Annotated in this window: 60 protein-coding genes (2 of these 60 running past the window's edge); 28 read left to right on the top strand and 32 right to left on the bottom strand. The window is 47.5% G+C overall.

What is annotated here, in order from left to right:
- From frr to rpsB, 4 genes are all read right to left on the bottom strand, one after another.
- Positions 1 to 46: the start of a ribosome recycling factor gene (gene frr, locus BFR57_RS09200; protein WP_006955309.1), read on the bottom strand. Its footprint begins 512 nt before the window's first position; only the first 46 of its 558 coding nucleotides appear in the window; the start codon lies at positions 44 to 46; its stop codon lies off the left edge, out of view.
- 23 nt (positions 47 to 69) lie between these two features.
- Positions 70 to 804, bottom strand: a complete 735-nt coding sequence (gene pyrH, locus BFR57_RS09195; RefSeq protein ID WP_006955308.1) for a UMP kinase — start codon at positions 802 to 804, stop codon at positions 70 to 72.
- A gap of 103 nt (positions 805 to 907) precedes the next feature.
- Complete coding sequence (gene tsf, locus BFR57_RS09190) at positions 908 to 1,786, bottom strand: translation elongation factor Ts (protein WP_006955307.1); 879 nt, start codon at positions 1,784 to 1,786, stop codon at positions 908 to 910.
- Positions 1,787 to 1,800: 14 nt separating this feature from the next.
- The gene (rpsB, locus tag BFR57_RS09185; protein ID WP_071463663.1) at positions 1,801 to 2,529 is read right to left on the bottom strand and encodes a 30S ribosomal protein S2; all 729 of its coding nucleotides are present in this window, start codon (positions 2,527 to 2,529) and stop codon (positions 1,801 to 1,803) included.
- 277 nt (positions 2,530 to 2,806) lie between these two features.
- Here rpsB and map point away from each other — a divergent pair, with 277 nt between their 5' ends.
- Genes map through dapD form a run of 3 tightly spaced genes read left to right on the top strand, consistent with a single transcriptional unit; the run spans position 2,807 to position 7,065 of the window.
- Entirely contained in the window at positions 2,807 to 3,598 is a 792-nt protein-coding gene (gene map, locus BFR57_RS09180; protein WP_071463662.1) for a type I methionyl aminopeptidase, read from the top strand.
- A 4-nt stretch (positions 3,599 to 3,602) separates the two neighbouring features.
- Positions 3,603 to 6,224 carry a [protein-PII] uridylyltransferase gene (glnD, locus tag BFR57_RS09175; RefSeq protein WP_143441068.1) on the top strand — a complete coding sequence of 874 codons (2,622 nt, stop codon included), beginning with the start codon at positions 3,603 to 3,605 and terminating at the stop codon, positions 6,222 to 6,224.
- 10 nt (positions 6,225 to 6,234) lie between these two features.
- Entirely contained in the window at positions 6,235 to 7,065 is an 831-nt protein-coding gene (gene dapD / locus BFR57_RS09170; protein WP_071463898.1) for a 2,3,4,5-tetrahydropyridine-2,6-dicarboxylate N-succinyltransferase, read from the top strand.
- Between the two features lie 27 nt (positions 7,066 to 7,092).
- On the opposite strand, the gene truC is transcribed toward dapD, so the two are convergent.
- Positions 7,093 to 7,812, bottom strand: coding sequence for a tRNA pseudouridine(65) synthase TruC (gene truC / locus BFR57_RS09165; RefSeq protein ID WP_071463661.1), 720 nt, complete (start codon positions 7,810 to 7,812; stop codon positions 7,093 to 7,095).
- Positions 7,805 to 8,149, bottom strand: a complete 345-nt coding sequence (locus BFR57_RS09160) for a YqcC family protein (RefSeq protein ID WP_071463660.1) — start codon at positions 8,147 to 8,149, stop codon at positions 7,805 to 7,807. Before BFR57_RS09160 ends, truC begins: the two co-directional genes overlap by 8 nt.
- 93 nt (positions 8,150 to 8,242) lie before the next feature.
- Between BFR57_RS09160 and BFR57_RS09155 the strand changes: the two genes are divergently transcribed.
- On the top strand, positions 8,243 to 9,265 hold the full coding sequence (locus BFR57_RS09155) for a DUF3549 family protein (RefSeq protein ID WP_071463659.1): 1,023 nt from the start codon (positions 8,243 to 8,245) through the stop codon (positions 9,263 to 9,265).
- Positions 9,262 to 9,573 (top strand): DUF3301 domain-containing protein, encoded by a 312-nt coding sequence (locus BFR57_RS09150; RefSeq protein ID WP_171903956.1) that lies wholly within the window; start codon positions 9,262 to 9,264, stop codon positions 9,571 to 9,573. The genes BFR57_RS09155 and BFR57_RS09150 overlap by 4 nt, the downstream gene beginning before the upstream one ends.
- Here the strand turns inward: BFR57_RS09150 and BFR57_RS09145 are convergent.
- The 3 genes from BFR57_RS09145 to BFR57_RS09135 form a co-directional block, all read right to left on the bottom strand.
- Positions 9,570 to 10,205 carry a GNAT family N-acetyltransferase gene (locus tag BFR57_RS09145; RefSeq protein ID WP_071463658.1) on the bottom strand — a complete coding sequence of 212 codons (636 nt, stop codon included), beginning with the start codon at positions 10,203 to 10,205 and terminating at the stop codon, positions 9,570 to 9,572. The genes BFR57_RS09150 and BFR57_RS09145 overlap by 4 nt on opposite strands.
- 45 nt (positions 10,206 to 10,250) lie before the next feature.
- The gene (locus tag BFR57_RS09140; RefSeq protein WP_071463657.1) at positions 10,251 to 10,628 is read right to left on the bottom strand and encodes a DUF3192 domain-containing protein; all 378 of its coding nucleotides are present in this window, start codon (positions 10,626 to 10,628) and stop codon (positions 10,251 to 10,253) included.
- A gap of 142 nt (positions 10,629 to 10,770) precedes the next feature.
- Complete coding sequence (locus BFR57_RS09135; protein WP_071463656.1) at positions 10,771 to 11,340, bottom strand: SecY-interacting protein Syd; 570 nt, start codon at positions 11,338 to 11,340, stop codon at positions 10,771 to 10,773.
- Between the two features lie 65 nt (positions 11,341 to 11,405).
- Here BFR57_RS09135 and queF point away from each other — a divergent pair, with 65 nt between their 5' ends.
- Positions 11,406 to 12,236, top strand: coding sequence for an NADPH-dependent 7-cyano-7-deazaguanine reductase QueF (gene queF, locus BFR57_RS09130; protein ID WP_071463655.1), 831 nt, complete (start codon positions 11,406 to 11,408; stop codon positions 12,234 to 12,236).
- A 2-nt stretch (positions 12,237 to 12,238) separates the two neighbouring features.
- Here queF and BFR57_RS09125 read toward each other — a convergent pair whose 3' ends face one another.
- Complete coding sequence (locus tag BFR57_RS09125; RefSeq protein WP_071463654.1) at positions 12,239 to 14,032, bottom strand: M61 family metallopeptidase; 1,794 nt, start codon at positions 14,030 to 14,032, stop codon at positions 12,239 to 12,241.
- A gap of 228 nt (positions 14,033 to 14,260) precedes the next feature.
- On the opposite strand from BFR57_RS09125, the gene BFR57_RS09120 reads away from it, so the two are divergent.
- The 5 genes from BFR57_RS09120 to BFR57_RS09100 all read left to right on the top strand — a co-directional run bounded on the left by BFR57_RS09120 (position 14,261) and on the right by BFR57_RS09100 (position 20,064).
- A complete protein-coding gene (locus tag BFR57_RS09120; protein WP_071463653.1) occupies positions 14,261 to 15,817 on the top strand; it encodes a GGDEF domain-containing protein in 1,557 nt (518 codons plus the stop codon).
- A gap of 30 nt (positions 15,818 to 15,847) precedes the next feature.
- Positions 15,848 to 17,203, top strand: coding sequence for a nucleotide 5'-monophosphate nucleosidase PpnN (gene ppnN / locus BFR57_RS09115; RefSeq protein WP_071463652.1), 1,356 nt, complete (start codon positions 15,848 to 15,850; stop codon positions 17,201 to 17,203).
- A gap of 4 nt (positions 17,204 to 17,207) precedes the next feature.
- Positions 17,208 to 17,582 carry a DUF3192 domain-containing protein gene (locus BFR57_RS09110; protein WP_071463651.1) on the top strand — a complete coding sequence of 125 codons (375 nt, stop codon included), beginning with the start codon at positions 17,208 to 17,210 and terminating at the stop codon, positions 17,580 to 17,582.
- Positions 17,579 to 18,964, top strand: coding sequence for a hypothetical protein (locus tag BFR57_RS09105; RefSeq protein WP_071463650.1), 1,386 nt, complete (start codon positions 17,579 to 17,581; stop codon positions 18,962 to 18,964). The genes BFR57_RS09110 and BFR57_RS09105 overlap by 4 nt, the downstream gene beginning before the upstream one ends.
- A 95-nt stretch (positions 18,965 to 19,059) precedes the next feature.
- A complete protein-coding gene (locus BFR57_RS09100) occupies positions 19,060 to 20,064 on the top strand; it encodes an isocitrate dehydrogenase (RefSeq protein WP_071463649.1) in 1,005 nt (334 codons plus the stop codon).
- A 91-nt stretch (positions 20,065 to 20,155) separates the two neighbouring features.
- Here BFR57_RS09100 and rlmM read toward each other — a convergent pair whose 3' ends face one another.
- From rlmM to BFR57_RS09050, 10 genes are all read right to left on the bottom strand, one after another.
- Positions 20,156 to 21,232, bottom strand: coding sequence for a 23S rRNA (cytidine(2498)-2'-O)-methyltransferase RlmM (rlmM, locus tag BFR57_RS09095; RefSeq protein ID WP_006955281.1), 1,077 nt, complete (start codon positions 21,230 to 21,232; stop codon positions 20,156 to 20,158).
- Positions 21,229 to 21,600 carry a DUF423 domain-containing protein gene (locus BFR57_RS09090; protein WP_006955280.1) on the bottom strand — a complete coding sequence of 124 codons (372 nt, stop codon included), beginning with the start codon at positions 21,598 to 21,600 and terminating at the stop codon, positions 21,229 to 21,231. The genes rlmM and BFR57_RS09090 overlap by 4 nt, the downstream gene beginning before the upstream one ends.
- On the bottom strand, positions 21,597 to 22,223 hold the full coding sequence (locus tag BFR57_RS09085; protein ID WP_071463648.1) for an alpha/beta family hydrolase: 627 nt from the start codon (positions 22,221 to 22,223) through the stop codon (positions 21,597 to 21,599). Before BFR57_RS09085 ends, BFR57_RS09090 begins: the two co-directional genes overlap by 4 nt.
- Complete coding sequence (locus BFR57_RS09080) at positions 22,220 to 23,128, bottom strand: transcriptional regulator GcvA (RefSeq protein ID WP_071463647.1); 909 nt, start codon at positions 23,126 to 23,128, stop codon at positions 22,220 to 22,222. The genes BFR57_RS09085 and BFR57_RS09080 overlap by 4 nt, the downstream gene beginning before the upstream one ends.
- A 1-nt stretch (position 23,129) precedes the next feature.
- Positions 23,130 to 23,582: a hypothetical protein gene (locus BFR57_RS09075; RefSeq protein WP_071463646.1), complete on the bottom strand. Its 453-nt coding sequence runs from the start codon at positions 23,580 to 23,582 to the stop codon at positions 23,130 to 23,132.
- 89 nt (positions 23,583 to 23,671) lie between these two features.
- Positions 23,672 to 24,436, bottom strand: coding sequence for an SDR family oxidoreductase (locus BFR57_RS09070; protein ID WP_071463645.1), 765 nt, complete (start codon positions 24,434 to 24,436; stop codon positions 23,672 to 23,674).
- Between the two features lie 11 nt (positions 24,437 to 24,447).
- Complete coding sequence (gene mmsB, locus BFR57_RS09065) at positions 24,448 to 25,344, bottom strand: 3-hydroxyisobutyrate dehydrogenase (RefSeq protein ID WP_071463644.1); 897 nt, start codon at positions 25,342 to 25,344, stop codon at positions 24,448 to 24,450.
- Between the two features lie 29 nt (positions 25,345 to 25,373).
- Positions 25,374 to 26,510 (bottom strand): enoyl-CoA hydratase/isomerase family protein, encoded by a 1,137-nt coding sequence (locus BFR57_RS09060; protein ID WP_071463643.1) that lies wholly within the window; start codon positions 26,508 to 26,510, stop codon positions 25,374 to 25,376.
- A 9-nt stretch (positions 26,511 to 26,519) separates the two neighbouring features.
- A complete protein-coding gene (locus tag BFR57_RS09055) occupies positions 26,520 to 27,677 on the bottom strand; it encodes an acyl-CoA dehydrogenase family protein (protein ID WP_006955273.1) in 1,158 nt (385 codons plus the stop codon).
- Between the two features lie 23 nt (positions 27,678 to 27,700).
- The gene (locus tag BFR57_RS09050) at positions 27,701 to 29,197 is read right to left on the bottom strand and encodes a CoA-acylating methylmalonate-semialdehyde dehydrogenase (protein WP_071463642.1); all 1,497 of its coding nucleotides are present in this window, start codon (positions 29,195 to 29,197) and stop codon (positions 27,701 to 27,703) included.
- Between the two features lie 66 nt (positions 29,198 to 29,263).
- On the opposite strand from BFR57_RS09050, the gene BFR57_RS09045 reads away from it, so the two are divergent.
- Complete coding sequence (locus tag BFR57_RS09045; RefSeq protein WP_071463641.1) at positions 29,264 to 30,133, top strand: EamA family transporter; 870 nt, start codon at positions 29,264 to 29,266, stop codon at positions 30,131 to 30,133.
- Here the strand turns inward: BFR57_RS09045 and BFR57_RS09040 are convergent, their stop codons facing one another.
- Complete coding sequence (locus BFR57_RS09040; RefSeq protein ID WP_071463640.1) at positions 30,134 to 31,315, bottom strand: acetyl-CoA C-acyltransferase; 1,182 nt, start codon at positions 31,313 to 31,315, stop codon at positions 30,134 to 30,136.
- A 77-nt stretch (positions 31,316 to 31,392) separates the two neighbouring features.
- Here BFR57_RS09040 and BFR57_RS09035 point away from each other — a divergent pair, with 77 nt between their 5' ends.
- From BFR57_RS09035 to rcsF, 11 genes are all read left to right on the top strand, one after another.
- Positions 31,393 to 31,815 carry a MerR family DNA-binding transcriptional regulator gene (locus BFR57_RS09035; protein ID WP_006955269.1) on the top strand — a complete coding sequence of 141 codons (423 nt, stop codon included), beginning with the start codon at positions 31,393 to 31,395 and terminating at the stop codon, positions 31,813 to 31,815.
- Complete coding sequence (locus tag BFR57_RS09030; RefSeq protein ID WP_006955268.1) at positions 31,812 to 32,981, top strand: isovaleryl-CoA dehydrogenase; 1,170 nt, start codon at positions 31,812 to 31,814, stop codon at positions 32,979 to 32,981. Before BFR57_RS09035 ends, BFR57_RS09030 begins: the two co-directional genes overlap by 4 nt.
- A gap of 11 nt (positions 32,982 to 32,992) precedes the next feature.
- On the top strand, positions 32,993 to 34,600 hold the full coding sequence (locus BFR57_RS09025) for a carboxyl transferase domain-containing protein (RefSeq protein ID WP_071463639.1): 1,608 nt from the start codon (positions 32,993 to 32,995) through the stop codon (positions 34,598 to 34,600).
- Positions 34,601 to 34,611: 11 nt separating this feature from the next.
- Entirely contained in the window at positions 34,612 to 35,397 is a 786-nt protein-coding gene (locus BFR57_RS09020) for an enoyl-CoA hydratase/isomerase family protein (protein ID WP_006955266.1), read from the top strand.
- A gap of 11 nt (positions 35,398 to 35,408) precedes the next feature.
- A complete protein-coding gene (locus BFR57_RS09015; protein WP_071463896.1) occupies positions 35,409 to 37,382 on the top strand; it encodes an acetyl/propionyl/methylcrotonyl-CoA carboxylase subunit alpha in 1,974 nt (657 codons plus the stop codon).
- 2 nt (positions 37,383 to 37,384) lie between these two features.
- On the top strand, positions 37,385 to 38,299 hold the full coding sequence (locus BFR57_RS09010) for a hydroxymethylglutaryl-CoA lyase (RefSeq protein ID WP_071463638.1): 915 nt from the start codon (positions 37,385 to 37,387) through the stop codon (positions 38,297 to 38,299).
- A 5-nt stretch (positions 38,300 to 38,304) separates the two neighbouring features.
- Positions 38,305 to 40,251 carry an acetoacetate--CoA ligase gene (locus BFR57_RS09005; RefSeq protein ID WP_071463637.1) on the top strand — a complete coding sequence of 649 codons (1,947 nt, stop codon included), beginning with the start codon at positions 38,305 to 38,307 and terminating at the stop codon, positions 40,249 to 40,251.
- A 13-nt stretch (positions 40,252 to 40,264) separates the two neighbouring features.
- Positions 40,265 to 42,490, top strand: a complete 2,226-nt coding sequence (locus tag BFR57_RS09000) for an EAL domain-containing protein (protein ID WP_071463636.1) — start codon at positions 40,265 to 40,267, stop codon at positions 42,488 to 42,490.
- Between the two features lie 14 nt (positions 42,491 to 42,504).
- Positions 42,505 to 44,151, top strand: coding sequence for an electron transfer flavoprotein-ubiquinone oxidoreductase (locus BFR57_RS08995; protein ID WP_071463635.1), 1,647 nt, complete (start codon positions 42,505 to 42,507; stop codon positions 44,149 to 44,151).
- Positions 44,152 to 44,312: 161 nt separating this feature from the next.
- Positions 44,313 to 44,726: an H-NS family nucleoid-associated regulatory protein gene (locus tag BFR57_RS08990; protein ID WP_071463634.1), complete on the top strand. Its 414-nt coding sequence runs from the start codon at positions 44,313 to 44,315 to the stop codon at positions 44,724 to 44,726.
- A 114-nt stretch (positions 44,727 to 44,840) separates the two neighbouring features.
- Complete coding sequence (rcsF, locus tag BFR57_RS08985) at positions 44,841 to 45,137, top strand: Rcs stress response system protein RcsF (protein ID WP_071463633.1); 297 nt, start codon at positions 44,841 to 44,843, stop codon at positions 45,135 to 45,137.
- A gap of 19 nt (positions 45,138 to 45,156) precedes the next feature.
- Here rcsF and BFR57_RS08980 read toward each other — a convergent pair whose 3' ends face one another.
- Positions 45,157 to 45,816 carry a hypothetical protein gene (locus tag BFR57_RS08980; RefSeq protein ID WP_071463632.1) on the bottom strand — a complete coding sequence of 220 codons (660 nt, stop codon included), beginning with the start codon at positions 45,814 to 45,816 and terminating at the stop codon, positions 45,157 to 45,159.
- A gap of 219 nt (positions 45,817 to 46,035) precedes the next feature.
- Between BFR57_RS08980 and tsaA the strand changes: the two genes are divergently transcribed.
- Together tsaA and BFR57_RS08970 are read left to right on the top strand one after the other, a co-directional pair.
- Positions 46,036 to 46,749, top strand: coding sequence for a tRNA (N6-threonylcarbamoyladenosine(37)-N6)-methyltransferase TrmO (tsaA, locus tag BFR57_RS08975; RefSeq protein ID WP_071463631.1), 714 nt, complete (start codon positions 46,036 to 46,038; stop codon positions 46,747 to 46,749).
- Between the two features lie 75 nt (positions 46,750 to 46,824).
- A complete protein-coding gene (locus BFR57_RS08970) occupies positions 46,825 to 48,534 on the top strand; it encodes a proline--tRNA ligase (protein WP_071463630.1) in 1,710 nt (569 codons plus the stop codon).
- A 42-nt stretch (positions 48,535 to 48,576) separates the two neighbouring features.
- Here the strand turns inward: BFR57_RS08970 and gpt are convergent, their stop codons facing one another.
- A complete protein-coding gene (gene gpt / locus BFR57_RS08965; RefSeq protein WP_006955255.1) occupies positions 48,577 to 49,062 on the bottom strand; it encodes a xanthine phosphoribosyltransferase in 486 nt (161 codons plus the stop codon).
- 6 nt (positions 49,063 to 49,068) lie between these two features.
- Positions 49,069 to 50,379: an NCS2 family permease gene (locus BFR57_RS08960; protein ID WP_071463629.1), complete on the bottom strand. Its 1,311-nt coding sequence runs from the start codon at positions 50,377 to 50,379 to the stop codon at positions 49,069 to 49,071.
- 109 nt (positions 50,380 to 50,488) lie between these two features.
- Here BFR57_RS08960 and BFR57_RS08955 point away from each other — a divergent pair, with 109 nt between their 5' ends.
- A complete protein-coding gene (locus BFR57_RS08955) occupies positions 50,489 to 50,809 on the top strand; it encodes a 2Fe-2S iron-sulfur cluster-binding protein (RefSeq protein WP_071463628.1) in 321 nt (106 codons plus the stop codon).
- On the opposite strand, the gene BFR57_RS08950 is transcribed toward BFR57_RS08955, so the two are convergent.
- From BFR57_RS08950 to prmB, 5 genes are read right to left on the bottom strand one after another with little or no spacing between them, the layout of a single operon-like run.
- Positions 50,806 to 51,948: an ATP-NAD kinase family protein gene (locus BFR57_RS08950; protein WP_071463627.1), complete on the bottom strand. Its 1,143-nt coding sequence runs from the start codon at positions 51,946 to 51,948 to the stop codon at positions 50,806 to 50,808. The two genes, BFR57_RS08955 and BFR57_RS08950, sit on opposite strands and share 4 nt — an antisense overlap.
- Before the next feature lie 7 nt (positions 51,949 to 51,955).
- Positions 51,956 to 52,087, bottom strand: coding sequence for an entericidin A/B family lipoprotein (locus tag BFR57_RS12745; RefSeq protein WP_083405101.1), 132 nt, complete (start codon positions 52,085 to 52,087; stop codon positions 51,956 to 51,958).
- A gap of 15 nt (positions 52,088 to 52,102) precedes the next feature.
- Complete coding sequence (locus BFR57_RS08945; protein WP_071463626.1) at positions 52,103 to 52,660, bottom strand: elongation factor P hydroxylase; 558 nt, start codon at positions 52,658 to 52,660, stop codon at positions 52,103 to 52,105.
- On the bottom strand, positions 52,632 to 53,708 hold the full coding sequence (gene aroC / locus BFR57_RS08940; RefSeq protein ID WP_071463625.1) for a chorismate synthase: 1,077 nt from the start codon (positions 53,706 to 53,708) through the stop codon (positions 52,632 to 52,634). The genes BFR57_RS08945 and aroC overlap by 29 nt, the downstream gene beginning before the upstream one ends.
- Positions 53,709 to 53,717: 9 nt before the next feature.
- On the bottom strand, positions 53,718 to 54,644 hold the full coding sequence (gene prmB / locus BFR57_RS08935) for a 50S ribosomal protein L3 N(5)-glutamine methyltransferase (RefSeq protein ID WP_071463624.1): 927 nt from the start codon (positions 54,642 to 54,644) through the stop codon (positions 53,718 to 53,720).
- Positions 54,645 to 54,721: 77 nt separating this feature from the next.
- Here prmB and smrB point away from each other — a divergent pair, with 77 nt between their 5' ends.
- Positions 54,722 to 55,297, top strand: a complete 576-nt coding sequence (gene smrB / locus BFR57_RS08930) for an endonuclease SmrB (RefSeq protein ID WP_071463623.1) — start codon at positions 54,722 to 54,724, stop codon at positions 55,295 to 55,297.
- Here the strand turns inward: smrB and sixA are convergent, their stop codons facing one another.
- From sixA to BFR57_RS08915, 3 genes are read right to left on the bottom strand one after another with little or no spacing between them, the layout of a single operon-like run.
- Positions 55,298 to 55,777 (bottom strand): phosphohistidine phosphatase SixA, encoded by a 480-nt coding sequence (gene sixA / locus BFR57_RS08925; protein WP_071463622.1) that lies wholly within the window; start codon positions 55,775 to 55,777, stop codon positions 55,298 to 55,300.
- Between the two features lie 17 nt (positions 55,778 to 55,794).
- Positions 55,795 to 56,139 (bottom strand): RnfH family protein, encoded by a 345-nt coding sequence (locus BFR57_RS08920; RefSeq protein WP_071463621.1) that lies wholly within the window; start codon positions 56,137 to 56,139, stop codon positions 55,795 to 55,797.
- A 2-nt stretch (positions 56,140 to 56,141) separates the two neighbouring features.
- Entirely contained in the window at positions 56,142 to 56,573 is a 432-nt protein-coding gene (locus BFR57_RS08915) for a type II toxin-antitoxin system RatA family toxin (protein WP_071463620.1), read from the bottom strand.
- 108 nt (positions 56,574 to 56,681) lie between these two features.
- Between BFR57_RS08915 and smpB the strand changes: the two genes are divergently transcribed.
- Positions 56,682 to 56,879, top strand: the start of a protein-coding gene (smpB, locus tag BFR57_RS08910) for an SsrA-binding protein SmpB (protein ID WP_071463619.1). Its footprint extends 282 nt past the window's final position; the window shows 198 of its 480 coding nt (coding positions 1-198); the start codon lies at positions 56,682 to 56,684; the stop codon falls past the right edge of the window.

Raw genomic sequence — 56,879 nt, 5'->3', positions numbered from 1 at the left:
TTTTTTCCATACGCTCTTTTGCGTCTTTAATAATATCGTTAATCACTGTATTTACCCTTTCTATTTCGATTATTCAGCGTCTTTGCTAATTAGTGTACCTTCTTCTTCGCCTAGAATCACGGATCTCAATGCACCCGGTTTGTTCATGTTAAAGACACGAATCGGTAATTCATGATCACGTGCCAGTGTAAAGGCGGCAAGGTCCATCACTTTTAACTGCTGCTGAAGCACATCTTGATAATTAATATGGCGATACAACGTAGCATCGGGATTACTGACGGGATCGTCAGAGTATACACCATCAACCTTAGTACCTTTTAGTACAATGTCAGCTTCGATCTCAATGCCGCGTAAGCACGCCGCAGAGTCGGTAGTAAAAAATGGGTTGCCGGTACCCGCTGAGAAAATAACGACACGCCCTGATTTAAGTAAGCTAATGGCTTCGGCCCAGTTATAGCTGTCGCACACGCCAGTCAGTTCAATCGCTGACATCAAACGCGCATTGACAAAAGCGCGGTGCAGCGCATCACGCATTGCTAAACCATTCATTACTGTTGCAAGCATTCCCATGTGGTCACCAACCACTCGGTTCATTCCGGCTTTTGCGAGGCCTTCGCCGCGGAATAAATTACCACCACCGATGACGAGTCCGACCTGAACCCCGAGTTCAACCAGCTCTTTAATTTCTTGAGCCATGCGATCCAGAACTTTTGCGTCGATGCCAAAAGGCTCATCGCCCATTAACGCTTCACCGCTGAGTTTTAAAAGAATACGTCGATATGTTGGTTTTGGGTGGGTACTCATGCTTGCCTCTCAATATCCATTTTTCTAAAAAAAACCGCGTCCTGAACGCTCAAGACGCGGTTTCTATTACTCACATTGGGGTTGTGGACCCTGGCACAAAGAATTAACCCTTGCTTGCCGCCGCCACTTGAGCTTGTACTTCAGAAGCAAAATCTTCTTCTTTACGCTCAATACCTTCGCCCACTTCAAAGCGTACGAATGTAACTACGTCTGCACCCGCTTGCTTAAGCAATTCGCCAACAGTCATTGAAGGGTCTTTTACGAACGGCTGACCAGTCAGGCTGATCTCGCCAGTAAATTTACGCATACGACCTTCGACCATTTTCTCAGCGATTTCTTTTGGCTTACCGCTTTGCATTGCGATATCAACCTGAATAGCGCGTTCTTTTTCAACGACTTCAGCGTCAACATCTTCAGGCTTAACGAACTGAGGACTGCTCGCAGCAACATGCATACACAAGTCGCGCGCTAAGTCTTCGTCACCGCCATTTAATGCAACAGCTACACCAATACGTGCACCGTGAGTATAAGTAGCAACAGTGTTGCCTTCTTCAATCGTCTTAACACGACGTACGTTCATGTTTTCGCCGATTTTAGCAACAAGGTCTTCACGGGTTTTTTCAACAGTTTCGCCGCCGATGTCAGTTGCTTTCAACTGTTCGACATCGTTTTCTTTGCTAGCGAACGCTGCGTTGATAACTTTCTCGCCAAATGCCAAGAAACTATCATCGCGTGCGACGAAGTCAGTTTCGCAGTTAAGCTCAACGAGTGTCGCTTGATTGCCTTCAGACTTAACCAAGATAACGCCTTCAGCCGCAACACGACCGGCTTTCTTAGCCGCTTTTGCTTGACCGCTTTTACGCATTAGCTCGATTGCAGCTTCCATGTCGCCGTCAACTTCTTGCAATGCTTTCTTGCAGTCCATCATACCAGCGCCTGTGCGCTCGCGAAGTTCTTTTACCTGAGCAGCAGTAATTGCCATGGTTAGATCCTCAATTATTCGGTAGCTTCAACAAAATCGTCAGCGTCTTTAGCTTCTACTGGCGCTGATTTAGCTTCTTTGATCGCGTCTGCTGCAGCATTCAAATACAATTGTACTGCGCGGATTGCGTCATCGTTACCTGGGATAACGTAGTCAACGCCATCTGGATCTGAGTTAGTATCAACAACAGAAACAACTGGAATACCTAAGTTGTTTGCTTCTTTAATCGCAATGTGCTCGTGATCAGCGTCGATTACGAACAATACGTCAGGCAAGCCGCCCATGTTTTTGATACCGCCAAGGCCTTTTTCAAGCTTTTCCATTTCGCGGGTGTTAACCAACGCTTCTTTCTTGGTTAGCTTGTCGAAAGTACCGTCTTGGCTCATAGTTTCAAGATCTTTCAAACGCTTGATTGATTGACGAACTGTTTTCCAGTTAGTCAACATACCACCTAACCAACGGTGATTTACGAAGTACTGACCACAGCTCAATGCTGCTTCCTTGACAGGCTCAGCAGCTGCGCGCTTAGTACCAACGAACAAGATTTTACCTTTGTTTGAAGCAACGTGTTGCATATAGCTCAACGCATCGTTGAACATAGGCACCGTTTTTTCAAGGTTGATGATGTGGATCTTGTTGCGAGCGCCAAAAATGAATGGCTTCATTTTTGGATTCCAGAAACGAGTTTGGTGACCGAAGTGGACACCTGCTTTCAGCATGTCACGCATTGACACGTTTGCCATAATACTTTTCCTTTTATAGGGGTTAAGCCTCCATATACCCCATAGCACGACCCGCTTGGGCACCCCGTGATATGTGTCGATATATGTGTGGTTTAAATTTAAAGTGAATTTTTGCTTTCAAAAAGCGCGCATTTTATACCACATCCTGCGTTACGGCGCAATCACAATAGACTAAAAAGGCAGGCGCCGATCCGCATCACAACATGGCTAAGCGGCGCTTAAATTGGTAGACTGCGTATACGATTAAAAAAGTAGCTAATTTAAGAGACCGTATTTAATGAGTATATCGATAAAAACGCCAGAAGAAATCGAGAAGATGCGCGCTGCGGGTCGCTTAGCCGCCAGTGTATTAGAAATGATTGGTGAGTACGTGAAGCCGGGGGTCACAACCGAAGAGTTGGATCAGATCTGTCACGACTACATTGTTGCGCACAATGCGTACCCCGCACCCCTTAATTATCACGGCTTCCCAAAATCGATTTGTACTTCGGTAAACCATTGTGTGTGCCACGGTATCCCTGGCCCTAAAAAATTAAAAGAAGGCGACATCATGAATATCGATGTCACCGTTAAGCTTGATGGCTATCACGGCGACACATCAAAGATGTTTATCGTGGGCAAACCGTCTATTTTGGCTGATCGCCTTGTTCGCACAACACAAGAGTCGCTTTATAAAGCGATTAAGATGGTCAAGCCCGGTATTCGTTTGGGTGATTTCGCCGAGGTGATTCAAAAGTTTGCTGAGCAACACAACTACTCTATTGTGAGGGAGTACTGCGGTCACGGTATCGGCGCAGTATTCCATGAAGAGCCACAAGTACTCCATTATGGCAAAGCGGGTACCGGCGAGGTGTTAGAACCCGGTATGTGTTTTACCATTGAGCCTATGCTTAATGCAGGTAAACGCCATACTAAATTAATGAAAGATGGATGGACAGTGCTCACTAAAGATCGCAGCCTGAGCGCGCAATGGGAACATACATTACTAGTGACCGAAGATGGTGTCGAAGTATTAACATTACGCGAAGAGGAAACCGATTTGCCACGTGTAATTAAACATAGCGAATAACACGATGAACACTGAGCAAGCGGACTTTTATGCACACTGGCCGACCTCAGACATGCCGTTTGAGGCCAGTGCCTATCGCGAGCTCATTGCTCATTATCATCGGTGGTCTGAGGGGCATTTTGTCACAGCTGATATCGATGAATTGATCCACCATCGTGCACAGTTTTTTGATCAACTATTAGCTGAGCTTTGGCAACGTTTTGAGTTCACCGATGAACCCATGGCGCTGATTGCCGTGGGTGGCTATGGTCGGCATACATTGCATCCGGGCTCCGATATCGACTTATTGATATTGGTCGATTGTGAAGACACGCTCAGTCGCTGCGCGGTGTCCGAATTTGTCACATTTTTGTGGGATTTACACCTTGATGTCGGCCATTCTGTGCGCACCGTATCACAATGCTTGAGCGCTGCCGCAGAAGACATCACCACTGCAACAAACCTAATCGAAAGCCGTCCTGTCACTGGTGATGAAGCGCTCATCCGCGACTACGAGCACCAACTACTCGCTCAGTTCCCTTGGTCAAGTCGCGATTTCTATCAAGCAAAACTCGATGAACAAAAGCAACGTCACCAACAATACCACGGTACGTCTTACAATCTTGAGCCTAATATTAAATCGAGCCCTGGCGGACTGCGCGACATTCAAACCATCGGCTGGATTGCCAAACGTCATTTCCAAACTCATTCGGACGAGAGCTTGGTCGAATTTGGTTACATGACCGCCGATGAATTCGTTGAGTTACGCGAATGCATGAATTGGCTCTGGCGTATTCGTTTTGCCTTGCACCTCGAGGTGGGCAAACGTGAAGACCGTCTGCTGTTTGATTTTCAACCCGGTGTTGCAGTGCGTTTGGGTTACGGTAACGAGGGTAAACATTCGGTAGAGCTGATGATGAAGGATTACTTTAAAGTGGTACTTCGTGTCAGCGAGTTAAATCAAATGTTGCTGCAGTTTTTTCAGCAAGCCATCCTCAATCCGCAAGATCTGCATCATACCGTCGATATTGATGAGCATTTTGCCATTAATCAGCACTTACTCAGTGCTCGCCATGATGAGGTGTTCGAAGACCATAGCCAACTTATTCGAGCATTTGTCATTATCGCTGAAAACCCAGAGATTGAAGGTATCCACTCGCATACTATTCGCCAGTTACGCAATTCACGTGCACAGCTAAGTGAGCCACTAAGCTATGACCCCGATTGCCGCTTTTGGTTCAAGCGACTGATTGAGCATCCAGCAGGTTGTGGACGTGCCTTTGCCTTAATGCACCATCATGGCGTCATAGCAAGCTACTTACCTCAATGGCAACAAATTGTCGGACAAATGCAATTTGATCTGTTTCATGCTTACACGGTCGATGAACATACGTTTCGTTTAGTACGCAACTTATACCGTTTCTCCGATCCAGAGTATGCGGGACAGTTTCCCCTGTGTGAGGAACGTGTCGCGCAAATGGCACGCCGACACTGCTTATATCTAGCTGGAATCTTCCACGACATTGCCAAAGGTCGCGGTGGTGATCACTCTGAACTCGGTGCGATGGATGCCAGCAACTTTTGCCTGCAGCATCGCTACAGTCAATCGGATAGCGATTTAATTAGTTGGCTAGTCGAGCACCATTTAACCATGTCGGTCACTGCACAAAAACGCGATATTCACGATCCAGAAGTAATTCAGGAATTCGCCAATATTGTTGATACGGTCGAACGGCTCGACTTTCTCTATTGCCTCACCGTAGCTGATATTCGCGCGACTAACCATTCGCTGTGGAATAACTGGAAAGCAACCTTACTCGAGGAGCTGTATAACGCTACTCGTTATTTATTAGAACAAAACAGTAGTAAACCAACGCTCGACGTGCGTGATAAAATCCAGCAAAATAAAGCCAACGCAATGGCTTTGTTGCTGAGCGGCGGTTATCAAAAAGAAGCCATTCTTGCGCTTTGGGGGCGCTTTACTGCAGACTATTTTTTCCGTCACACCGCGGAGCAAATTAGTTGGCACTCCCAGCATATTTTGCAACTTAAAGATGATGAACTTCCATTAATTTTAATTGGTGATGAAAACAACTACGGTACAACCGAGCTGTTCGTCTATCACCACGACGAGGGGCATCTTTTTGCTGCCGTGGCGGGCGTGCTTGACAGCCAACAGTTGAATATCTTAGACGCGCAAATCTTGGCAACTCGAGATGGTTTTGTGATGGATACTTTCGTGTTGTTGCAGCGAAATGGTAAACCCTTGACCGAGGCACGTCGCATTGAAGAGGTCAAACAACACTTACTCGACGTGTTACACAAGCGTCGTAAAGTACCAAAAAATAATCGGCCGCTATCACGTCGGTTGAAGAATTTTAGCGTTAAGACTCAAGTGAATTTCTTGCCTGCGAAACACCGTGGGCGCACCACTTTCGAATTGGTGGCGCTGGATAGACCGGGGTTAGTTGCTCGCTTGGCTGCTATTTTACAGCGTTTAGATGTTAGTTTATTGGCTGCCAAAATCACGACTATCGGTGAACAAGCAGAAGATTTATTTATTGTTTCTTCGAATCGTGGAGAGGCGCTTTCAGACGAGCAGAAATTGACGCTTAAACAACAAATTATTAAAGATTTAGATGGATAACGAGGCAAACATGTCGTTCGAAAAGTATAAAAAGTTAATTAATGATGCCTTTGAGCAGCGTGACCAAATTTCTCCCCGTACCGACGATGATGAACTACGCGAAGTCGTTCGCTACATCATTGATGAAATCGATCGCGGTGAATTGCGTGTGGCGGAAAAAGTAGCCGGCGAATGGATCGTCCACCAATGGCTAAAAAAGGCGGTGTTGTTATCATTCAGACTGAACGACAACGATCTTATCGAAGGCGGCGAAACCCGTTTTTGGGACAAAGTGCCAGCGAAATTCGCCGACTACGACAGCGCTCGATTCCGCGCTGAGGGTATGCGTGTTGTCCCCCCCGCCATGGTTCGTAAGGGTGCCTTTATTGGTCGCAATGTCGTTGTCATGCCAAGTTACGTGAATATTGGCGCTTATGTCGGCGACGGCAGCATGGTAGATACTTGGGCAACGGTGGGTTCTTGTGCACAAATTGGTAAAAATGTACATTTATCCGGCGGCGTAGGTATTGGCGGAGTTCTTGAACCATTACAAGCCAATCCCACCATTATTGAGGATAACTGCTTCATCGGTGCGCGTTCAGAAATCGTCGAAGGCGTTATTGTTGAGGAAGGTGCAGTTATTTCAATGGGCGTTTATATCGGTCAAAGCACGCGTATCTACGACCGTGAGAACGACAAAATTATTTACGGACGTGTGCCTGCAGGCGCTGTTGTTGTACCTGGCGCATTACCTTCGGCTGATGGTTCACACAGCCTTTACGCTGCGATCATTGTGAAACGTGTCGATGCTAAAACACGCGCAAAGGTTGGTATTAATGCACTCTTGCGCAGCGCAGAATAACATCTATTTGTACTAACTAAGCGCCCGTTACTGATGAAACGGGCGTTTTAGTATGTCTGGAATCTCAATCTCAATACTCAGCTGTTCGGCTGTCACTGGGTGTCGAAATTCGATTGCGGTGGCTGCCAATAATAAGCGGTGACAGTCAAAGTGATCTCGGAAAAAACGATTGTGTCGCCCTTCCCCATGCCGTGTATCGCCAATAATTGGATGTCTAATGTGCGACATATGCCGACGTAACTGATGCTTACGCCCTGTTTTAGGCATGAGTTTCACCAATGAGTAGCGGCTCGTATCATGTTTTTTACTGACCTTGAAAGGAAGCTCTACGCGGTCAATACACATGTATTCTGTGACAGCATCCTGAGCTGGCTTATCGGCTTGTGCCTGTTTATCAGCAATTTTATCGTGCTCTTCTTTTAGCGCATAATCGATAATGCCAGCATCATCGACATAACCCCGTACAACGGCGTGATAGGTTTTTTTAATATCACGCTCGGCAAACTGTTCGTTAAGCGCACGTGCTATCTCCGAAGACAGCGCGAACACCAATACCCCAGATGTAGGTCGGTCAAGTCGGTGCACAGGAAAAACATGTTGCCCGAGTTGGTCTCGGAGCATTTGCATAGCGAACTGTTTTGCGTCCGAGGCGATCCAACTACGATGCACCAATAAACCGCTGGGCTTGTCGATTACCACGAGGTATTCGTCTTGATAGACGATAGTCAATAGCTCGGAGTCAGACATCGTCTTGCAGCGGATCTGAGCCGCTTAACAGGACATCAAATTCACGAATTAATTCGATGAGTTGCTCATGTTGTTCGATCGCATTGCGATAAGAGTGTGCTGCCATCGGACTGACCGCGATCGAGTCAGGTAACGGTTGCTTTGCATCGATCAATGACCACATTCGCGGTATCATGATGAATTGCAGCCATTGATGAAACTCGAGGGTATCCATGGCGAAAGGTTGCTGGCTATCCAGCGCGTCGACTGGCGGCTGGTCGGATTGCCAGAGGCCCAAGCTGTTCAATTCTCGCTCAATACGATCGAGTAGCCGAGCCGCTTTTTGATACTGCTCCATCGGAGACTCCATTACCACATTAGGTTTGATAACCGATATAATGGCGACAATACTGATTGAAAATTGAATGAAATTCAAGCGCGGAGAAGTTTAGTGACTGATAAGATAGCAACCATTGGTGAGTTTTTAGCAGCAGGTAACACCGAGTTTCAGGTCTTCGATCTAGGTCGTCGACTCAGCGAAATTTCATTGGAGACGTTTGCTGCGATTGAACATCAACAGCAGCCTCACCCATTTCCGCTTGCTCATCACGCGCACTTGGCTATTCTGTTTCGTCATAAAAGTGAACCTCAGCAGGACTATCTTTGGTTCTTAAAGTTTCCACTCGATGAGCGCGGACTTTTGAACCTTGCAGCGCGCGACCAATATCTTGAATATGTTGTATCCGCATTAGGTCAGCAAATCACTGATGCGCTAACCGAAGAGCAAGAGGAGCAGCTAAAGCATAACCCCTACTTGTTCACTCCGAGCGAAACTCAACGCGCAGCGCTACACGCACGTATCTCAACTCAGCGACAAGCGGCGCCGAGTCAATACTTTGATACTACATTTGAGTACTTGATGGGTAAGCACTCTGATTGGCAGCATATCGGCGTACAAGGATTGCATGATTGTGCCGCTCGTTTGATGAATCTGCCTGAATTGGCAACCGCGATTACTGAGCGTTACACAGATTATGCGCCCACAGTACAACGCTATCTCGCGGAAGCGTTAGAGCAACATTCAATACCCGCAAAGTTACGCGACTTCTACCTGAATGAATTGACGGAAGCAAACGAAACACGGGCTTTGTACGCCCTTCGCGCGCTAGCGAGCACAAGCAACGATAAGCGCCTACAAAAAGTATTACTGACGTTGTTAAAGCAACCCGTCGATGCCAATACTTTAACAGTATTAGGCGCTCGTTTGTGGCCCGCTCTACAACATAATGAGTTGCTTGAGTGCTACCTTGAGCGCATTGCTGAGCTTGAACAGCCATGGTTTCAAGCGCTATTTGAAGACGCTGCGTCATTGCCAGAATTACGCCCTTTAGTACTGCGTAAAATAGCCCAAAATGATATATCAGCAGAGGTAAAACAGCAGCTACTTCAACTTAAGGCTCGGCAAACATCATGATTACTCTATTCGATGTCCTGTTGTTTTTATTATTGTTATGTGTTGCTTGGTTATTCTGGCAACATCGACGTCAAACAGAGCACGCTTATCAACACGCGCTTTGGTATTGCAAGCAACAACGGCTGCAAATGTTAGATTTAGAAAAGGTCAGCACGCGCTGGTCTTTTAAAGGTCGTCAACCGGGCTGGCGAAGCTGTTTTATTATGGGCTTTAGCAGCGATGGTACTTCACGTTATGAAGGAACCTTGACCTTGCATAACAGCCAATTGATCGCCGTCGACCTGCCGCCTTTTCGTGAGCCTAGTTAGTCGACGGCGAGGGTAAGCAGTGCGCCAGGTACGTCATGAACGTCGAGCGCGTGCTGCTGAGAAAACCCACAATGCTTGAAAAACTGATGCTGTTGCTGGTCAGAAATAAATACCGCTAACTGCTTAACGTTACCGCGTTCGACACTTTCCTGCAGCGCAGCTTGACATAATAGCCGTCCGATTCCTTGCTGCTGATACTGTTCGGCGACGCCAATGAAAGAAATCAAATAACAAGGCTGGTCTTTAAGCAAGGACTTAATTTGGCGTTCTTTTTCCAATACATAACGTGTGCTTACCCAACCTGCTGTGAGTAACATCGAAATGTACCAATTCCAACGACTGGTTGGTCCAAACTGCTGTTCAACTTTTGACAGACACACTACGCCTAGTAGCGCATCGTCGTGCATGGCCGCGATAATGGGCTGTTCATTGTCCCATTGAGCGATCAGCTCTTCGCGGATCGCTGCTCGTAAACGCTTTTCATAATCCGCTTTATCGACTTGGAAGATACGCTGCATCAGCGCATCGTTTTGGTAGGTTTGAAACAATAAGGACGCTACGCTATTGAGCTGGCATACATCCAGTTCTACAAGCTCAACGTCCTGTGTTGATACGGCAACTTCGGTTGGCATAGCAGCTCTCCTTTTAAGTAGTGCGCTATCACCAACCTACTCCGATTACATTACCTTGTCGAGTGCCATCTGACCCGTACCAATCAACGCGCCATTTTTGAAAACAATCGGAGTACACTCATCTTTTGTGGTCATACCGTCTGCGTGGACACGCTGCGTGCGGTAAAAAAGGACTTGGTACTCATTATCGTCCTCAATCCAACGTTCACTGAAATCAGGCGTGCCGAGATTGTTACGAACTGATTCAAAATCCGCGTTTAAGGCAAGTTTAGCGATCGCCTGACGGTTGCCCCGCTCATCGTGAATTTGATCATACTGCGGATCGTCTTTATCCCAACTAGGCTCACTGACAACAATGCATCCCGATAGTGACAGCGTCATCATCCCCGCAAGTCCAATCAATGCAAGCTTTCTGAATTCCATTATCAATCTCCGATTTTTAGTTATTTTATAAATTGTGCTAATTGGCGCACTCACGACAATTAAAGCAAAAAGCAGGCCAAAGCTGTAACACTATGTTTTTATTGGTTATATAATTTTCCTAACGGTATTTAAGCCCTAATAATTAGTCATTTTCACCACAATATGGCTGACAATGTGACAAAAAGGTAGCGAGATCGACCGCTAAGGTTTGGTGCTGTAGCTTTCCTAACCATTCAAGTGCGACCTCTCCTGTGGAGTTATCGACCGAGACCAGACAATCGTCGTGCTCATGTAAAATACCGATAAAAATCGTGATAGGCTGCTTCAATTTGCGCTTCATCAATATGTGACCCGTCAGATTTTGCAGCAACCGATCGGCATCTTCGAGGCATTGCGGCATCAGCAATTCAAAACTTATTGGTTGGGTTGTCTCATCGTGGGTAAAGATGAGACTAAGGTCACCACTAAACCAATCGCCAAATAATCGTTTCACGCTGTCATGAAACGATATACCTAATGCCGACTCGAGCGCAGTAAAATCTTGTGACTCATCACGTCTTATAGGTCGCCAAATAACCTGTTCTTCACCCATCCGTTGTTGATATATCTCAGCATCCCATTCTTCAACCCACTCGGTTTTGGGCTCTGGGATGACTTCGATGTAACGCTCTAATAAACCGCTCACGGCGCGCTCAGTGGATACAGGGTTCATCTGGTGCATTTCCTTTTAACAGCGTAAAATAGTGTCGTTTATTTAGTTTACCATGGAGTGCATCAATGCAAAAAAGCGACCCGCTCGCTCACTTGAATCTGGGTAAAGCGACTGATTACCCGACCACTTACGATCCGAGCCAGTTACATGCTGTTGCTCGCGAACTGAATCGCACACCCATAGGGATAACTCAACCGCTCCCGTTCAATGGTCAAGACGACTGGACCGGGTATGAAGTTTCTTGGTTGAACACTAAAGGCTTACCGCAAGTCGCTATTGCTGAATTTTCTGTGCCCTGTGATAGCCCTAACTTAATTGAGTCAAAGTCATTTAAACTTTATTTGAATAGCTTTAACGAGAGCCGGTTTGAAGATTGGCAAACCGTTGCGGATATCATGCAGCACGATTTGTCCGCCTGCGCCGGTGCCGAGGTCATGGTGAGTCTTAGCTCATTGAATGAATATACTCACACCCCAATCGCCGACTTTCCGGGTGAATGCATTGACGCGCAAGACATAGAAATTGACACCTATGACTATCAGCCGAATTTACTTGAAGTCGATCCACAAGTTGTCGAGTCGGTGAACTTACATAGCCATTTACTCAAATCAAACTGTTTGATCACTAATCAGCCGGATTGGGGGTCAGTGTTTATCCATGGCACGGGGCCACGCATTGATAAAGCCAGTTTATTGCGTTATTTGATCAGCTTTCGTCGCCATAATGAGTTTCACGAGCAGTGTGTGGAACGCATTTTTATGGATTTACACCGCTTGGGCTTTACGCAACTGACTGTTTTCGCCCGTTACACGCGTCGAGGTGGTCTGGATATTAATCCGTTCCGTTCTAATTTTGAAAAGGCGCCACCCTTAGGGCAGCGCCTTGCGAGGCAGTAGGCTTAGCTGGCATTCGGGTGTGGAATTTGTAGCCACTGTAAGAAGCGCGCTTTCTGCTTAGCAGAAGGTTGCTCTACCGGCTCAATTTTCGCACCTGCATGTTGCTCCTCACCCAGCACTAATTCAGCGGTATGAAGTTGGTCACGACGGAAGAATGTGACTTCGACTGTGTCGCCAACTTCGCGCTCTTGGAGTGCTTCGTCGAAGCGTCCGCCTGCAGCGCGCTTGCCATCATACGCAACCACCACATCGCCTGGAGTAAAGCCGGCCTCCCAAGCAGGCGAACCTCGCTCTACTTGAACCAGTTCAATACCCTCAGCTGCTGCTTTACCATGCCAACCGGCCCACGGTTTTTGTTCATCAGCTGAAGCAAATGTGAGTTTCATACCGACAGTATTCAACAATTCGTCAAACTGAATATTAGCAGCCGGCGAATTAACATGTTCATCCCACCATTGCTGCCACGACTGGCCAGTCAACTCATCTAAAATAGCGACGACATCGTCGCTATTAAACCCTTCTTCATCGGCATCAAAGCGCTGATAAAGTGCATTATGAACATCGCGATAAGTCACTTCACCATCGGTGCGTTCAATTAACGCCAGATCTAACAACCATGACACCATCGCGCCTTCTGAGTAAATGTTCACTGAGAAGTTGTGAGCGCGATCACCGTATTGGTCACTCCACGCTTCAAACGAAGCTTCTGCTACCGACATAATTTCGCGCCCGGGTTTACCGTAGTAACGCTCAATGCTCGAAGCCACACGTTCGAAATATTCATCCGTTGTCATAATATCCGCTTGCATCAACAAGTGGTTTTGGAAATAACTTGTTGAGCCTTCAGCCAGCCAGAAAAGATCCGTGTAATTTTCTTTCTGATAATCATAAGGAACCAAAGCCTCGGGGCGATACGCTTTAACGTTCCAAGTGTGGATCAGTTCGTGAGAGGCGGTTGATAAGAAGCTAAGGTAATCATCTCGGCTTGCATAACTGTACCGTGGTCGCTGGATGATGGTCGAGTTGCGATGTTCGGTCGCACCACCGGCACCTGACGTTGCGTGGATCATAAAGACATAACGCTGATAGGGGTGACCTTGCCAAATATTTTGCGACTGTTGCACCAGTTTTTCTAAATCGTCGACGGTTTTTTCAGCATCGTAATTACCTTCGCCCCAAAAGACGACTTCGTAGTTACGATCGTCCACAGTAAACTTATAAAGCTCATTGATTCCGGTCTCGATCGGCGAGTCAACTAGGATATCCCAGTTATCCGCAACAAACGTATGCGCACCTTGGTTTTCCATGCCTGATACACTGCGCCACCCTTCTTTCACATCAAGACTAACCGTAACGGGCTCAGCACGGTAAGCATCAGCATACATAAACACCGCAGAGGCATCCAAATACGCGTGCGAGTCATCGATATGGCGGCTACGACGTCCTAGCTGATTCGCATAAATTTGATAGTTAACTTTGACATCATCCCCTTGTGCCGACTCAGGCAAATGAATGCGCCACGTGCTTTTATCAATTTTTTCCCAGTTTAACGTCTCACCCTCTTCTGAAGTGGCAGCAAAATCACGCACGCCATTGGCGAGATTTAATATACGATAATAGCCAGTACGCCAAGCAGGCATCTTGACGTCGATATAATTGCTTTCAACATCGGGAAACACAATATCCACTTGACCGGTATGATGAGTCGGTTCGGTCAAATCAATGTGATAGTCAACATCAGCCCAAACCGATGTTGATGCGCAAACGGCGAGCGCTAATAAAGATTTCTTAAACACGTTAACTCCTTATGATGAGTTCTCTTGTTCTAGTTTTTAATAGTAGATAAGCGAGCTAAGCGTAGCATGATGTGGCGTTAAGCGGGAGTCTGTGCGATTAGAGGGCAGTTTTTACCGTTTAATGAGATACGCAAAAATAAATTTTTACCTGCTTTCATCGAATATTTACAATCCTATGGTATACAATGAACGTATGACCAGAAAAGATACCCTGTGCGAGAGTGAGTTTTGAATCAATCGAATTCGGCCGAAGAAAAACTAGCAATTCTTGAAAAGCGACTCAACCAAACCATCCAGTCGCGCAAACAGCTCGAAGACGAATACCAACACGATTGGACTCACTTTTCAAACATGCTCACACAACTCTCTTATGCATGCGGGGGCTTAGACCAAAACCTCGATAGTTCGCTGACAAAGTTACGTGGTTTGCTACAACGAAACAGTGGCATGGAGCAATTAAAGCCCGTTATGGCTGAATCCGAAACTCACATTCAGTCGGTTACTCATCATGTACAACGTAATTTAAAGGCATCTCATGAAGCCACGATCGAGGCCATTGCCTGGTTAAAAAAACAACCAGCGCTGAGTCAAGAAAGTCGCGCAGAGCTACAACGCATTATTGACTCAACCCAGTCTCAACATGTGTCGATCATCCATTATATGCCACTGCTGATCAGTCTATTAAAATACTGCCAGCGTTTAGGCCATAATATCGTTGAACAACCCAAGCAAGATTACAGCCAAGAGCAAAAAATCGTAGTTAAACTGATTGCCCAGTTAGAGTTTACCGGCTCGACGGAGAAACAACTTGTTGCGCTCACACGACAGCTTAAAGGAAAGTTGAGTACCAGCGAGTTACTAACGGCTATGGTCAGTTTGCTTGAGACCATTATCGACGGTGTCAATTTAGAACGTCAGTCTGCTCAAAATTTCTTACTTGAGATCTCACAGACCTTAGGGGCCGTTCAAGGCACATTAAGCCAGAGTGTGCAGGAGCGTAGCCACTACGAAAAAGATAACTCGATGCTTAATCAGCAACTCAAATCAAATGTTGATCAATTAAACGCTTCTGTACAGGGAGCACAGCATCTAGAAACACTTAAACAAGAAGTGGCAGGCCACTTGAGTCGCCTCAATGAAACACTGCAAGAGAAATTGGCGCTGGAGAATAAGGAAAGACAGCAGTTTGAACGTACAACATCAAAACTGACAAGCAAGCTGACCCACTTCGAGCAGCAAGTGCACCACTACAAACAAAAATTGGCGGAGCAAAAATTTAAAAGTTTACAGGACAGTCTTACTAAACTGCCTAATCGAGCAGCGCTCGAAGAGCGTATGAGTGTTGAAGAACAACGCTTCAAGCGTACACGAGAACCGTTGAGTATTGCCGTATTAGATATCGACTTTTTTAAACGGATCAACGACAATTTTGGCCATAGCGCAGGCGATAAAACGTTACAAGTGATTGCAAGTATGTTAAGAAAGGCAGTCAATGAAGCAGATTTTGTGTGTCGTTACGGTGGCGAAGAGTTCGTAATACTCTTCCCCAATACATCGATTAGCGACGCGCAAGCACGTTTAGAGAAAGCGTGCGATCGTATCCGTAATATCCCTTTCAAATTTAGATCAGAAGATATTAGGATCACCGTATCGGTTGGGATCGCTGAGTTACAGCAAGTCAACCAATCGTTAACCTCATTATTTGATGCAGCCGACAAAGCACTATACGAGGCTAAGAGAACCGGCAGGAATAAAATTGTGCTCGCCAGCGCTGTATCAGATTGAGGCAAATTGTTTAGGAGTAAGAAATAAGTAATGAAAGCAAGTATCTCACCTCAGGGAAGTATGTCCCTGCTATCACAATTAGAAATCGAACGATTAAAAGCATCATCCAACAGTCAACTATATAAGCTTTTTCGTAACTGCTGTTTAGCCGTACTGAACGCCGGTAGTCACACCGATAGCTCGGCAGATATTTATGACAGTTATAAAGACTTTGAAGTTAACATTATTCGTCGTGAGCGCGGCATTAAACTAGAACTCATTGAACCACCCGAAGAAGCCTTTGTTGATGGCGAAGTCATTGTCGGTATACGCGAGCTGCTTGAGTCTGTGCTACGCGACATTTTGTTCACCGGTGAGCGCTATTCAGAAACCGATTTAGAACAAGCTGATAGCGCAACGTTAACACATGTCGTGTTTGATATTTTACGTAACGCACGGACGTTACGCCCGCAAGAAGAGCCCAACATGGTGGTTTGCTGGGGCGGGCATTCAATTAACGAAACCGAGTATAAGTACACCAAAGAAGTCGGTTATCACGTGGGTTTGCGTGGACTGAACATCTGTACTGGCTGTGGTCCAGGCGCTATGAAAGGGCCAATGAAGGGTGCAACCATCGGACACGCCAAGCAACGTGTTGAAGGCGGTCGTTATTTAGGTTTAACAGAACCGGGGATTATCGCAGCCGAGCCTCCTAACCCGATCGTTAATGAGCTTGTTATATTACCCGACATCGAGAAGCGTCTAGAGGCGTTTGTTCGCTGTGCTCATGGTATTGTTATTTTCCCAGGTGGCGCAGGTACTGCGGAGGAGCTGCTGTATTTGTTGGGTATCTTAATGCACCCTGACAATCAGCGCCAAAGCCTACCGGTTATTTTAACCGGCCCTGAGTCATCACGAGATTATTTCGAAGCACTTGACGAATTCATCGGCGCAACCATTGGTGATGAGGCGCGTCAACTTTACAAAATAATTATTGATGATCCAGCCGCTGTCGCTCAGCACATGCATGCCGGTATGGCCGCAGTTAAACAATACCGCCGTGATTCAGGCGATGCGTATTATTTCAACTGGACCTTGAAAATCAACGAAGAGTTTCAACGCCCTTTCAGTCCGACTCATGAAAATGTTGCAGCGTTGAACCTTCATCCGGATCAACCCAAAGAGCGTCTGGCGGCAGACTTACGTCGTGCCTTCTCAGCTATCGTTGCGGGCAATGTAAAAGACGAAGGTATTCGTCAGATACGCAAACACGGTGTGTTTAGTATTCACGGTGAACAAAGTCTGATGAAACGCCTAGACGAATTATTAAGAGCCTTTGTAGAACAAGGTCGCATGAAGCTTCCAGGCTCTGTCTACCACCCGTGTTACAAAGTCATAACGGATTAATTTAATGCGCAAGCTGGCTTTGGTATTTATTGTCGGAATTGTCGGTTATATCGCTGTGTTGGGCTTGGTAAAAGTCTTTTATCAAGCTGACCCAGCCGATATGAAATGGCAAGAACGAGAAACTTACAATGCAATGCAAATTGGTCAGCTCGAATTAGGTATGTCTAAAGATCAGGTGATCCGTATGCTCGGTTCACCTGATATCAATGAAGCTAAAGAAACCTCACAAGGTGACCTCCATGTGTTGTTCTACCGCACGCACCATGTGACTTCTGATGGCATCACCACGAAAGATGAGTGCACCGCGCTCTTGTTCGAAGATAATCAATTGACGGCGTGGGGGTCTGGCGCTTACGACAGTTATAAAGGCACCCAATGAGTCGTCTAGAAGCCTTTTTAACTTCGTTTCGTCCTACACTTAACCACCCTACTGCCGTTGATCTCTACGCTCACTGTAAAAACCTTGAATATGAGCTCAGCGAATATCAGTGGCCAGATTATTTTGTCCTTTGGTCAAGTGAGCACCGCGTGCAGAAAATGGCTTACAGCCTTGCGTTACAAAGCGCAATCAATATGTTTCAGGTGGCTGATAAGCTAGGACTTGCGACCTCGTTCCGCCGTTTGCTGATGACAGCAACGATGATTCGTTCGTTACCTGCACCGCTAAAAAACGTCAACCGACTGCAATCCCCCCTACTTAAAGCATGTTTAGATGAATCTGCCACATCGCACCACTATGCCTATTATCTTGTTGATTGGTCTTTAAGGCTCGCACAGTACCAACTCGGCTTGGATGGTAAAGGTATTTTGAGCAAACTACTAACAGGCAAACGACACCCTTACTACTGGCCGCTGGCTGAGGCGCTGCCGCCATCCATGCCCGATCGCATTGATGGAGACACGTTAGCGCGTGTTGTGGATCAGAAGCGACACAGCCCCTTGTACAAGCGTGAAGCATTAAAACCACCCAAAACGCTGTTGAAGGCGATTAAGCGTTACGCTACGCAAAGTGGCGCATTGGCACCTATTATTAAAGCTATTGAGCATCAACCGGCGCTGCATGAAGCGTTAATCAGGAGTGCAAGTGAGCATGCCCAAACAGCGCCATTTAAGTCGACTAAGCATGCCTATTTGTATTTGGGTGCGCAGCGTGCGTCACATATTTTGGCTTCAGCAAGTTTACAGCAGCATATCGATAGTCATCGCGTGCCGCTACATGAAACGCTAATGCAACGTCTATCATTACTTGTCGAGTTGTGGCATCAACTCAAATACCATACCAATGTCGCCTGGCCCTTGCGCGAAAAACTGGTTGCGCAAATCATTGCTATCGATCTGATTCACCATCCTGCGCTTGCGACCGCTACCCAATGGCCACAACTACAGCCTGACACCCCGTTGAGTGCGTTTGGTCTGCTGGGCGTCAAACCCGAACCGGCGCAACAGAAGCACAGTGAGACGTTAATACAGCGCTGGGGCTTATCGGAGCAGGTCAATCAATTGGTCAGTTTCCAAACCGAGATAACCAACAAACAGCAGGCGGTATTCTTACTCGGCTGCATTCTACTGCAGGAAATATTCGATCCACATCACGCGCTACCTAAACGTTGGTCGAACGTGCAATCGAAGCTGATCCAACAGTTCGACATCAGCTCGGAAAAGTGGCACACAATTAAACGTGATGCCGTCGCTAAGTGCCACAGTTTCAGCCCGCTCGATGTCAACATTAGTGTAGTGAATGATTACAATCACTCAAGCTAATATTCTACCTGCTAGTCCATCTGCGGTTGTAGTGCTAGACTTTCGACATCCGTAAAATCCTAATTTAATGTAGTAGCTAGGCATAAGGAACGAACATGAGCAGAAAAATCACGGTGATTCCAGGCGATGGTATTGGTCCCGATATCGTCAAATCGGCACTCGCCATTCTTGAAAAAGCAGGCTGTGACTTCGACTATGAATTTGTCGACGCAGGTCTTACAGCGCTTGAGAAAACGGGTGAGTTGTTGCCACAAGCTACATTGGACGCCATTGCTAAAAACGGCGTTACCTTAAAAGGCCCATTAACAACCCCTGTCGGCGAAGGCTTCACTTCGATTAATGTGAGTTTGCGTAAGCGCTTTGGTCTGTACGCGAATTTACGCCCAGTGAAGTCATTCAAAGGTACTCAAGCACGTTATGACAATATCGATATTATCACGGTGCGAGAGAATACTGAGGGCATGTATTCAGGTTTAGGTCAAAAAGTCAGCGAAGACGGCTCTGAAGCGGAAGCAATGAGCAAAATCACGCGTGCTGGCGCTGAACGTATCGTGCGTTTTGCATATGACCTCGCTCGCCGCGAAGGTCGTAAGAAAGTGACAGCGGTACACAAGGCAAATATCTTAAAATCAACTTCAGGACTGTTCCTAAAAGTCGCCCGCGAAATCGCTGATGAATATCCGGATATTGAATCAGCCGAGATGATTGTTGATGCAGCATGCATGCGTTTGGTCATGAACCCAGAAGACTTCGACGTGTTGGTCACCACTAATTTATTCGGCGATATTCTATCAGACCTTTGTGCAGGTCTGGTCGGCGGTCTTGGTATGGCGCCTGGTGCTAACATCGGCAAAGATTGTGCAATTTTCGAAGCCGTGCACGGTTCGGCGCCGGATATCGCAGGTAAAAATCTAGCCAACCCAAGCTCGGTCATTTTAGCCGCGGTGCAAATGCTTGAGTATTTAGAAATGCCTGAGCCGGCAGAGAAAATTACCCGTGCCTTGGCTGAGGTTATCGAATCCGGTGATCGTACAACGCGTGACTTAGGTGGTAGTCATGGTACTACTGACTTCACCGATGCTATTATCGAACGTTTATAATCGATGAATGTAACCGTGCAATAGCGCTCAGGAGGCGTAGGTCGCGCGAAATGCGCGACTTACGCATAAAGCATCGATTTGTCAGCTTTAGTTAAAGCCAGCGTAGGTGTACCGTGATTTCCTCTCTGTCATGATACAAATGTTTGGCTTGAATTTCGAAACTCCGTTCACCCTGCTCTTGCAATTGCTCGGTTATTTGTTCCAAATACTGCTTTACAGAGGCGTAGCGTTGACGCATCGGTAGCTTTAAATTAAATATTGCTTCTTTGCAGTATTCTTCTAACAGCCAGGCTGTCATTAGTTCACCTACCCGCGCAGGCTTTTCGACCATATCGCACACAAGCCAAGTGACATTGCGACGCTTGGGACGATACTTAAAACCGTCCTCACGAATGTGCTCTACCTGACCCGTTTCCATTAGGCTGTCCGCCATTGGGCCATTATCGACGGCTTGTACCATCATGCCACGACGTACTAGTTGATATGTCCAACCGCCCGGTGCGGCACCGAGGTCGACTGCACGCATACCGGCTTGAATTCGCTGCTCACGTTCCTCTTCTGGCACGAAAACATGAAATGCTTCGTCTAACTTCAACGTAGAACGACTCGGCCCATTAGATGGCATACGTAAACGCAAAATCCCTTCTTCATAAGGACTCTGATTGAAGCTGTAGGAATACCCCAATAAAGCGTACGCCTTATTAACAAAAAACACATGTAAAAACGGACGCTTCGCGAGTGGCTTCTTGCTCAGCAAATCGACAGCGCGTAAGCCCTGGCGTAACGGGACAGCAAACTTACGACAAAACTTAGCGATAGCGTTCGCTTCATTGCTATCAGGTGTTTCTACACGTAACGCCCCCGCTAGCCCGAACCACTCTTTATGAGGTTCTAACGCTTCTTTTACGACACTGACACGATCCTCAATACCTGCAAGCTGAGCACTTGCTAAAAGAACAAAAAACGTGCGGGTGAAGATGAGTTCTTTTAATGGTAATTTTTTGGCTAAATGATCCGCTTCCTCTGCTTGGCAATGATAAACCACATAGGCTTGATCGGCCTGTGTTTGGCAATACCCATATACACCGAGTGCGGCTGCTTTTTCTTGGATCTCTGCCGCACAATCCCCTTCAAAACCTGCACGACACAGCAATACCAATCCATTCATGCTTTAACTGCTCCAACTAATAAGCAAATCCAACCCAAAATAAATAACAAACCACCGAGCGGTGTTATCGGACCAAACCATTTGATGCTGGTCAGCGCCAGCGCATATAAACTTCCTGAGAATAATACCACACCCAGCGCCCAGAAGATGCCCGCGGCCGCGACCCATGGTGAGGGGGCAAACCGAAGCCATAATCCCGCCAGCAATAACGCGAGTGTATGATAGAACTGATAGGTCACACCGGTCTGAAATACCGTCAGTAACTGTTCACTCAATCGACTCTTTAACCCATGTGCCGCGAATGCCCCGAGTGCAACCGCTACCGCACCATATAGTGCTGCAATAATTATCAATAACTGACTCATCATTTTAAAAACTCCTCAGTAAGTCGGCTCGCCTGAAGCCATAAGCGCTCACGTAAATGACGTTTAGCGGCAGTCGGTTCAAACCCATGATCAGCGCCCTCAAGCCATTGAATCTGCCAATGTGACGGCAATATTAACGCGCTATTGCGAACCTGTTTTGCAAATGGATCGCGCGTCCCCTCGATAATTAATCCGGGACTACGTGCATACCCCAACTCGTCTAAGCGAGAGCGCTCGGGCTTAGCCGGTGGATTAAATGGAAAGCCCAGCGCGATTTGACCCTGCGCTTCAAATTCATCCGCCAGTCGTAACATGACCCGACTTCCCAGTGACTTCCCTGCAAACCAAGTAGGTTTACCGTCTTGCTGCAACGCCGATAACCACATCTGCATTTGCTCTACTAAACGTTCCATCCTATCCGGCGGACGCTTAACTCCAGTTGCTCGGACTTTTTGCCAGTATGGAAAGTCAGGGCGTACGATCTCAAAACCAAGCGCTTGCCACTGGTCAGTAAAAAATTGCATGAAAGGGGTATCGGGGCCACCCCCCGAGCCATGAAAAAAGACGATGCGTTGCGTGTTGCGCTCACCCGCGACTTGATAGGTCGTTCCCTTTAAATGCTTCATTCTGATTCTAACTCGAAGGCGCGTTCTTCTTCGTGCACCAATTGCATGATCCAGTTGCGAAAGGTGGCGATCTTACCGATTTCTGACTGATTGTCACGGCAGACAAGATAAAATGCCTTATTACGTCGCAGCGCCTGAGGAAAAATACGTATCAAGTGTCCGCTATCAATTTCTGGTTTAGCTAAAACGTGATTCGCCAAGGCAATGCCCTGCCCATGCACCGCTGCCTGTAATGCGAGACTTGAGTGGCTAAATACGGGTCCACCATCTTTTATCGGCTTTCTCTCGCCCACCATCTCAAACCAGTCGTTCCATGCATTACGCGTTTCATCATGTAACAGCGTATGTTTGAGTAGATCTGCGGGAGTTTTTACGTTCATGCGTTCTGCCAGAATCGGTGAACACACAGGCCATAAGTACTCTTTGTGCAAGCGATAGCTTTTTATCCCAGGCCACCGCCCATCGCCGTAATAGATGGCGACATCGACATCATCGGTGAGTGAACCGGTAATTTCATCCACGGCTTTGATACGAATATCCATATCTGGGTGCGCCTCGCGGAAACTGCTCAAGCGGGGCACGAACCACAAAATAGCAAAGCTCGGTGGCACTGAGACGGTCAAGGCACCCTTCTCAGAGACCAGTCTTAACTTGTCAGTCGCCTGTATCAATTGCGCAAAAATATCTCTTAACTGCAGGTAATACGCCTGCCCTTCTTCGGTCAGCAACAGCGTTCGATTACGCCGAATAAACAACTTAATTTGCAAAAATTCTTCCAGCGCTTTGACTTGATGACTCACCGCAGCTTGGGTTACGAATAGTTCTTCTGCTGCTTTAGTAAAGCTCAAATGGCGTGCTGCAGCTTCGAAAGATTTAAGCGCATTCAGCGGCGGCAGTTTTCGCATGTTATTTATCCCCGCCCATCGCGCCACTGAACTTATTAACCGCATCGATATACTTATCGCGAGGCAGTTCGTGTGCCATTAAGCCCAAAAATTCAGTAAGGTGGGTCAGAATCACGCTGACATTTAACTGCTCGCCGTTATCGAACTTCAGCTTAAATGAGTGCCATAAAGGTGAGTAGTCGACCTCAGTAACATCAGCCCAGCGTTGCGTGCGAGGTTGAGACCATGCCTGCGTGTAACTCAGCTCTGATTGCTTCAAATTGATTTGTTTAAAGAAGATCTCGCCAGATAGCTTAAACGCGAAAACAACGCTCGCAAGGGCAACGATAGATGTGAGTAGTTGCGATAGTAAATCGCTTGGCCACTCTAAATAGGCTAACGCTAAAATGCACAGTGCGAGCCAAATCGCACAGATAGGAATGGTTTTAAACAGTAATGGATACGTCATTTTCATAGTTAAGCGTCTCTATTAGCAATCGAGCAACGAGTACTATAACAGAGACGCTCAGCTATGAGCCACATGGGGTTCGGTTTAGCGTTTAATTATAAACGCACACCACCGTCAATCTCCACAACGCGACCACTGAAAAAGTCGTTTTCAATGATATAACGCGCGCTATGAGCGATCTCAGTCGGCTGACCCCAACGTTTTAGAGGTACCATGGATAAAGCACGTTCTACCGCTTCTGGCTTCATTTGGGCAGTCATCGGTGTTTCGATAAAGCCTGGCGCGATAGCACCACAACGAATACCATAACGACCGAGTTCACGCGCCCAAGTTACCGTCATTGCTACAACACCGGCTTTGGTGGCGGCATAGTTGGTTTGGCCAATATTACCCGCGCGTGCGACGCTTGAGATATTGATGATGACACCTTTCTTACCGGCTTTAACCATTTGCGCTGCCGCTTCACGACCACACAGGAAGGTACCGGTAAGGTTAACATCCAACACCGACTGGAATTGTTGCAGTGGCATCTTCTGCTTGATTTCGCCATCTTTGAACTTAATCAATAACCCGTCACGCAATAGACCGGCGTTATTAACTAAGACATCAATGCCACCAAACTCTTGTTGAATTTGCTCAAATACCGTCTCGACTGATTCCTCATCGGTAATATCGACTTCATAGCCGATCACTTTTTTAGCACCCAACTTTTCACAGGCTTCTTGTGCATCACCTAATACATCACCGTTAATATCAATTAACGCCAGTTGTGCGCCTTGCTTGGCAAAATCTTCTGCCATCGCCAAGCCTAAGCCTTGTGCGCCACCTGTGATTACAATTACGCTATCTTTTACTTGCATGAACTGCCTCTTTATTTTTTCGAGATCGGTGTCAAATAGTTAAAAATACTTGAGAAGTCTTGTCGACCATGGCCTTGCTGCGACCACCCATGATAGAGGTTACGGGTTAAAGCGCCCATCGGCGTAGCGGCACCCGACTTTAACGCGGTTTGCTGTGCAAGACCCAAGTCTTTACTCATCAGATCGACCATAAAGCCGCCCTGATAATCATTACTCGATGGTACACCTTCCATCACGTCAGGGCACGGATTATAGACTTCTAATGTCCAGTTGCGACCTGAACTTTGCAACATGATTTCACTCAATACTTTCGGATCAAGACCATTGGCTTTACCAAGTTGCAATGCCTCAGAAGTACCTACCATCAGTACTGAAAGCAGCATATTATTGCATATTTTGGCGATTTGACCCGCACCGACATCACCCGCGCGGAACACATTTTTGCCCATGTCATTGAGTACGGTGCGTGCACGATCCACATTGCCCTCAGTGCCACCGCAGATGAACGTTAAGGTCCCCGCTTTCGCGCCACCGACACCACCTGAAACCGGTGCATCAATAAAGGCAATACCCGCTTGTTGTAATTGTTCACCCACATAGATCGCAGCTTCCGAAGAGATGGTACTACAATCAATGACCAACTGCTTATCCGTCAATACGTGTACAAGTCCCTCATCACCTAAGTAGACCGACTCGACATGATGGTCGGCCGGTAACATGCTGACGACAAACTCCACACCTTCAATCGCTTCGCGAGGGCTTGCACAGGCTCGGGCACCCGCAGCTTCAACCTGTGCTAGAGCGTCTTTCGATAGATCAAACGCATTTACATTGTGACCTGCTTTAGCCAAGTTCATGGCCATCGGTCCACCCATGTTGCCTAATCCGATAAATGCGACATTCGCCATGTTCGACTCCTTCTTGTTGTCGATAGTTATTATTTTTTCATCAACACTTGCTCAAGCGCTGCTAATGGATGTGTACGCTCGCCCCACGGTGGGTCGAAAAACCCGTCGATGGCCTCTTCCGTCACATCGCCTACGCTTGCAAACTGCCACTGCGGCTGTTTGTCTTTGTCGATGAGTAATGCACGAATACCCTCGGCGAAATCGCCGCGCACGGCGCAATTGCACGATAATGTAAGCTCGAATCTAAAGCAGTCTGCTAATGACAGATCCGCACCATGATGGGTTTGTTGCCATACTAAGTGAGGCGTGATTGGGCAACCATGACTGAGGTTTTTTTGCGCCTTCTGGAACCACTTATCGTCTTGTTGCTCGGCCAAAACTCGTTGGGTCGCTTCAGTCACACTACTTGCAGACATACATTGTTGTATGGTCTCAAGATGGGGTTCAACCTGAGGACTGGGTAGCGCAGTATCATCCTGTTCAGCAAGACGCTCGAGTGTATCGGTTACTTTTTGATGATTCAGTGCGCCCGTATCACCCCATTCAATAGCCTGTAGTGCTTCGATGACTTGAGCTTTATGTTCGTGACCGACGAACTGATCAGCAAGATTTAGGAAAAGAGCGTCAGACGCATTCATAGTCGCGCCAGTCATACCTAAAAACGCGCCACATCCCTCCGGCATCCGATTCAAGAAGTAGGTTGCCCCCACATCGGGGTATAAACCAATGGTAACTTCCGGCATCGCCAGCAATGAGCGCTCTGTTACGATGCGGTGACTGGCACCATTCATTAGACCCATACCACCGCCCATCACAATACCATCACCCCAGCAGATGATCGGCTTTGGATAGGTCTGAATGGCATAGTCTAATTGATATTCCGTAGTGAAGAAGTTCTCGACTTCTTCAACTAATTGGCCGGGCTGTGCTTGCATCGCTTTGTACATAGCAACGATGTCGCCACCGGCACAAAACGCTTTTTCACCTGCGCCTTGCAGCCAAACACAAGCCACCTGAGGATCATCAGCCCAGGCTTGTAATTGCGGCAGCAGTGTTTCTGCCATTGCCAAGCTGAGCGCGTTGAGTGATTTTTCAGAGTTTAGCGTAGCAACGCCGATGACTTTGTCACCGGCGTTGATTGTTTCAAGAATTACGGGAGTTTGCATGCCGACTCCTTACAAAATTTGGCGGTCGCTATCAGCTAGAATGCGACGTGCAATGATCAGTCGCATCACTTCGTTGGTTCCCTCAAGAATTTGATGAACGCGCACATCACGAACATGGCGCTCAAGCGGATATTCTTTGATATAGCCGTAGCCACCATGGATTTGTAGTGCTTCATTACACACTTGGAAACCGATATCCGTGGCAAAGCGTTTAGCCATCGCACAATAGGTTGTCTTATCGGGATCATTGTTATCCACTTTCGAAGCAGCTAATCGAACCATTTGACGTGCTGCAACAAGCTCAGTCGCCATGTCCGCCAGTTTAAACTGAAGCGCTTGGAATGCTGCTAACGGTTTACCAAACTGACTGCGTTCGTGCATATACGCAGACGCCGTCTCTAATGCCGCCTGCGCAGTACCTACGGAACAGACCGCGATATTGATACGGCCACCATCCAGTCCCATCATCGCGAACTTGAAGCCCTCACCTTCATCACCCAACAAGTTCTTGGCGGGAATGCGCACATCCTCAAAGGTCACAAGACGGGTGGGTTGAGCGTTCCAACCCATTTTATCTTCTTTTTTGCCATAGCTGATGCCTTTTGCATCGGCTGGCACGACAAAGGCAGAAATACCTTTAGGGCCCGCCTCTCCAGTGCGAGCCATGACCACCATCACATCTGTTGAGCCGGCACCTGAAATAAACATTTTAGAACCGTTGAGAACGTACTCATCGCCTTCTTTTTTAGCGCTGGTGCGCAAACTCGCTGCATCTGAGCCAGAGCCTGGCTCAGTTAAACAGTAAGAACCGAGCTTTTCACCGGTTACTAACTCTGGTACCCACTCGTCGATGACATCTTGTTGACCGAATGAACCAATCATCCAGGTCACCATATTATGAATGGTCATCATCGCGGTGGTGGCTGTACAACCACCCGCTAATTGTTCGAAAATAAGTGCTGAGTCTAAACGACTCATGCCAAAACCACCCGCCTCTTCTGGGGTATACATTCCCATAAAGCCCATCTCACCGGCCTTACGGAAAACCTCGATGGGGAAATGAGCTTCTTCATCCCAGCGCGCTGCGTTAGGTGCAAGTTCTTTATCCGCAAACGCTTTGGCAGTATCGACAAAGGCTTGTTGGTCTTCAGTTAATTCAAAGTTCATGCTAACTACCTTTAACTTATCAATTACTTCAGGTGAATAGACATATTAGGTCCACTCGCCTCAATATCACTCTCAAACCAACGCGCAGTCACGGTTTTGGTTTCGGTGTAGAAGCGGATCGCTTGCTTACCATAAGCATGCAAGTCACCAAAGAATGAACGTTTCCAGCCAGTGAACGAGAAGAACGGCAATGGCACCGGGATAGGAATATTGATACCGACCTGACCGACAGTGACTTCGTGTTGGTATTTGCGCGCTGCCGCACCATTCGAAGTGAAGATTGACGTGCCGTTACCATACGGGTTGTTGTTCACCAACGTCAGTGCATCGTCTAGATCCTCGACTTCCATCATGCTAAGCACGGGACCAAAGACTTCTTTTTTATAGATATCCATATCGGCGGTGACTTCAGAGAATACCGTTGGACCAACCCAGTTGCCGTCCGGCAAGCCTTCCACGGTGCAACCACGACCATCGACAAGTAGCTTGGCCCCTTCATTTTCACCGTCGGTGATCATTTGTTCAATACGCTCTTTAGCTTGTGGACTAATGACAGGCCCGTAAGCTGCGTTCTCATCGTTCCAAGCGCCTGGACGAACTTTTGCAATCGCTTCAGCGACTTCGGGGATCCACTCTTTCGCCGCGCCGACAAATACTGCGACTGAAATTGCCATACAACGTTGGCCTGCCGCTCCGACAGAAGCACCGACGAGGTTGTTAATGACTTGCTGCTTGTTAGCATCAGGCATGATGACACAATGGTTTTTAGCGCCCGCGAACGCTTGTACGCGTTTACCGTTCTCAGTACCACGGCGATAAATGTATTCGGCGACAGGTACTGAACCAACAAACGATAACGCATGAATTTCAGGATGGTCTAAAACGAAATCAACTTGGTCTTTACCACCGTGAATCACCTGCAGTACGCCTTTAGGCGCGCCCGCTTGCTCAAATAGCTCAACTAAGCGTGTTGGCGTCAATGGATCTTGTTCTGAAGGTTTTAAGATGAAAGTGTTACCGCAGGCAATAGCCATCGGGAACATCCATAATGGGATCATCGCGGGAAAGTTAAACGGCGTGATACCCGCACAAATACCGAGCGGCTGAATGTAGCTGTAGGAGTCGATAGAGCGTGCTACGTTTTCGACCGTCTCACCCATCATCAATGATGGAATGTTCGCGGCTTGCTCAACCACTTCGATGCCGCGCCATACATCACCTTTGGCATCTTCAAAGGTTTTTCCAGTCTCTTGCGCTAAGATTTCTGCAATTTCTTCTTGGTGTTCTTTAAGCAATGCCTGATAACGCATCATGACACGAGCACGCTCAGAAACAGGCACTTCTTTCCACGTTTTAAAGGCTTCTCGTGCACTCGCAACAGCAGCTTCCATCTCGTCTTGAGTCGCGCATGGAGCTTCGGCAATCACTTCTTGGGTCGCTGGATTGGTTACCGGAATCCAAGACTCAGTTTTTGAAGCGCGAAACTCTCCGTCGATATACAGAGGCACTTTTTTAGACATAACTCACCTTCTTGTTGTGTTATTTTATAAACCAAATTTTCATAATCCTTAAAAGAGACGCATACCGTGCCACTTTTAATTCTTATTACGTTACTCTGGGCGGCAAGCTTCTCGCTCATTGGCGAATACCTTGCCGGCCAAGTTGATGGCTATTGGGTCGTATTTATCCGCATGCTACTGGCTTTGTTTACTATCTTGCCATTATTCAAATGGCGTCAGCTCAAAGCCTATTCGGTTAAAACACTAACCCAACTTGCCGGAATTGGTGCCGTACAAATCGGCTTAATGTACTTGTTTTTGTATCACGCATTTCTTTATTTGAGTGTCGCCGAGGTACTATTGTTCACGATATTCACCCCGCTTTACATTACACTCATCGACGAAATCATTTTAGGGCGCCGCCGCTTACCATTCACTTGGTGGCTCGCAGCCGCCATCTCAGTCTTAGGCGCTGCCATCATTCGTTACCAGGGGCTAAGCGCTGATTTCATGATTGGCTTTGCTTTGATTCAAGCCGCCAATTTATGCTTCGCTGCCGGCCAGGTGGCATACAAACGCCTAGACCTCGGCTCAACGCAAAATCAAATTCAACAATTCGCCGCATTTTTTGCCGGCGCTAGCCTCGTCTCTGGCTTAGGCGTTTTACTGTTTGGCAATCACCAAATGCTACCTACCACACCCTTACAATGGGGCATTTTGTTGTGGCTCGGCATTGTCGCCTCCGGACTTGGCTATCTCGGCTGGAACCTAGCCAGCAAATGGGTCAACACCGGACAGCTCGCGGCTATGAATAATGCCTTAATTCCCGCTGGGATTCTCGTTAACGTGTTGTTTTGGCAACACGATACCGACTGGTTAAGATGGTTGCTGGGCGCGAGCTTAATTGTTATTGCTGTTATTTTGGCTTCGCGCCAGCAACGTAACCTAAGCCGTTGACTACATCATTTCAACGGCGAGTGCGACGGCTTCACCACCACCAATGCATAGTGAGGTAATACCTCGTTTCTCGCCGCGTTGCTTCAATGCGTGTAACAAGGTAACCAGCAAACGGGCGCCACTGGCACCAATCGGATGTCCCAGCGCACACGCACCGCCATGGACATTAACGCGGTTAGCATCAAGCTTCATTTCGTTGATTGCTAACATGGTGACCATGGCGAACGCTTCGTTGATTTCCCATAAATCGACGTCATCTTTACTCCAACCGACTTGGTTCAACAACGCGTCCATCGCGCCAATGGGCGCCACAGTAAACTCAGCAGGCGCCTGAGAATGAGTTGCATGCCCTTTAACGCGAGCAAGCGGTTTCAAACCGCGCTTAGCAGCCTCACTCTCGCGCATCAATACAAGCGCCGCAGCCCCATCCGAGATTGAGCTTGAGTTGGCAGCTGTAATAGTGCCGTCTTTCTTAAACGCTGGACGTAGTTGTGGAATCTTATCGAGTCGTGCTTTACCCGGCTGCTCATCCGTATCTACGGTGACATCACCCTTGCGCGTTGAATAAGTCAACGGCGTAATCTCACCTTTGAAGTAACCTTTTTCAATGGCGGCCTGCGCTTTCTCTAACGAGTTAATCGCAAAGTTATCCATCGCATCGCGGTCGAGACCGTATTTATCAGCCGTGTCCTGAGCATAACAACCCATCGCCTTGCCTTCATAGGCATCTTCAAGACCATCAAGCATCATGTGGTCAAACAATTGACCATGTCCCATACGGTACCCATTGCGGCCTTTATCAAGTAAGTAAGGCGCACGCGACATACTCTCCATACCGCCTGCTACGACAACATCCGCTGAGCCTGCACGAATTAGGTCCGTTGCAAACATCGCCGCTTTTAAGCCCGAGCCACAGACTTTATTAATGGTCGTGGCACCTGTACTTTGCGGTAAACCAGCATATAACATCGCCTGACGTGCGGGCGCTTGGCCTAACCCCGCCGGCAGTACGTTACCCATAATGACCTCAGAAACATCGGTTTCTTTGAGGCCGCTATTTCCTAACGCAGCTTTAATCGCAGTAGCCCCTAAATTAGGAGCACTGACTTCACTCAGGCTACCTTGGAAGCCCCCCATTGCTGTCCTGTTTGCGGCAACAATTACGACCGAATCGTTTGACATCTTTCCTCCAATACCACTTTACGTTAACGTAAACTTCCTCTAAGCTTAGATCTTAGGTCAACTAAAAAGCAAGTCTGATGAGTAACAAAATCACTTATACGATCGGCGAATTGGCAAAACAATTTGACATTACGACCCGTTCTATCCGCTTCTACGAAGACGAAGGGTTGCTGTCGCCTCGTCGTCAAGGTCAACATCGAATTTACAATAATAAAGATCGCGTCCGTCTAAAACTTATTTTACGTGGCAAGCGGTTAGGTTTCTCGTTAGCTGAAACCCGACGTTTATTTGAGTTATATGACGCAGACAATAGTTCGGCTGCACAGTTAGAAAAGGTACTTGAGTTAATCGCCGAGAAAAAGGCATCACTCAAGCAACAAATGGAAGATATCAACGTATTACTGACTGAGCTCTCGGGTCTTGAGCAACGTTGCCAAGACGAACTTGAGTCAGTGCGAACGACAACCAAGAAAGTAGTCTCATCTCAGGAGTCATTATGATTACGCAATTTAATTCTTTTAACTTTGGCTTAGGCGAAACCGCGGACATGCTGCGTGAAGCAGTCAACGCATTTGCACGCGATGAAATCGCACCTCGTGCAGCTGAAATTGATGAAGCCAATGAGTTTCCAAGTGATTTATGGCGTAAACTCGGTGATATGGGTCTACTTGGTTTGACAGTTGACGAACAGTATGGCGGCTCAGGTATGGGTTACCTTGAACACGTCATCGCGATGGAAGAAATAAGTCGCGCATCAGCCTCTGTCGGCTTAAGTTACGGCGCTCATTCGAACCTGTGCGTTAACCAAATCGCGCGCAACGGCAACGAAGAACAGAAACAAAAATACTTACCTAAGCTCTGTACCGGCGAACATGTAGGCGCGCTCGCGATGAGCGAACCTAATGCGGGCTCGGACGTGGTCAGCATGAAATTGAAAGCCGAGAAGAAAGGCGACAAGTACGTACTAAACGGCAATAAAATGTGGATTACTAACGGTCCCGATGCCGACGTTTTTGTGATTTACGCTAAAACTGATGCCGAGAAGGCTTCGCGTGGTATCACCGCGTTTATCGTTGAGAAAAATACCCCAGGATTTAGCCAAGCCCAAAAGCTCGACAAACTTGGAATGCGCGGCTCAAATACTTGTGAGTTGGTGTTCGAGGACGCCGAGGTACCTGCGGAAAATATTCTCGGCGAACTTAATGGTGGCGTTGAAGTATTGATGAGTGGCTTAGATTACGAGCGCGCTGTACTCGCGGCAGGTCCGTTGGGCATCATGCAAGCGTGTCTAGATGCCGTCGTTCCCTATATCCACGACCGTAACCAGTTTGGCAAAGCGATTGGTGAGTTCCAATTGGTACAGGGTAAGGTCGCGGACATGTACACGCGCACTAACGCAGCACGTGCTTACGTTTACGCGGTGGCGCAATCGTGCGACCGTGGTGAAACCACGCGCAAAGACGCAGCGGGCGCAATACTTTATGCAGCCGAGCTAGCGACTCAACTTGCTCTTGATGCGATTCAATTGCTCGGTGGTAACGGCTACATTAACGAATACCCGACTGGACGTCTGTTACGTGATGCGAAACTTTATGAAATTGGTGCCGGTACGTCAGAAATCCGCCGTATGCTGATTGGTCGTGAGTTGTTCAACGAGTCCAAATAAAAGGAGACGCTGTGGCTATTCTTGCAAGCAAAGTCAACACCCGCGACGAGCAGTTCAAAGCGAACTATGAATCGATGCAAGCGGTCGTTGATGACGTGAACGCTAAAGTCGAACAAATTAAACAAGGCGGCGGTCCTAAATATCAAGAGCGTCACTTGTCGCGCGGTAAACTGTTACCGCGCCAACGTATTAATAAGCTGCTTGACGCCGGTTCAGCGTTTTTAGAAATCGGTCAGTTCGCTGCATGGGATGTGTACGACGATTACGTGCCGGCAGCCGGCGTCGTGGCGGGTATTGGTCGCGTCGAAGGCGTTGAGTGCATGATCGTCGCTAACGACGCAACGGTAAAAGGCGGTACTTATTATCCCTTAACCGTTAAAAAGCATCTGCGCGCGCAAGAAATTGCCGAACGATGCCATTTGCCGTGTATTTATTTAGTCGACTCAGGCGGTGCCAACCTACCTCGTCAAGATGACGTATTTCCAGATAAAGACCACTTTGGTCGCATCTTCTTTAATCAAGCCAACATGTCAGCTAAGGGCATTCCGCAGATCGCGGTTGTCATGGGTCTATGTACAGCTGGCGGTGCTTATGTTCCTGCCATGGCAGACGAGAGCGTGATTGTAAAAGAGCAAGGCACTATTTTTCTTGCCGGCCCGCCGTTAGTTAAAGCGGCAACGGGCGAGGAAGTCAGCGCCGAAGAACTCGGTGGTGCCGATGTACACACGCGGGTTTCTGGTGTTGCCGATCACTTTGCCCATAATGACGAGCATGCTCTGGCATTAGCGCGCCGTTCAGTGGCACGATTAAACCGCCCCGCGCCCACTCAGTTAGATCAACGCGAAAGCAAGCCGCCGCGTTATGATGCAAAAGAACTCTATGGCATCGTTGGCATCGATTTACGTAAGCCTTACGATGTTCACGAAGTGATTGCGCGTGTCGTGGATGACTCTGATTTTGATGAGTTTAAAGCGAACTACGGCACCACGCTGGTGACGGGCTTTGCGCGTATTCACGGGTACCCCGTCGGTATCGTGGCAAATAACGGTATTTTATTCTCCGAAAGTGCACAAAAAGGTGCTCATTTCATTGAATTGTGCGCGCAGCGTAAAATTCCTCTCGTGTTCTTGCAAAACATCACCGGTTTTATGGTCGGTAAAAAATATGAAGCCGAGGGTATCGCTAAGCACGGCGCTAAAATGGTAATGGCTGTATCCTGCGCCAAAGTACCTAAGTTCACCGTGCTCATTGGCGGTAGCTATGGTGCTGGTAACTACGGTATGTGCGGACGTGCCTACGATCCGACCCTGATGTTTATGTGGCCAAACGCACGTATTTCGGTAATGGGTGGTGAACAGGCTGCCGGTGTAATGGCTCAAGTCACCAAGGACAACCTTGCGCGTAAAGGCGAAAAACTGAGTGCGGAAGATGAAGCCAAGCTGAAACAACCGATTGTTGAACAATACGAAAAGCAAGGTCACCCCTACTATGCTTCGGGCCGTTTGTGGGATGACGGTATTATCGACCCTGCACAAACCCGCGATGTGTTGGGCCTTAGCATTGCCGCTTCACTTAACGCACCGATTGAAGACAGCCAGTTCGGCGTATTCCGGATGTAAGGAGAGCAATCATGAGTGAATACACTGAATTTTCTATCGATTCTCGTGGTGTCGCATGGCTTACCCTGAATCGTCCAGAAGTGCACAATGCCTTCGACGATAAAATGATCGCTGAGCTCGTTGCCGCATTAACTGAAGTTGAGGAGTCTGAACAGGCGCGCGTTTTAGTATTGCGTTCCAATGGCAAAAACTTTTCCGCGGGCGCCGACTTAAACTGGATGCGCTCCATGGCGGATAAGGATTATCAAGAAAATATCGATGATGCCGCTGGTCTCGATCGCTTAATGAGCCAACTTGATCAGTTAAGCAAACCCACCATCGCACTCGTGCAAGGCGCTGCGTTTGGTGGCGCTGTTGGCTTAGCCGCCTGTTGCGACATGGTTCTAGCACAACCCAAAAGCAGTTTTTGCCTGAGCGAAGTCAAAATCGGCCTCATCCCCGCAGTGATAAGCCCTTATGTCGTACGTGTTATGGGTGAGCGGCAAGCGCGTCGTTATATGCTGACCGCCGAACGTTTCTTTGCCGAAAAAGCCTTGCAAGCAGGATTAGTCACTGAAATTGTTGAAGAATTTGAAGACACCTTGCCATCACTTCTTGAGGCTCTATTAAACAATTCACCACAAGCCTTGGGCGCATGTAAACGCCTTATTCGTGGCGTCGCACACCAACCTACTAGTGACCCGGTGCGCCGATTTACTATCGAAGAAATTGCAAAAATCCGCGTATCAGATGAAGGTCAAGAAGGCCTCACTGCATTTCTAGAAAAACGCGCGCCGCAGTGGCAAAGCAAAAGTTAACGGGATTATTTATGATTCAATCACTTCTTATTGCAAACCGTGGTGAAATCGCTTGCCGTGTTATCGAAACGGCACGCCAAATGGGTATCCGCACCATTGCGGTATACTCGGCTGCGGACGCACAGGCACGGCATACGCAACTTGCTGACGAAGCCTATTACATTGGTCCGGCACCGAGCAACGAAAGTTACTTAAAGGCAGACACGATTATCGACGTCGCAAAATCTGCCGGTGCCGATGCTATCCATCCAGGTTACGGTTTTTTATCTGAGAATGAATCGTTTGCTGAACTCTGTCAGCAGAATGATATTATTTTTGTCGGTCCACCGGTTTCGGCGATTGCTGCAATGGGGTCTAAAAGTGCCGCTAAAGCCATTATGGAAGAAGCGGGTGTACCTTTAGTTCCGGGTTATCATGGTAGCGAACAAGACGAAGACACGCTATTTTCCAAAGCGAAAGAGGTTGGCTTCCCGCTGCTTTTAAAAGCCGCTTATGGCGGTGGTGGTAAAGGCATGCGCGTGGTCGAATCGGAGCAGGATTTTAAATCTGCACTGAGTTCGGCAAAACGTGAAGCGAAATCATCGTTTGGCAATGACAAAGTCTTGTTTGAGCGCTTTATCCGTAATCCACGCCACGTAGAGATCCAAGTATTCTGCGACCAGCATGGCAACGCCGTATACCTTGCAGAACGAGATTGTTCGGTACAACGCCGTCACCAAAAAGTCATTGAAGAGGCGCCTGCGCCGGCGCTATCGGAAACAACCCGTCAAGCGATGGGTGAAGCTGCCGTCAAAGCAGCAAAAGCTATTGACTACGTGGGTGCAGGTACGGTTGAGTTTTTATACGACGCCAGTGGCGAGTTTTTCTTCATGGAAATGAATACTCGCTTACAAGTCGAACACCCCGTAACAGAGATGATTACCGGCTTAGACTTAGTTGAATGGCAGCTCATGGTCGCCTCTGGGGACAGCTTACCGTTGACGCAAGACGCCGTCACCGTTAACGGTCATGCTTTCGAAGCGCGTATTTATGCAGAAGACCCTGCCAACGACTTTTTACCGAGCACGGGCACGATCCGTCACCTTCGTACCCCAGCAGTCAATGCCGGCGTGCGTATCGATACGGGTGTCGAGCAAGGTGATGAAATCTCGAGTTTTTACGATCCGATGATCGCCAAATTGATTGTTTGGGATACTGACCGAGATCGCGCCTTACTGAAATTACAACGCGCTTTGAAGCAATACCGTGTCACGGGCTTACATACAAATATTGAGTTTTTACACCGGTTAGCAAGCCATCCAGCATTTATGCGCATGGATCTCACGACTGAATTTATCCAGCAGTATGAACAATCGTTGTTCCCAGAGTCGACCCAAGATCTTGCTTGGGTACGCACTGAAGCGGCAGTATTTGATGTATTACAACGTCAAACGCAAATTACCACCAACAATAGTCCGTGGAATCGTGCTGATGCACTGCGTTTGAACGAAGCCGCCGTACACGTGGTTGAATTCAGTGACGGCGAAGAACTGAATCGTGTTGAGCTCGAGCAAACAGATAATGGCTTTAACGTGACGATTGGCGAAGAGCGCTTTGCCATCCAAGCGAGTATCCGAGATGATCAGCTCAACGTTGTTGTGAACGGTCATCGCTATCAGCGCTACATTGCGACCTGTGATGACACACTCACTGTATTTACCGAACAAGGTCCAGTGACACTGCATCGCCATAAGGTGGCTGATACCTTGGTCGATGACAACGCCGGGGGAGGCTTGGTCGCGCCGATGAATGGCACAATCACAGATGTTTTGGTGAGCAAAGGCGACCACGTTGAGAAAGACCAAGCCCTTGTCATCATGGAAGCAATGAAGATGGAGTACACCATTAAAGCGCATTGCGCAGGTGAAGTAACGGACGTATTTTTTGCCTCTGGTGACTTAGTGAGTGATGGTGACGAACTCGTTGCTATTGCCGAGAAGGAGTAAGCATGTTTAAACGCAGCGCTATGCCGGATGAAGTTAATATCGTCGAAGTCGGTCCACGCGATGGCTTACAAAATGAAGTGGCGGTTCCGACCGCCGCTAAAATAGAGCTGATTAATGCCCTGTCTAAAACGGGCCTAAAATATATAGAAAGCGCTAGTTTTGTCAGCCCGAAGTGGGTGCCACAGATGGCCGACAGTGGCGAGATCATGGAACAGATAGAACGTCACTCTGGGATTACTTACTCCGCTCTGACACCCAATCTAAAAGGATTGGAGAACGCGCTCGCGGTGAATACTGATGAGGTTGCCGTTTTTGGTGCCGCATCAGAACAATTTAGTCAGCGTAATATTAACTGTTCTATCGACGAGTCACTGGAACGCTTTCGTCCGGTAATCACCCAAGCACGACAAGCGAATGTACGCGTACGCGGCTACGTCTCCTGCGTTCTAGGCTGTCCTTATCAAGGCGATGTACCACTAAAAGATGTCGCACATGTGGCGCAGCAATTGATCGAAATGGGCTGTTACGAAGTGTCCCTCGGCGACACGATTGGTGTAGGTACACCGCTACAAGCGGCTGAAATGGTTAAAGCCGTGCTTGAGGTAGTGCCGGCGGATCAGTTGGCGTTGCACTTTCACAATACGTACGGGCAGGCCTTGGCTAATATTCTTGCCTGTTTGGAACTCGGCGTGAATACCGTTGATAGTGCGGTGGCAGGCTTAGGCGGTTGCCCTTACGCAAAAGGCGCCAGCGGTAATGTGGCGACCGAGGATGTGGTATACATGTTAAACGGAATGGGTATTAAAACGGGCGTCGAGCTTGATGCACTCGTCCGTGCAGGTGCTGATATTTGTCAGCACCTTGGACATGGCCCTCGCTCTCAAGTGGCACTCGCAGAACTGGCAAAAAAAGGATAATTAACATGGCAGCAGAACGACTTTGGCAACCCAGTGCGGATCAAATCGCTGAAGCGCGCATGAGCGATTTCCTGCAACAGATAAACGTGCATAATGACGCGGGTCTTGCGAATTATCACGAACTCTATCAGTGGTCGATTAATAACAACGAAGCATTTTGGTCGCTGATTTGGGATTACTTTGATGTGATTGGCGACAAGGGCGACGTCATTGTTCAAGATAAAGACAAGCTTCCAGGTGCCAAGTGGTTTCCAGAGGCTGAGTTGAACTTTGCGGAAAACCTACTGCGCCATAAAGATAACCACAGCGCACTGGTATTTCGCGGCGAGAACGGTGAGCGCCAAGAGCTCAGTTATGAAGATCTCTACTTGCAAGTTGCTCGTGCTGCACATGCACTAAAAACGCAAGGTGTATCGAGTGGCGATCGTGTCGCTGGAATGATGCCCAATTGCATTGAAACCATCGTAATGATGCTTGCCACAACGAGCTTGGGTGCAATTTGGTCATCCTGTTCACCGGATTTTGGTGTGCAAGGTGTACTCGACCGTTTTGGCCAGATTGAACCGAAAGTCCTGATCACAGTCGATGGCTACTTTTATAACCAAAAGAATCTCAATATAAAGGATAAAGTAAGCGAAATTGTAGACAACTTGCCGACTGTTGAGCATTTGGTACTTGTTAACTTTAGCGGTCAGTCAGAGGTGGTCGATGACGCTCGCATGGTGCGTTACGAGGATTTCCTAGATAATGATGCTAGCCATATTGATTTTGTAAGAAAGCCGTTCAACCATCCGGTCTATATTATGTTTTCTTCAGGTACCACAGGCGTGCCTAAATGTATTGTTCACGGTGCTGGCGGCACGTTATTACAACATTACAAAGAACACGGCTTGCATACTGACTTAGGTCGTGAAGATACGCTGTTCTACTTTACAACCTGTGGCTGGATGATGTGGAACTGGCTGGTCAGTGGGCTCGCGTTAGGTGCTAAGTTAGTCTTGTTTGATGGTTCACCATTCGCTCCTAAACCGGAAGTACTTTGGGATATTGCCGATGAAGAACACATCAGCGTGTTCGGTACCAGTGCAAAATATTTATCTGCGCTAGAAAAAGCCGATGTCAAACCGCGTCAATCCCATGAATTAAAGGCATTGCGGAGCATATTGACGACTGGCTCTGTCTTGCCTCCAGAAAGTTTTGACTACGTCTACCGCGATATTAAAACTGACCTCTGCCTATCATCAATTTCAGGCGGAACCGACATTGTTTCGTGCTTCGCCCTAGGCTGCCCTATCCTGCCGGTTTATCGCGGTGAGTTACAATGTCGAGGACTCGGTTTAGCGGTCGATGTGTACAATGATCAAGGCGAAGCTGTTAAACAACAAAAAGGCGAGTTGGTGTGCGAGAACTCATTTCCCAATATGCCCGTTGGATTTTGGGGTGATGACGATGGCCAACGCTATTTTAACGCCTACTTTGCACGCTTCGATAACATCTGGGCACACGGCGACTTTGCCGAGTTAACCGAACATGACGGCGTAATTATTTACGGTCGGTCGGATGCAGTACTTAACCCAGGTGGTGTACGCATTGGCACAGCCGAGATTTACCGCCAAGTTGAGAAGGTGGACGTTGTGCTAGAGAGCATTGCTATCGGTCAACAATGGGACGACGATGAGCGCGTCGTACTATTTGTGCGTCTCCGTGAGGGTGCGCAGCTTGACGATGCTTTGGTAAAAACGATCAAGCAAACGATTCGCGCAAACGCTACCCCTAGACACGTGCCTGCGGTTATATTACAAGTGAACGATATTCCAAGAACCATTAGTGGTAAGATCGTTGAACTTGCGGTTCGTAACGTTGTGCATGGGCAACCCGTACAGAATACCGATGCGTTGGCGAACCCCGATGCCTTGAACGAGTTTAAGGATCGTCCAGAGCTCAGTCGTTAAGAGAGTCTAATTCATGCGTTTAAAGCTTTTTGCAGGTGCTAAGCAAGCCCTCATTACCGTCGTTACAGGGATACTGATCTCGCTTATAGCGTTTTCATATGTACGCTATTTAGAAAACCAAGACGCTCATGAGGCACTTGAAAACGAAGCTTATAACGTACAGCGCGAAATTAGGCAAAACTTGGTGGCGCATCTATTCGCCACCGAGTTATTTGCTCGTGAATTAAAGCAGAGCCAACAAAGTCTTGATCAACGTTGGAACGATGATGCCAGTATTATCTCACTGTATTATCAAAGTATTACCGCAATGGTTTGGTTGTCGCCTGAGTTAATCATTGAAAAATACTACCCCCCGAATCGGCAGGCACAACTACTCGGAACGCCTTTCAAACAATCAGAGCTTATCGATGTGTTACCGCAATCTCAGGGGAATCAGCACGCGATGATAGGTAGTGCGGGTAACCTCGGCAGGATCGGTAGCGATATCGTTATGTTCTCGCGCATTGATGGTGCCGAGCGGCAAGGCTTTTTAGGCTTAGTTATTAGCCTGCAGGACTTGCTGAACGATGTTATTCGCCAAAATATCAGTGAAGGTTATCAAGTCGCGATAAGTCGCGATGGTCAAACGCTTTACCAGTTTGCTGGTGATGTATCGTTGCGCGAACAGTGGTCAGTGAATCGAACGTTACAACTATTAGGGTCAAAATGGCAGCTACATGTATGGATGACCCCGGCGCGTTTAGCGGACGAACGCGAAGGCTTTGCGCTGACCTTACTCTTCACTGGTTTATTTATTACCGCCATGCTGACTTTGGTGTTTTACATCGTAGCGCAAAGTCGTTATAAAGCTCAGCAACTCGCCGATGCCAATATTGAACTGTATTCCGAAATCGACGAACGTGAGCGTGTAGAAAAAGAAATTGCTTACCTCGCCGAGCACGACTCATTAACTCGGCTTATTAATCGCAATGCACTTATGCGAATATTGACCGAGTGGCTCAATGACCCATCAGAAAATGGGCTTACCGCCATTTTATTTGTTGACCTGGATCGCTTTAAAGAGGTCAACGATGCACTGGGTCATACCGTAGGTGATGAGCTGATTAAACGGGTCGCTCGTCGAATTAAAAAGTTAGCCCCAAAAGACGCGGTATTAGCGCGTTCAGGTGGTGACGAATTTTTACTCGCGCTGCCACGTTCATCATCTCGCGAACAGGTACTTACTCTAGCTGAACAGATGCTACAGGCCTTGGATGCCCATTTTTATGTCGATGAATATGAGTTATTTATTAGTGCGTCCATCGGCATTGCATTCGCAGAAGACGCTGACAACAACCCTGAGTATCTGATTAGAAATGCCGACACAGCGCTCTATCAAGCAAAAGATAACGGTCGCAACACATATCATATATATAGCCAAGCAGTGCATCGCGACTTAGCCAAAAAGCTTGAAATGGTAAAACAATTACGTCATGCCGTAGAGCAAGAGTCACTTGAGGTTTACTATCAACCTAAGGTCGAACTGCTAGGCCATAGAATTATCGGTCTTGAGGCGCTGGTGCGTTGGGTAAAAGAGGACGGTACGGTTATCGGACCTGACCAGTTTATTCCAGTCGCTGAGGACACAGGGCTCATTATTCCTTTGTCTGAATTCGTTATGCGAACGGCATGTCAGCAACTCAGACGTTGGCACGAAATGGGTTTCGCCGACCTTACCATGGCAATCAATATCTCAGGCAAACAATTGCATTTACCGGATCTAGTCGACACTATCGTTGATAATGTCAGCGAAGCGCGTTTGTCACCGCGCTTTATCGAGCTCGAGCTCACAGAACAGGTATTTATCGAAAATATTCAATCGCATACCAACTTTATGCACTCGGTACGTGAACATGGTATGTCGTTGGCGATTGACGACTTCGGTGTCGGCTATTCATCGTTGTCATATCTGAAGAACTTCCCAGTGACTTCACTGAAAATTGATCGCTCATTTGTTCGCGATTTACCCGATAACGAAGACGATGCTGTCATCGTACAAACGATTATTAATCTAGCCAAAAACTTAAACATCCAGTTGGTCGCAGAAGGTATTGAGACCAGTGAACAAGTCGAGTTTTTATTAAGCCGAGACTGCGGTGTCGGACAAGGTTACTTATTTAGTCGCCCTATCCCCGCAGAAGAAATTACACAGCTATTGCAAAACTATCAGGGGTTGATGCCAATTGACATCAGCTCGTGATTACGGAGGTTAACGTGGAACGCGAAAGTATGGACTTTGATGTCGTCATCGTGGGCGCCGGTCCTTCAGGACTGGCCGCAGCATGCCGACTAGGACAACTTGCTCAAGAAAAAGAGCAAGAATTGATGATCTGTGTTGTCGAGAAAGGTGCCGACATCGGTGCCCACATATTGTCGGGCGCAGTATTTGAACCACGCGCGATGAATGAGCTCTTCCCTGACTGGAAAGAGCGAGGTGCCCCACTCAATACAGCCGTCACCAAAGATGAAATACTGCTTTTGAAAGATGCTCAGAATAGCCGTGAATTGCCCCATGTAGCAGTGCCAAAAACGTTCCATAACGAGGGTAATTATATCGTCAGTATGGGAAATGTTTGTCGCTGGCTAGCAGAGCAAGCCGAGAGCCTAGGTATCGAGATATTCCCTGGTTTTGCGGCGAGTGAACTGATAAAAAATGACGACGGTAGTATCGGTGGTGTCATTACTGGCGATATGGGCGTGGCCAAAGATGGTTCAGAAAAAGACGGTTACATGCCGGGCATGGAGTTAAGAGCTAAATATACACTCTTTGCCGAAGGTTGCCGCGGCCATTTAGGTAAACAGTTGTTGCAACAGTTTGAGCTCGACAAGGACGCCACACCACAACATTACGGTATCGGCTTCAAGGAGATCTGGGACGTACCTGCTGAACAACATAAACCTGGTAAAGTTGTTCACACCGCGGGGTGGCCATTGGACGAAAATGGTTCTGGCGGTGGCTATTTGTATCATGCCGATGACGGGCAGGTTTATGTCGGCTTAATTATCGATTTGAACTACAAAAATCCATATTTAAATCCGTTTCAAGAGTTTCAACGCTTTAAAACTCACCCCGCAATTAAGTCGGTGCTTGAAAATGGCAAGCGTGTAACTTATGGCGCGCGTGCCATCGCTAAAGGTGGTTATTATTCATTACCTAAGATGACCTTCCCAGGCGGAATTTTATTAGGTTGTAATGCCGGTACCCTTAACTTCTCAAAGATAAAAGGGAATCATACTGCGATGAAATCGGGTATGTTGGCTGCTGAAACTGTTTTTGATGCAATTTCTCAAGGCAAGCAACACAGCGACCTTGAGACATATAAAAAGGCATTCGAACATTCTTGGGTATTTGATGAGTTATATCGCTCACGTAATTTCGGTGGCGCAGTGCACAAACTCGGCACCCTCTTAGGTGGCGCATATAATACACTTGATCAAAATTATTTTGGCGGAAAACTACCCTTCAAATTTAAAGAGTGGACGCCTGATTATAAATGCACAGAGAAAGCTAATAATTATCAACCGATCGATTACCCTAAACCGGATAATAAAATCACGTTTGATCGCTTATCCTCTGTCTTTTTGTCTAATACCAACCATGCAGAAGACCAACCGTGTCACCTGCAGTTAAAAGATGCTGATATTCCACTCACCGTGAATTTGCCTGAATACGCTGAACCCGCTCAACGTTATTGTCCGGCGGGTGTATATGAAGTTGTCGAGGAAGATGGCAAAGATGTATTTAAAATAAATGCGCAAAATTGTATTCATTGCAAAACCTGTGACATAAAAGATCCCAGTCAGAATATTACTTGGGTCGTTCCGGAAGGTGGTGGCGGCCCAACTTATCCGAATATGTAAATTGTGCGTAAAAAAGGCGAGCCTAGCTCGCCTTTTTGATATTTATAAATAAATCGCTAATCCAATTGTAATATATCTCGTATTTAGCCTTTACTTATAGAATTGCGGGTGAGATTTGTTTTATAAAATCACTGCCAATTATTAATTACTGGAGAAGACCTATGAGCGAATTTATTAATATAATTACGCACGAACGTCGATTAAATGCCGCTCTTAAAGAGTTGGATTTAAATGAGCTACATGAAGTTCAAAAGAAACTCGACAATGTTATCAGTAAGCGTGAAGAAGAGGCCCTTGAGCAAGAGAAAGCGCTCGAAGAAAAACGTCAGAAAATTGCAGAATTAAAACGTAATATGCAAGAAGCTGGGATTGATATTTCTGACATTTTAGAAGATGAAATTGGTGGTGATAAATTGGCCTCACCAAAACGCAAACGTGCGCCGAAACCACCTAAGTACGAATTTAAAGATGAAAATGGCGAATCTAAAACTTGGACAGGCCAGGGTCGCATGCCTAAAGCATTGCAAAACGCACTTGACAATGGTCGTTCATTAGAGGAATTTTTGATAAAGTAATCAAAATACTCAAATGGGAGACGTTCGTTGTTTTATCGAGCATTATTAGCAGCAAGTTGCTGCAGTACATTACTCATGGGATGTTCTTCTTTTCAATGGCCACAGAGTTTGGCTATGACGGACGAGACAACCAACGTTTCCTCAAGCGAAGTGACGCTGCATCAACAATCGTTAAATGCAGCGTCGCCTTTTAAGTTGCTGAGTATTGTGACAGGTGATAGCTGTCAAGTAGGCTTCAATCAGCCTGCCGCGTCAGCAAAGGAAGCACAGCAAGCGTTACGGGAAGATGCCGCAAGGTTCGGTGCAACACACGTATTTTCGATGCAGTGCTTTAATATTCCGACTGACGCGAGCTCACGATGCTACACGTCAGTCAGTTGTTTTGGTCAAGCAGCAGCGCCTAAACAATAGTCACCGCCGATTCATTAACTTAATTTAATTCTTTAAAATCAAGTGTGATATCGCCAACACCGACTTCTGCCTTAATACGGTAATCTCCGGTGCTGGTGAGCTCACTCTCAGAGGTCATTAATACACGTTCGCTATTTGAGTCACCTCGAACCGAACCGCGAATACGGGTATCGCCAATGCCAGCCTCAGCTTTAACCTTATCGACATTGTCTCCGTGCAATACCAAATCTATTTCTCCAACACCCACCTCAAACGACGCATTGGTGGTGTATAACTCTCCTGACATCTCACCGACACCTAGATCAGCGTCAACACTATGCATTTTAGGCAATGTAATGCGCCAAGTGACTTCAACTTCTTCATCATCAGGCTCAATACTGAGTTCCAATTCATTACCGTGTTGGTCAGTTTCTAAATGCACGCTATTAATATCACCACCACCGTAGAAGAAGCTATCATCATTAGCTTCTATAACCAGCTCAACTTCAACTACCTGCGAGTTTATGTCGCCTTTCACAAACTTAACAGTGCCGACGGCCGCCTCAACGCTCAACTCTGTGTCTGCTGATACGTTAAATGTATGTGAACGCTTAACAACGTCTTGTGCGCACGCTGCTGAAGTCACGGTTAATCCACCCACCAAGCAAATCGCAATTGGCCAAACTTTATTTTTCATCATGTTGCTTCCCTTTCTATGTTATTTTTGTAGCTAACGTGCCTAACAGCTAGGTCACGTCCAACTAAACAGTTATGTTGTAGACAAGATTGAGCAAAGCGCGTGCCAATGTAATTTTTTCTTTTAAATACAATAAGTTAAATTAACTTAACCGCGCTGCCGCAGCATTTTGAATTTACCCAATCGCTAAAATTTAGTTAAATCCGCTAACAGTTAAGAGAAATGACAAATAAACCAACGTCGCAAACCATTGCCCACATACACACACCTTTCCCTGAAAAGTTTAGTGTGCCGCGCCAACCCGGTCTCGCCGCCCACGCTGAGGGAATCATCAAGCCTTACGGCGATTACGACTATCTCGCTGCGTTTAGCGGAATCGAACAACACAGTCATCTTTGGTTGCTGTTTGAATTTCACCATAACGTGGAATCACAGTGGCAAGCTCAAGTAAGACCCCCGCGTCTCGGCGGAAACCAAAAGATTGGCGTTTTTGCCACGCGCTCTCCTTTTCGACCGAGCAACATAGGCTTATCCGCGGTTAAGCTGTTAGCAGTTAATCACGAACCTTATTTTCATTTAGTCGTCGCCGGCGCCGATTTAGTTGACAACACCCCCATTATTGACATCAAACCTTATATTCCCTATTGCGATGCCATCAGTGATGCCAAGAGTTCGCTGGCACCCACAGCGCCTCAACCTAGCTTGGCCGTAGTATTTAGTGAGCAAGCAAGTTACTTTATGGAGCACAACACGACTAGCTATCCACATCTACGCGAGTTAATCAGTGAATTACTCGGTTTTGACGTTCGACCCGCTTATAAAAAACAAAAAGTTGACCCTAAGATGTATGCCAGCCGGCTTTATGATTTAGATATTCACTGGCAAGTACGTGACAACCGTGTGGCAGTCGAAAAAATTGTCCGCTATTGTCCGTAAAAGGCTTTGTCGCTTGCAGATAGGCTGTTAAACTTCCCTCCGATTTTGTTCAACTGACATAGAGATTGTTCGACCATGCGCAGCAGTCAATATTTACTATCTACTTTAAAAGAAACGCCCTCTGATGCTGAGATTGTCAGCCATCAGCTAATGCTGCGAGCCGGCATGATCAGAAAAGTGGCATCGGGACTCTACACATGGACCCCGACAGGTCTTCGTGTATTAAAGAAAGTTGAGCGTGTTGTACGTGAGGAAATGGAGCGTATCAACGCCTTAGAGATTTTAATGCCGATGGTGCAGCCCGCTGACTTGTGGCAAGAGTCTGGGCGTTGGGAAGACTACGGTCCGGAACTGTTGCGTATTAAAGACCGTCATGAGCGTGATTTCTTGTTAGGCCCGACTCACGAGGAGATTATTAGCGAGTTGGTGCGTAAAGAAGTCAGTAGTTATAAGCAGTTGCCACTGACACTGTTCCAAATCCAAACCAAATTCCGTGACGAGATCCGTCCACGCTTTGGTGTCATGCGTGCCCGCGAGTTTATGATGAAGGACGCATACTCATTCCACTTAACGGATGAGTCACTGCAGCAAGCCTATGATGAAATGTACGACGCCTATTGCCGTATCTTCCAACGCTTAGGTTTAGACTTTAGACCCGTCATTGCTGATACAGGCTCGATTGGTGGTCACGCATCGCATGAGTTTCATGTCCTAGCAGGCTCTGGTGAGGACGCTATCGCGTTCTCTGACGGCTCTGATTATGCTGCCAACGTTGAGATGGCGGAGGCATTAGCCCCCACCAATGAGCGCGCTAATCCAAGCCAAGATAAACAAGTCAATGACGTTACCGGTCACGAAGTCAGTGCATTTTTACAACCATTAGCTGTCGATGCTCAGCAAGCAGTCCAGTGTGCTTTGGTCAAGGCCAGTGACGAAGTCGAAGCCGAAGCCGTTATGTTAGTCTGGCGCGCCGACCACGAGCTTAATACCATTAAAGCTGAAAAACTGGCGCAGGTTGCAACGCCGCTAGAAATGCTAGATAGCGATAAGTTGATGGGTTGCGGTGAGGCCTTCATCGGTCCTGTTAATGCATCAATGCCCGTGGTTGTCGATCGCAGTGCAGCCGTATTGGCAGACTTTGCTTGTGGCGCGAATAAACAGGGTCAATGGTTGACTGGCGTTAATTGGGTACGCGATGCGAGCATTTCTGCTATCGAAGATATTCGTAACGTTGTTGCAGGCGACCCTAGTCCATGTGGTCAAGGCACACTGCAGATTGCGCGCGGCATCGAAGTCGGCCATATTTTCCAATTAGGTAAAAAATACAGCAATGCGATGAAGGTGGGTGTGTTGTCAGAAACAGGCAAGCACGAAACGTTAACCATGGGCTGTTATGGTATCGGTGTTTCTCGTGTTGTGGCTGCAGCTATCGAACAATTCCACGATGACCGCGGTATCAACTGGCCGACTGAGCTAGCACCGTTTGAGGTTGCCATTGTACCGATGAACATGCATAAGTCGGCGCGTGTACAAAAAGTCGCTAATGAACTTTATCAACAGCTTCGAGATGCCGGTTTTGATGTGCTATTTGATGATCGTAAAGAGCGTCCTGGTGTTATGTTCACTGACATGGAATTGATCGGCGTACCGCATCAAATCGTCATTGGTGAACGTAACCTCGATGAAGAAATGGTCGAGTATCAATCACGTAGTGACCGTGATAAACAAAAAATGCCGATTGCAAACGTGCTGGAATTTTTAAATCAAACCTTGCGCAACGCATAATCGCATACAAAAAACCCCGCCAATGCGGGGTTTTTTATAAGCTTAGCTTTCCTGTCCTGCCAATGGCTCAACATAATGCAAATGCATATCCCACGGAAAGTGAATCCAAGTTTCTTGTTCAAGATCAGCGACATAATCGTCTACTAACTCAATACCCGCAGGCTTAGCGTAAACGGTGATAAACTTTGCCTTAGGCAAGCGTTTACGTAAAAACTTCAAGGTATTCCCCGTATCAACAAGATCGTCGACAACCAAGAAACCCTCTCCATCTTCAGTGGCTGATACGTCTTTCAATAACGCCAACTCATCTTTTTGCTGATCGTGTGCATAGGAACTCACAGCCACACAGTCAACAGTACGCAAATTTAATTCGCGTGCAATAATCGCCGCTGGAACTAAGCCACCACGACTCACCGCGATTACACCTTTATATTGTTCAGCAGGTAACTGGCGGTGTGCCAACTCTCTTGTAGCGCGATGTAGTTCTTCCCAAGAAACAAAAAACTCTCTATTTGAGTGCCAACCCATAATCTGTTACCCCAACCAAATGAATTTACTAATAAACAATAATGCCAATAATACCACGCTAACGGTTAACTCTTTAGTTTTGCCAGCAAGAAGCTTAATGACGACGTAACTGATAAATCCAAGCGCAATACCATCTGCGATAGAAAACGTGAGTGGTGTCATAAGTAGGACCACCATCACCGGTGCCGCTTCGGTAATGTCATTCCAATCGACATCCTGCAAAGTAAACAACATCAATACTGCGACATAAATAATTGCACCGGCTGTTGCGTACGGTGGAATCATGCCGGCTAACGGCGAGAAAAACATCGCCAAAAGAAACAAAATGCCCACGACCACTGCTGCAAGTCCGGTTTTACCGCCTGAGGCGACACCTGCCGCCGATTCGACATAACTGGTGGTGGTGGACGTACCCATCATTGAACCCGCGACTGTAGCCGTGCTGTCCGCCATCAAAGCCCGCTCTAAACGAGGAAGACGACCATCCTTTTTCGCCAGTCCCGCCTTTTGAGCAACCGCCAATAACGTACCTGAGGTATCGAACAAGTCGACAAACAAGAACGCAAAAATAACCGATAGCATACCTAAATCAAACGCAGCTTCGATATTCATCTGCATGAAAGTCGGTGCTAAGCTCGGCGGCATTGAGGCTATACCAGTAAAATCTACGTAACCTAAAACCCATGCAATTAAGGTAATGGCAAGAATACTCATCAACGCGGCACCTTGCACACCTCGCGCAGCCAGTCCGATAATCGTAAAGAAACCAAACGCCGCGAGAATAACCGATGGGTCGCCTAAGTGACCGAGTGTCACGATGGTAGCGTCATTAGCCACCACAATATTTGCGTTTTTTAATCCAATAAGCGCTAGAAAGGCACCAATACCGGCAGCAATCGCTCGACGTAAGGTCATTGGAATAGATTGGATAATCCATTCTCGCACGCGGAAGACGGATAATAAGAAGAAGGTAATGCCGGAGAAAAATACCGCACCGAGTGCAGTCTGCCAATCATAGCCCATTCCGCCAACAACGGAGTAAGTAAAGAACGCATTGAGGCCCATACCGGGCGCTAAGGCGACTGGGTAATTCGCCCAAAACCCCATCACAAAGCAACCTATTGCGGCGGCTAAACACGTCGCGACAAAAACTGCGCCATAATCCATGCCGGCTTCACTCAGAATCGATGGATTGACAAAAATAATATATGCCATGGTTAGGAAGGTTGTCGCACCACCAATGACTTCCTTTTTAACCGAGCTCCCGCGACTATAAAAACCAAACCATTTATCTAACCAAGCCGCTACTGCTTGCATGAAATTCCCACCCTATTTGTGTCACAAATGCGATTTTTGGATTGAGCTTAAAAGCCGCGTATTCTATCCTATCGGGCAACAATTATGAATGCAGTAAAAGGAATGAATGATGCCAACCGTATATTTTGTTGATGCCGATGGTGGCCAACACGAGGCCGAAGTTGATGTGGGTACCAATGTAATGGAAGCCGCAACTGAAAATTTCATCGACGGAATTGTCGGTGAATGTGGTGGTGTTTTATCCTGCGCTACTTGTCATGTTTATGTCGACAAAGCCTGGTTAAGCAAACTACCCGAAGCGTCCGAGCAGGAAGAAGACATGCTCGATATGGCCATAGAACCGGAAGACAACAGCCGCCTGAGCTGTCAGATCGAAATGACCGAAGAGCTAGACGGTCTTGTCGTTCACTTGCCTAAACGTCAATTTTAATCGACGGCCTCAATGCGCACGACCACCTCATCGTGGTAACCGGTAATGACCGAAATCATTCCAGACCACGCGTGGTCGAGCGCTTCATCCCCGGAGTCGATACGCAAAGGGCGACCTTCTAAACCGTTCAATTTATTTTTCGTTGCAACGATCCAGAGATTTTCACGCCCAACCGCCTCTAACACACGTGGGCTTAATTGCTGATTACCGCGTCCAATGACGTGCCCTTGCCCACCGATCACCGTCACCAACAGCTTGACCTGCCCAGGTGGAATCTGCGTCACACGCTGATAGAGCTCAGCTTCGGTGAGATCCTGTGCCAACACATCGCCATCGTGGACCCAGTCAACACCGAGCAATGTATTGCTCAGCCCCATTTCTTCCATAATGGCGTTAATGGTAGAACCGGACCCTACAATCAAATACTCATCGTCCAGACGTTCTTCGATCTCAGCAGCTAAGTCTGCCAACACGAGTTCATCGCTCTCTTTACCGCCCATTTTAACGGCTTGAATATATTGCAGCTCGTCAGGCACTAACATCTCGCCGAAGCGTTTGGCTTTTACCGTGCCTTGGCGAAATAAATGCTCGTCAATGTCCATCACATCGGCATAGCGAACACTGGATAATCCGCCGCTAACCATATTCTCGATAACGCGTGCGGCTGCCTTTGGACTAATACTGTAAACGCCTGAGTGAATCTTCACCCCAGCCGGAATGCCAAGCACCAACTGCTCCGAATGAATCACGGTATAGACATCACGGGCAGTGCCGTCACCGCCCGCAAATACAATCAAGTCAGGGTTGTGTTGTTGGATTGCTTTAATTGCTGCTTGTGTATCAGTCGCTTCAGTTTGTTGTGCTTGAGGTTGATACACCACCTCATGCGCGAATCCAAGGCTTGCAAGGACATCCGCCCCCATTGCGCCCGCCGCAGTCACAAACTGAAGTTCGTCAGTAAGATGTTGCAGTTGTTGTAATGCCGTCGTTACTCGTTGATTGGCTTTTGGAGAGGCCCCTAAAGCAAGCGCTTTTTCACGCGTTTGCTCACCATCACTACCTTTGAGCGCTACCGCTCCACCGATCCCCGCAAAGGGGTTAATCACTAATCCAATCGAGAAACGACGGCTGTACTGCATGCGTTATTTAAGCTCCATTTTCATCCGCAGACTCTTCGATAGCTTCGCCTGCATCTTCAACATCTTGCCCCATACCTTCAATGGTAGAGCAACTTGCAAGACCAATGACCGCAATCAACATAGCAAAATAGCGTTTCATAATTCCTCCTCGATGTTAACGTGCCAACGCCTCAGCCGGAGGCCAGGATCGTTGGTAATAACGACATAATGCTTGAGCAAAAACTTTCGCTCTTGTCGGTAATGAAGTACGCATAAAATCGAAAAGTTGATCGCTTACTCTCGCAGCAAAAGCCTCGCGGTCGACTTCGATGCCCGATAAATTATCCACGCTGACTTGGAATGGCACATCTGCACACAACGAAAATAATTGTTCGAGCGCTTGAGGTTTTACTTCAACTTTTTCAAACTGCTGTTGCTGCGCGTGATCACGACCATCAGGAATATACCAATAACCGTAATCAAAAATATGTCGCCGCACCTTACCCGCAAGGCACCAGTGCGCGACCTCGTGCAATGCAGATGCATAAAAGCCGTGCGCAAAAACGACCTGATGATAGGTTTCGCCCTCTGCTGCGGGGCGATAGTAGGGTTCATCGTCACCCCGTACTAAAACGGTCTGTTCAGTATCTGCAAAACACTGATTAAAAATATCGATTAACTGTTGATAGTGACGTGACTGATGCTCACAGCTGGGTCCGCTGTACGTCTGCATTCTGACCTCTATCACGTAAAAAATGATCCACTAAAACCAATGCCATCATCGCCTCAACAATAGGAACCGCACGAATGCCAACACAGGGATCGTGACGTCCTTTAGTGACAATATCAACAGGTTCACCCTCGGTTGTGATTGTTTTACCTGGAATACTAATGCTCGAGGTGGGCTTAAATGCCACTTCCGCAGTCACCGTTTGTCCTGTTGAAATCCCGCCGAGTACGCCGCCGGCATGATTGGATTGAAATCCTGCTGTGGTCATTTCATCACGATGCTCGCTACCACGCTGCGTCACCACGTCAAAGCCATCGCCCACCGCAACCGCTTTTGCCGCATTAATGCTCATCAATGCCTTGGCTATATCTGCATCTAAACGATCAAATACTGGCTCTCCCCAGCCAACAGGAACGCCCTGAGCTTCTACATAAATGCGTGCACCAACCGAATCGCCTTGCTTTTTCAACTCGCGTATCAACGCGTCCATCGGCTCAACCGCATCGGGATTAGCGCAGAAAAACGCGTTTTCGTTAACCGCAGACCATGCTTTTATCGGCGCCTGCACGGAGCCCATTTGCGTCAACGCGGCACGAATACTGATCCCTTGCTGTGCCAATACTTTGGCTGCGATAGCGCCCGCTGCGACACGCATTGCAGTCTCGCGTGCTGACGAACGGCCGCCGCCTCGATAATCGCGGATACCGTATTTTTTTAGGTAGGTATAGTCGGCATGACCTGGGCGAAACTGTTGTTTGATGGCGCTGTAGTCTTGACTTCGTTGATCTTGATTACGAATAACCAACCCAATCGGTGTCCCCGTAGTGCGACCTTCAAACACACCCGATAAAATCTCAACCTGATCAGGTTCTTGCCGTTGCGTGGTGTAGCGGCTAGTGCCAGGACGACGCCGGTCAAGTGCTTGTTGTATATCTTCATGACTGAGCTCGATACCTGCTGGACATCCGTCAATTACAGCGCCTAGCCCCACACCATGACTTTCACCAAAAGTCGTTACGGTAAATAATGTACCCCACGTATTCCCGGCCATGACTCGCTCCTACGAATTTCCGTAACACGCACGGTGATGTTCAAGTTGTGCTTTATTAAGCACAAAGACACCGTGTCCACCGCGCTCAAACTCCAACCAGATAAAGCCGGTCTCAGGATACTTCTCATCCAGTGCTGTCATTGAATTACCGACCTCACAGAATAACAAACCATTATCCGTTAAATGATCGGCGGCCTCGAGTAACATAGTGTCCACCAAACTTAAGCCATCATCACCGGCGGCTAAACCGAGCTCTGGTTCATGCTTAAACTCATCCGGTAAATCCGACATATCTTCGGCATCAACGTAGGGCGGATTGGTAACAATTAAGTCATATTGTTGACCTTGCAGCCCAGCAAACACATCGGATTGAATAGGAAACACTTGCGCATCGAGTCCATGCTCAGCAATATTGTATTCTGCTACCGCCAACGCATCAGTCGATATATCCGTGGCATCCACTTCGGCCTCTGGAAACGCATAGGCACACGCAATCGCAATACACCCACTGCCGGTACACATGTCTAATACTCGTTCAGGAGCCTGCGTCAACCACGGTTGAAAGCCTTGTTCGATAAGTTCGGCAAAAGGCGAACGCGGAACCAAAACGCGCTCATCCACGTAGAACGGTAAGCCTGCAAACCAAGCTTGTTTCAAGATGTAAGCAGCTGGCGTGCGCTCAGCAATCCGACGACCGAGTAACGCTACATAATTCTGCTTCTCTTGGGTGGTCAAACGGCAGTGGCGCATATCAATAAGTTCATCAGGCGTTAATGACACCACATGTCCGAGCAGCGCTCGCGCTTCTTCCACGGCGTTGGCGTACCCATGCCCGAAATAGACGCCGGCGCTGGCCATTTGACTGACACTCCAGCGTAAAATGTCATCAATCGTGTGTAATTCATTAATAGCTTGCTGAGTCGCTTCTGAATCCAAACTTATCCCCTGATAGTAAATCGGTTATACTTAACTGCTGTATAAGATACCTTAAGCGGCGCTAGGAATCATCCACCATGGCTTCAAAATACAAATTGAGTGATAAAAAAAATAGCGACCATGATGCTGTATTCGATGCAGATGATCGCAGTCTGTTTAGGCAAGCGATGGCAGGTATTCAACCCTTAGAAAGCGATGAGGTTGCGCCGCTATCAGCACGAGAGAAAATAAAGCAAAAGCACCACAAACGTCAGAAGCGAGCAGTGAAAGATGTTCAAGACGTTGTACGAGATACATTTTCTGATAACTTCGAAGGCTATTTAGGCGATGACAAAGTAGCGTATACAGCCCCAGGTGAAAGCAGCTACTTAGCAAAACAATTACGCCGCGGTGACTACGCTCCAGAAATGTTACTTGATTTGCACGGTCTAACCGTTGCACAGGCTAAACACGAATTGGCCGCGATGTTGTCGGCTTGCGAGAAAGAGTTAATACAGTGCTGTTCGGTCATGCACGGCCATGGCACTGGAATACTGAAAAAACAATTGCCTCATTGGCTTATCCAACATCCTGCCGTGCGCGCCTTTCACCAAGCACCTAAAACCTTTGGCGGCGATGCAGCGGTACTGATACTGCTAAAAGCGCCTGAATAACTATTCGCAGTGTTCCGGCTGCATGAGCTGTTGCAGCTTCCCGGTGCCGGTAGCCGAGTCAAAGTCAATTTCAGCGATCGCTGCCGTTGAGAAGATCGGCGGTTGTTGGGTCTTGTCAATTTCGGCCACTAAATAGCTTACTAATGGCATGTGCGTCACCACCAAAGCCGATTGCACTCCCGATACCGCGATTTCGGCGGCGAGCTCAGTGACGGTCTCGTGCACCCGTTTCTCAGGTGTTAAACAATCCAAGACCTTAACTTGCTGGCAATTTAATCGCTCATTCATGACTTTTTGCGTTTCTCGCGCACGCTGATAGGGGCTGGTATAGCACTGCTCAACAACTTCGCATTGTCGTTTCAGCCATTCGCTCGCATGTCGTACTTCGGTAATCCCCTCGTCAGTGAGACGACGTTCACTATCCGGCCAAGGATCAGACATCGGTTCGGCTTGCCCATGACGCATGATATAAAGCTTCATCCCAACTCCTACTTCGCTTAGTCGCTCGTTCGTCGTTTCGCATCGGGCCGCCCACCCGTCACTTTATCGGCGCGCCCTTCTTGTTTTGCTCGTTCCGCCCGTTTTTTACGTATCGCTTTTGGATCCGCGATGAGTGGACGATAAATCTCAATACGATCACCATCCCGCGGCTGCGCATCGAGTTTTGTTGCCTTACTCCAAATTCCTACTTTCTGTTTCTCAAGGTCAATATCAGTGAATTGTTCCAGTATACCCGACCGTTCAATACAGGTTTTTACGTCGGTGCCCTCAGCCACACTCACTGTTAAGATCGCTTGTCGCTCTGGTGTCGCGTAGGCAACTTCAATCACCATCATCGCCATAGCTAACCGTACACCTGCTTGGCGCGCTGAGCAAAGGCATCAACCATACGCGCGGTCACCTCACTAAATACCTTACCAAAAGCCATACCCAATAATCGGTTTGAAAATTCAAAGCTTAGGTCAAATTGAATTTTACACGCGTTATCGGCGAGCGGAATAAACTGCCACCCTCCGCTCAGTGACTCAAACGGACCGTCTTCAAGCGACATATCGATGCGCTCAGGTTTAAATAAACGGTTGCGCGTAGTGAACCGTTTTTTAATACCCGCCTTACTAATATCGAGGCTAGCAACCTTAAAGTCCGAGTTAGATTCATGTACTTGAGAGCCAACACAACCCGGTACAAAGTCTGGGTATGACTCAATGTCATTGACCAAGTCAAACATCTGCTCAGCGCTGTATGAGACCAGCGTGCTTTTTGATATGCTAGGCATGAATCCTCTGTCGCTTACTTCGTTTAGCGCAATGATAACTCAAACACGTATTCATTGAAGCCCTTAAAATGAATTTTCTTTTAGTTTTTCATGGGTATAATAGTTGCCATGAGTAAGAAAAAATCACAATCAAATAGTTCGACCATCGCACTGAATAAAAAAGCACGTCATGAATATTTTCTTGAAGAAAAATTTGAGGCGGGCATCAGCCTACAAGGCTGGGAAGTAAAAAGTATTCGTGAAGGAAAGGTCAATATTCGCGACAGCTACGTCATAATGAAAAACGGCGAAGCGTATTTACTGGGT

Source organism: Idiomarina sp. MD25a (assembly GCF_001870515.1).
GTDB lineage: Bacteria > Pseudomonadota > Gammaproteobacteria > Enterobacterales > Alteromonadaceae > Idiomarina.
The sequence above is the reverse complement of the archived record's forward strand: the minus strand, read 5'-3'. Positions and strand labels throughout refer to the sequence as shown.

Excerpts from the sequence above, each read along its gene's own strand:
- pyrH (WP_006955308.1), bottom strand. The coding sequence starts at position 804 with ATGAGTACCCACCCAAAACCAACATATCGACGTATTCTTTTAAAACTC.
- tsf (WP_006955307.1), bottom strand. The coding sequence starts at position 1,786 with ATGGCAATTACTGCTGCTCAGGTAAAAGAACTTCGCGAGCGCACAGGC.
- rpsB (WP_071463663.1), bottom strand. The coding sequence starts at position 2,529 with ATGGCAAACGTGTCAATGCGTGACATGCTGAAAGCAGGTGTCCACTTC.
- map (WP_071463662.1), top strand. The coding sequence starts at position 2,807 with ATGAGTATATCGATAAAAACGCCAGAAGAAATCGAGAAGATGCGCGCT.
- glnD (WP_143441068.1), top strand. The coding sequence starts at position 3,603 with ATGAACACTGAGCAAGCGGACTTTTATGCACACTGGCCGACCTCAGAC.
- dapD (WP_071463898.1), top strand. The coding sequence starts at position 6,235 with ATGTCGTTCGAAAAGTATAAAAAGTTAATTAATGATGCCTTTGAGCAG.
- truC (WP_071463661.1), bottom strand. The coding sequence starts at position 7,812 with ATGTCTGACTCCGAGCTATTGACTATCGTCTATCAAGACGAATACCTC.
- BFR57_RS09160 (WP_071463660.1), bottom strand. The coding sequence starts at position 8,149 with ATGGAGCAGTATCAAAAAGCGGCTCGGCTACTCGATCGTATTGAGCGA.
- BFR57_RS09150 (WP_171903956.1), top strand. The coding sequence starts at position 9,262 with ATGATTACTCTATTCGATGTCCTGTTGTTTTTATTATTGTTATGTGTT.
- BFR57_RS09145 (WP_071463658.1), bottom strand. The coding sequence starts at position 10,205 with ATGCCAACCGAAGTTGCCGTATCAACACAGGACGTTGAGCTTGTAGAA.
- BFR57_RS09140 (WP_071463657.1), bottom strand. The coding sequence starts at position 10,628 with ATGGAATTCAGAAAGCTTGCATTGATTGGACTTGCGGGGATGATGACG.
- BFR57_RS09135 (WP_071463656.1), bottom strand. The coding sequence starts at position 11,340 with ATGAACCCTGTATCCACTGAGCGCGCCGTGAGCGGTTTATTAGAGCGT.
- queF (WP_071463655.1), top strand. The coding sequence starts at position 11,406 with ATGCAAAAAAGCGACCCGCTCGCTCACTTGAATCTGGGTAAAGCGACT.
- ppnN (WP_071463652.1), top strand. The coding sequence starts at position 15,848 with ATGAAAGCAAGTATCTCACCTCAGGGAAGTATGTCCCTGCTATCACAA.
- BFR57_RS09110 (WP_071463651.1), top strand. The coding sequence starts at position 17,208 with ATGCGCAAGCTGGCTTTGGTATTTATTGTCGGAATTGTCGGTTATATC.
- BFR57_RS09105 (WP_071463650.1), top strand. The coding sequence starts at position 17,579 with ATGAGTCGTCTAGAAGCCTTTTTAACTTCGTTTCGTCCTACACTTAAC.
- BFR57_RS09100 (WP_071463649.1), top strand. The coding sequence starts at position 19,060 with ATGAGCAGAAAAATCACGGTGATTCCAGGCGATGGTATTGGTCCCGAT.
- rlmM (WP_006955281.1), bottom strand. The coding sequence starts at position 21,232 with ATGAATGGATTGGTATTGCTGTGTCGTGCAGGTTTTGAAGGGGATTGT.
- BFR57_RS09090 (WP_006955280.1), bottom strand. The coding sequence starts at position 21,600 with ATGATGAGTCAGTTATTGATAATTATTGCAGCACTATATGGTGCGGTA.
- BFR57_RS09085 (WP_071463648.1), bottom strand. The coding sequence starts at position 22,223 with ATGAAGCATTTAAAGGGAACGACCTATCAAGTCGCGGGTGAGCGCAAC.
- BFR57_RS09080 (WP_071463647.1), bottom strand. The coding sequence starts at position 23,128 with ATGCGAAAACTGCCGCCGCTGAATGCGCTTAAATCTTTCGAAGCTGCA.
- BFR57_RS09075 (WP_071463646.1), bottom strand. The coding sequence starts at position 23,582 with ATGAAAATGACGTATCCATTACTGTTTAAAACCATTCCTATCTGTGCG.
- BFR57_RS09070 (WP_071463645.1), bottom strand. The coding sequence starts at position 24,436 with ATGCAAGTAAAAGATAGCGTAATTGTAATCACAGGTGGCGCACAAGGC.
- mmsB (WP_071463644.1), bottom strand. The coding sequence starts at position 25,344 with ATGGCGAATGTCGCATTTATCGGATTAGGCAACATGGGTGGACCGATG.
- BFR57_RS09060 (WP_071463643.1), bottom strand. The coding sequence starts at position 26,510 with ATGCAAACTCCCGTAATTCTTGAAACAATCAACGCCGGTGACAAAGTC.
- BFR57_RS09055 (WP_006955273.1), bottom strand. The coding sequence starts at position 27,677 with ATGAACTTTGAATTAACTGAAGACCAACAAGCCTTTGTCGATACTGCC.
- BFR57_RS09050 (WP_071463642.1), bottom strand. The coding sequence starts at position 29,197 with ATGTCTAAAAAAGTGCCTCTGTATATCGACGGAGAGTTTCGCGCTTCA.
- BFR57_RS09040 (WP_071463640.1), bottom strand. The coding sequence starts at position 31,315 with ATGTCAAACGATTCGGTCGTAATTGTTGCCGCAAACAGGACAGCAATG.
- BFR57_RS09035 (WP_006955269.1), top strand. The coding sequence starts at position 31,393 with ATGAGTAACAAAATCACTTATACGATCGGCGAATTGGCAAAACAATTT.
- BFR57_RS09030 (WP_006955268.1), top strand. The coding sequence starts at position 31,812 with ATGATTACGCAATTTAATTCTTTTAACTTTGGCTTAGGCGAAACCGCG.
- BFR57_RS09020 (WP_006955266.1), top strand. The coding sequence starts at position 34,612 with ATGAGTGAATACACTGAATTTTCTATCGATTCTCGTGGTGTCGCATGG.
- BFR57_RS09015 (WP_071463896.1), top strand. The coding sequence starts at position 35,409 with ATGATTCAATCACTTCTTATTGCAAACCGTGGTGAAATCGCTTGCCGT.
- BFR57_RS09010 (WP_071463638.1), top strand. The coding sequence starts at position 37,385 with ATGTTTAAACGCAGCGCTATGCCGGATGAAGTTAATATCGTCGAAGTC.
- BFR57_RS09005 (WP_071463637.1), top strand. The coding sequence starts at position 38,305 with ATGGCAGCAGAACGACTTTGGCAACCCAGTGCGGATCAAATCGCTGAA.
- BFR57_RS09000 (WP_071463636.1), top strand. The coding sequence starts at position 40,265 with ATGCGTTTAAAGCTTTTTGCAGGTGCTAAGCAAGCCCTCATTACCGTC.
- BFR57_RS08990 (WP_071463634.1), top strand. The coding sequence starts at position 44,313 with ATGAGCGAATTTATTAATATAATTACGCACGAACGTCGATTAAATGCC.
- rcsF (WP_071463633.1), top strand. The coding sequence starts at position 44,841 with ATGACGGACGAGACAACCAACGTTTCCTCAAGCGAAGTGACGCTGCAT.
- BFR57_RS08980 (WP_071463632.1), bottom strand. The coding sequence starts at position 45,816 with ATGATGAAAAATAAAGTTTGGCCAATTGCGATTTGCTTGGTGGGTGGA.
- tsaA (WP_071463631.1), top strand. The coding sequence starts at position 46,036 with ATGACAAATAAACCAACGTCGCAAACCATTGCCCACATACACACACCT.
- BFR57_RS08970 (WP_071463630.1), top strand. The coding sequence starts at position 46,825 with ATGCGCAGCAGTCAATATTTACTATCTACTTTAAAAGAAACGCCCTCT.
- gpt (WP_006955255.1), bottom strand. The coding sequence starts at position 49,062 with ATGGGTTGGCACTCAAATAGAGAGTTTTTTGTTTCTTGGGAAGAACTA.
- BFR57_RS08960 (WP_071463629.1), bottom strand. The coding sequence starts at position 50,379 with ATGCAAGCAGTAGCGGCTTGGTTAGATAAATGGTTTGGTTTTTATAGT.
- BFR57_RS08955 (WP_071463628.1), top strand. The coding sequence starts at position 50,489 with ATGCCAACCGTATATTTTGTTGATGCCGATGGTGGCCAACACGAGGCC.
- BFR57_RS08950 (WP_071463627.1), bottom strand. The coding sequence starts at position 51,948 with ATGCAGTACAGCCGTCGTTTCTCGATTGGATTAGTGATTAACCCCTTT.
- BFR57_RS12745 (WP_083405101.1), bottom strand. The coding sequence starts at position 52,087 with ATGAAACGCTATTTTGCTATGTTGATTGCGGTCATTGGTCTTGCAAGT.
- BFR57_RS08945 (WP_071463626.1), bottom strand. The coding sequence starts at position 52,660 with ATGCAGACGTACAGCGGACCCAGCTGTGAGCATCAGTCACGTCACTAT.
- aroC (WP_071463625.1), bottom strand. The coding sequence starts at position 53,708 with ATGGCCGGGAATACGTGGGGTACATTATTTACCGTAACGACTTTTGGT.
- smrB (WP_071463623.1), top strand. The coding sequence starts at position 54,722 with ATGGCTTCAAAATACAAATTGAGTGATAAAAAAAATAGCGACCATGAT.
- sixA (WP_071463622.1), bottom strand. The coding sequence starts at position 55,777 with ATGAAGCTTTATATCATGCGTCATGGGCAAGCCGAACCGATGTCTGAT.
- BFR57_RS08920 (WP_071463621.1), bottom strand. The coding sequence starts at position 56,139 with ATGGCGATGATGGTGATTGAAGTTGCCTACGCGACACCAGAGCGACAA.
- BFR57_RS08915 (WP_071463620.1), bottom strand. The coding sequence starts at position 56,573 with ATGCCTAGCATATCAAAAAGCACGCTGGTCTCATACAGCGCTGAGCAG.